At 57.3% G+C, this 44,252-nt stretch carries 52 protein-coding genes (1 of these 52 only partly in view); 43 read left to right on the plus strand and 9 right to left on the minus strand.

The genetic code is table 11. The features are described 5' to 3' along the window. Positions 1-456 carry the 5' end (the start) of a DUF1385 domain-containing protein gene (locus tag IDH44_RS18910; protein WP_190920380.1) on the minus strand. The gene continues 543 nt to the left of window position 1, outside the view, so the window shows 456 of its 999 coding nt (coding positions 1-456); its start codon is at positions 454-456; the stop codon falls past the left edge of the window. A gap of 152 nt (positions 457-608) precedes the next feature. Between IDH44_RS18910 and IDH44_RS18915 the strand changes: the two genes are divergently transcribed. From IDH44_RS18915 to IDH44_RS18935, 5 genes are all read left to right on the plus strand, one after another. Further along, complete coding sequence (locus IDH44_RS18915; protein ID WP_190920381.1) at positions 609-1,142, plus strand: YqhR family membrane protein; 534 nt, start codon at positions 609-611, stop codon at positions 1,140-1,142. A gap of 44 nt (positions 1,143-1,186) precedes the next feature. Further along, positions 1,187-1,639 (plus strand): type II 3-dehydroquinate dehydratase, encoded by a 453-nt coding sequence (gene aroQ, locus IDH44_RS18920; RefSeq protein ID WP_190920382.1) that lies wholly within the window; start codon positions 1,187-1,189, stop codon positions 1,637-1,639. After that, positions 1,636-2,709, plus strand: a complete 1,074-nt coding sequence (locus tag IDH44_RS18925; RefSeq protein ID WP_190920383.1) for a M24 family metallopeptidase — start codon at positions 1,636-1,638, stop codon at positions 2,707-2,709. Before aroQ ends, IDH44_RS18925 begins: the two co-directional genes overlap by 4 nt. Before the next feature lie 53 nt (positions 2,710-2,762). Then, the gene (efp, locus tag IDH44_RS18930) at positions 2,763-3,320 is read left to right on the plus strand and encodes an elongation factor P (protein ID WP_190920384.1); all 558 of its coding nucleotides are present in this window, start codon (positions 2,763-2,765) and stop codon (positions 3,318-3,320) included. A 195-nt stretch (positions 3,321-3,515) separates the two neighbouring features. After that, positions 3,516-4,769, plus strand: a complete 1,254-nt coding sequence (locus IDH44_RS18935) for an aspartate kinase (protein ID WP_190920385.1) — start codon at positions 3,516-3,518, stop codon at positions 4,767-4,769. Positions 4,770-4,911: 142 nt separating this feature from the next. Here the strand turns inward: IDH44_RS18935 and IDH44_RS18940 are convergent, their stop codons facing one another. Both IDH44_RS18940 and IDH44_RS18945 read right to left on the minus strand, forming a co-directional pair. Next, positions 4,912-5,376 (minus strand): DUF441 domain-containing protein, encoded by a 465-nt coding sequence (locus tag IDH44_RS18940; RefSeq protein ID WP_190920386.1) that lies wholly within the window; start codon positions 5,374-5,376, stop codon positions 4,912-4,914. Positions 5,377-5,463: 87 nt separating this feature from the next. Beyond that, positions 5,464-6,342 (minus strand): phosphosulfolactate synthase, encoded by an 879-nt coding sequence (locus IDH44_RS18945; protein ID WP_190920387.1) that lies wholly within the window; start codon positions 6,340-6,342, stop codon positions 5,464-5,466. Between the two features lie 153 nt (positions 6,343-6,495). On the opposite strand from IDH44_RS18945, the gene IDH44_RS18950 reads away from it, so the two are divergent. From IDH44_RS18950 to spo0A, 26 genes are all read left to right on the plus strand, one after another. Further along, complete coding sequence (locus IDH44_RS18950) at positions 6,496-6,759, plus strand: YqhV family protein (RefSeq protein ID WP_190920388.1); 264 nt, start codon at positions 6,496-6,498, stop codon at positions 6,757-6,759. Positions 6,760-6,844: 85 nt separating this feature from the next. After that, the gene (gene spoIIIAA, locus IDH44_RS18955; protein WP_190920389.1) at positions 6,845-7,906 is read left to right on the plus strand and encodes a stage III sporulation protein AA; all 1,062 of its coding nucleotides are present in this window, start codon (positions 6,845-6,847) and stop codon (positions 7,904-7,906) included. Next, a complete protein-coding gene (gene spoIIIAB / locus IDH44_RS18960; RefSeq protein WP_190920390.1) occupies positions 7,903-8,421 on the plus strand; it encodes a stage III sporulation protein SpoIIIAB in 519 nt (172 codons plus the stop codon). Before spoIIIAA ends, spoIIIAB begins: the two co-directional genes overlap by 4 nt. Positions 8,422-8,441: 20 nt before the next feature. Beyond that, positions 8,442-8,645, plus strand: coding sequence for a stage III sporulation protein AC (spoIIIAC, locus tag IDH44_RS18965; RefSeq protein ID WP_190920391.1), 204 nt, complete (start codon positions 8,442-8,444; stop codon positions 8,643-8,645). A gap of 17 nt (positions 8,646-8,662) precedes the next feature. Continuing rightward, positions 8,663-9,058: a stage III sporulation protein AD gene (gene spoIIIAD / locus IDH44_RS18970; protein ID WP_190920392.1), complete on the plus strand. Its 396-nt coding sequence runs from the start codon at positions 8,663-8,665 to the stop codon at positions 9,056-9,058. Between the two features lie 4 nt (positions 9,059-9,062). After that, positions 9,063-10,259, plus strand: a complete 1,197-nt coding sequence (spoIIIAE, locus tag IDH44_RS18975) for a stage III sporulation protein AE (RefSeq protein WP_190920393.1) — start codon at positions 9,063-9,065, stop codon at positions 10,257-10,259. Positions 10,260-10,277: 18 nt separating this feature from the next. Then, complete coding sequence (gene spoIIIAF / locus IDH44_RS18980; RefSeq protein ID WP_190920394.1) at positions 10,278-11,009, plus strand: stage III sporulation protein AF; 732 nt, start codon at positions 10,278-10,280, stop codon at positions 11,007-11,009. A gap of 69 nt (positions 11,010-11,078) precedes the next feature. Then, positions 11,079-11,651 (plus strand): stage III sporulation protein AG, encoded by a 573-nt coding sequence (gene spoIIIAG, locus IDH44_RS18985; protein WP_317890218.1) that lies wholly within the window; start codon positions 11,079-11,081, stop codon positions 11,649-11,651. A 30-nt stretch (positions 11,652-11,681) separates the two neighbouring features. Continuing rightward, positions 11,682-12,299, plus strand: a complete 618-nt coding sequence (locus IDH44_RS18990; protein WP_190920395.1) for a SpoIIIAH-like family protein — start codon at positions 11,682-11,684, stop codon at positions 12,297-12,299. 300 nt (positions 12,300-12,599) lie between these two features. Continuing rightward, positions 12,600-13,082 (plus strand): acetyl-CoA carboxylase biotin carboxyl carrier protein, encoded by a 483-nt coding sequence (gene accB / locus IDH44_RS18995; RefSeq protein ID WP_190920396.1) that lies wholly within the window; start codon positions 12,600-12,602, stop codon positions 13,080-13,082. Between the two features lie 36 nt (positions 13,083-13,118). Next, positions 13,119-14,474, plus strand: coding sequence for an acetyl-CoA carboxylase biotin carboxylase subunit (gene accC / locus IDH44_RS19000; RefSeq protein WP_190920397.1), 1,356 nt, complete (start codon positions 13,119-13,121; stop codon positions 14,472-14,474). A gap of 164 nt (positions 14,475-14,638) precedes the next feature. Further along, positions 14,639-15,049, plus strand: a complete 411-nt coding sequence (locus IDH44_RS19005) for an Asp23/Gls24 family envelope stress response protein (protein ID WP_190920398.1) — start codon at positions 14,639-14,641, stop codon at positions 15,047-15,049. Between the two features lie 155 nt (positions 15,050-15,204). Next, positions 15,205-15,765, plus strand: coding sequence for an alkaline shock response membrane anchor protein AmaP (gene amaP / locus IDH44_RS19010; protein ID WP_190920399.1), 561 nt, complete (start codon positions 15,205-15,207; stop codon positions 15,763-15,765). A gap of 10 nt (positions 15,766-15,775) precedes the next feature. Then, on the plus strand, positions 15,776-16,009 hold the full coding sequence (locus tag IDH44_RS19015) for a DUF2273 domain-containing protein (RefSeq protein WP_190920400.1): 234 nt from the start codon (positions 15,776-15,778) through the stop codon (positions 16,007-16,009). 88 nt (positions 16,010-16,097) lie between these two features. Next, complete coding sequence (gene nusB, locus IDH44_RS19020) at positions 16,098-16,559, plus strand: transcription antitermination factor NusB (protein WP_190920401.1); 462 nt, start codon at positions 16,098-16,100, stop codon at positions 16,557-16,559. A gap of 20 nt (positions 16,560-16,579) precedes the next feature. After that, on the plus strand, positions 16,580-17,440 hold the full coding sequence (gene folD, locus IDH44_RS19025; protein WP_190920402.1) for a bifunctional methylenetetrahydrofolate dehydrogenase/methenyltetrahydrofolate cyclohydrolase FolD: 861 nt from the start codon (positions 16,580-16,582) through the stop codon (positions 17,438-17,440). A gap of 7 nt (positions 17,441-17,447) precedes the next feature. Beyond that, complete coding sequence (xseA, locus tag IDH44_RS19030; RefSeq protein WP_190920403.1) at positions 17,448-18,821, plus strand: exodeoxyribonuclease VII large subunit; 1,374 nt, start codon at positions 17,448-17,450, stop codon at positions 18,819-18,821. Next, complete coding sequence (xseB, locus tag IDH44_RS19035) at positions 18,805-19,068, plus strand: exodeoxyribonuclease VII small subunit (RefSeq protein ID WP_190920404.1); 264 nt, start codon at positions 18,805-18,807, stop codon at positions 19,066-19,068. The genes xseA and xseB overlap by 17 nt, the downstream gene beginning before the upstream one ends. Beyond that, positions 19,065-19,976, plus strand: coding sequence for a polyprenyl synthetase family protein (locus IDH44_RS19040; protein ID WP_223869821.1), 912 nt, complete (start codon positions 19,065-19,067; stop codon positions 19,974-19,976). The genes xseB and IDH44_RS19040 overlap by 4 nt, the downstream gene beginning before the upstream one ends. Positions 19,977-20,106: 130 nt before the next feature. Continuing rightward, complete coding sequence (gene dxs, locus IDH44_RS19045; RefSeq protein ID WP_190920405.1) at positions 20,107-22,008, plus strand: 1-deoxy-D-xylulose-5-phosphate synthase; 1,902 nt, start codon at positions 20,107-20,109, stop codon at positions 22,006-22,008. Between the two features lie 15 nt (positions 22,009-22,023). After that, positions 22,024-22,845 carry a TlyA family RNA methyltransferase gene (locus tag IDH44_RS19050; protein WP_190920406.1) on the plus strand — a complete coding sequence of 274 codons (822 nt, stop codon included), beginning with the start codon at positions 22,024-22,026 and terminating at the stop codon, positions 22,843-22,845. A gap of 223 nt (positions 22,846-23,068) precedes the next feature. Beyond that, positions 23,069-23,527, plus strand: a complete 459-nt coding sequence (locus IDH44_RS19055; protein WP_223869822.1) for a hypothetical protein — start codon at positions 23,069-23,071, stop codon at positions 23,525-23,527. A 17-nt stretch (positions 23,528-23,544) separates the two neighbouring features. Beyond that, a complete protein-coding gene (gene ahrC, locus IDH44_RS19060; RefSeq protein WP_190920407.1) occupies positions 23,545-23,997 on the plus strand; it encodes a transcriptional regulator AhrC/ArgR in 453 nt (150 codons plus the stop codon). A gap of 15 nt (positions 23,998-24,012) precedes the next feature. After that, positions 24,013-25,719 (plus strand): DNA repair protein RecN, encoded by a 1,707-nt coding sequence (recN, locus tag IDH44_RS19065; RefSeq protein ID WP_190920408.1) that lies wholly within the window; start codon positions 24,013-24,015, stop codon positions 25,717-25,719. Positions 25,720-25,833: 114 nt separating this feature from the next. Continuing rightward, complete coding sequence (gene spoIVB, locus IDH44_RS19070) at positions 25,834-27,159, plus strand: SpoIVB peptidase (RefSeq protein WP_190920434.1); 1,326 nt, start codon at positions 25,834-25,836, stop codon at positions 27,157-27,159. Between the two features lie 308 nt (positions 27,160-27,467). After that, positions 27,468-28,286 (plus strand): sporulation transcription factor Spo0A, encoded by an 819-nt coding sequence (gene spo0A, locus IDH44_RS19075; RefSeq protein ID WP_190920409.1) that lies wholly within the window; start codon positions 27,468-27,470, stop codon positions 28,284-28,286. Positions 28,287-28,365: 79 nt separating this feature from the next. Here spo0A and IDH44_RS19080 read toward each other — a convergent pair whose 3' ends face one another. Next, positions 28,366-28,647: a DUF2627 domain-containing protein gene (locus IDH44_RS19080; protein WP_190920410.1), complete on the minus strand. Its 282-nt coding sequence runs from the start codon at positions 28,645-28,647 to the stop codon at positions 28,366-28,368. A 165-nt stretch (positions 28,648-28,812) separates the two neighbouring features. Here IDH44_RS19080 and lpdA point away from each other — a divergent pair, with 165 nt between their 5' ends. From lpdA to lipB, 5 genes are all read left to right on the plus strand, one after another. After that, positions 28,813-30,243 carry a dihydrolipoyl dehydrogenase gene (gene lpdA / locus IDH44_RS19085; protein WP_190920411.1) on the plus strand — a complete coding sequence of 477 codons (1,431 nt, stop codon included), beginning with the start codon at positions 28,813-28,815 and terminating at the stop codon, positions 30,241-30,243. 112 nt (positions 30,244-30,355) lie between these two features. After that, positions 30,356-31,399, plus strand: a complete 1,044-nt coding sequence (locus IDH44_RS19090) for a thiamine pyrophosphate-dependent dehydrogenase E1 component subunit alpha (RefSeq protein WP_190920412.1) — start codon at positions 30,356-30,358, stop codon at positions 31,397-31,399. Then, complete coding sequence (locus IDH44_RS19095) at positions 31,387-32,370, plus strand: alpha-ketoacid dehydrogenase subunit beta (protein WP_190920413.1); 984 nt, start codon at positions 31,387-31,389, stop codon at positions 32,368-32,370. The genes IDH44_RS19090 and IDH44_RS19095 overlap by 13 nt, the downstream gene beginning before the upstream one ends. Before the next feature lie 30 nt (positions 32,371-32,400). Continuing rightward, a complete protein-coding gene (locus IDH44_RS19100; RefSeq protein ID WP_190920414.1) occupies positions 32,401-33,681 on the plus strand; it encodes a dihydrolipoamide acetyltransferase family protein in 1,281 nt (426 codons plus the stop codon). An 18-nt stretch (positions 33,682-33,699) separates the two neighbouring features. Next, positions 33,700-34,404 (plus strand): lipoyl(octanoyl) transferase LipB, encoded by a 705-nt coding sequence (gene lipB, locus IDH44_RS19105; RefSeq protein ID WP_190920415.1) that lies wholly within the window; start codon positions 33,700-33,702, stop codon positions 34,402-34,404. On the opposite strand, the gene prli42 is transcribed toward lipB, so the two are convergent. Continuing rightward, entirely contained in the window at positions 34,401-34,499 is a 99-nt protein-coding gene (gene prli42, locus IDH44_RS19110; RefSeq protein WP_190920416.1) for a stressosome-associated protein Prli42, read from the minus strand. The two genes, lipB and prli42, sit on opposite strands and share 4 nt — an antisense overlap. An 81-nt stretch (positions 34,500-34,580) precedes the next feature. Here prli42 and IDH44_RS19115 point away from each other — a divergent pair, with 81 nt between their 5' ends. Continuing rightward, the gene (locus IDH44_RS19115; RefSeq protein ID WP_190920417.1) at positions 34,581-35,726 is read left to right on the plus strand and encodes a M20/M25/M40 family metallo-hydrolase; all 1,146 of its coding nucleotides are present in this window, start codon (positions 34,581-34,583) and stop codon (positions 35,724-35,726) included. A gap of 8 nt (positions 35,727-35,734) precedes the next feature. Here the strand turns inward: IDH44_RS19115 and IDH44_RS19120 are convergent, their stop codons facing one another. Genes IDH44_RS19120 through IDH44_RS19130 form a run of 3 tightly spaced genes read right to left on the minus strand, consistent with a single transcriptional unit; the run spans position 35,735 to position 38,960 of the window. Then, positions 35,735-36,709 carry an ABC transporter permease gene (locus tag IDH44_RS19120; RefSeq protein ID WP_190920435.1) on the minus strand — a complete coding sequence of 325 codons (975 nt, stop codon included), beginning with the start codon at positions 36,707-36,709 and terminating at the stop codon, positions 35,735-35,737. A gap of 41 nt (positions 36,710-36,750) precedes the next feature. Continuing rightward, positions 36,751-37,776 carry an ABC transporter ATP-binding protein gene (locus tag IDH44_RS19125; RefSeq protein WP_190920418.1) on the minus strand — a complete coding sequence of 342 codons (1,026 nt, stop codon included), beginning with the start codon at positions 37,774-37,776 and terminating at the stop codon, positions 36,751-36,753. Positions 37,777-37,778: 2 nt separating this feature from the next. Next, on the minus strand, positions 37,779-38,960 hold the full coding sequence (locus IDH44_RS19130; RefSeq protein ID WP_190920419.1) for a COG1470 family protein: 1,182 nt from the start codon (positions 38,958-38,960) through the stop codon (positions 37,779-37,781). A 220-nt stretch (positions 38,961-39,180) separates the two neighbouring features. Here IDH44_RS19130 and IDH44_RS19135 point away from each other — a divergent pair, with 220 nt between their 5' ends. Together IDH44_RS19135 and IDH44_RS19140 are read left to right on the plus strand one after the other, a co-directional pair. Then, on the plus strand, positions 39,181-39,759 hold the full coding sequence (locus tag IDH44_RS19135) for an RNA polymerase sigma factor (RefSeq protein WP_190920420.1): 579 nt from the start codon (positions 39,181-39,183) through the stop codon (positions 39,757-39,759). Continuing rightward, positions 39,756-40,544: an anti-sigma factor gene (locus IDH44_RS19140; protein ID WP_190920421.1), complete on the plus strand. Its 789-nt coding sequence runs from the start codon at positions 39,756-39,758 to the stop codon at positions 40,542-40,544. Before IDH44_RS19135 ends, IDH44_RS19140 begins: the two co-directional genes overlap by 4 nt. 9 nt (positions 40,545-40,553) lie before the next feature. Here the strand turns inward: IDH44_RS19140 and mciZ are convergent, their stop codons facing one another. After that, positions 40,554-40,751 carry a Z-ring formation inhibitor MciZ gene (gene mciZ, locus IDH44_RS19145; protein WP_190920422.1) on the minus strand — a complete coding sequence of 66 codons (198 nt, stop codon included), beginning with the start codon at positions 40,749-40,751 and terminating at the stop codon, positions 40,554-40,556. Between the two features lie 92 nt (positions 40,752-40,843). Between mciZ and IDH44_RS19150 the strand changes: the two genes are divergently transcribed. The 4 genes from IDH44_RS19150 (at position 40,844) to fur (ending at position 43,856) form a co-directional block, all read left to right on the plus strand. Further along, entirely contained in the window at positions 40,844-41,410 is a 567-nt protein-coding gene (locus IDH44_RS19150; RefSeq protein ID WP_223869823.1) for an NUDIX domain-containing protein, read from the plus strand. Between the two features lie 3 nt (positions 41,411-41,413). After that, a complete protein-coding gene (locus IDH44_RS19155; RefSeq protein ID WP_190920423.1) occupies positions 41,414-42,625 on the plus strand; it encodes an endonuclease Q family protein in 1,212 nt (403 codons plus the stop codon). Between the two features lie 68 nt (positions 42,626-42,693). Continuing rightward, a complete protein-coding gene (spoIIM, locus tag IDH44_RS19160; RefSeq protein WP_190920424.1) occupies positions 42,694-43,320 on the plus strand; it encodes a stage II sporulation protein M in 627 nt (208 codons plus the stop codon). A gap of 77 nt (positions 43,321-43,397) precedes the next feature. Then, positions 43,398-43,856 carry a ferric iron uptake transcriptional regulator gene (gene fur, locus IDH44_RS19165; protein ID WP_190920425.1) on the plus strand — a complete coding sequence of 153 codons (459 nt, stop codon included), beginning with the start codon at positions 43,398-43,400 and terminating at the stop codon, positions 43,854-43,856. The last annotated feature ends 396 nt before the right edge of the window (positions 43,857-44,252 follow it).

Here is a 44,252-nt window from a genome sequence, read left to right on the forward strand (position 1 = left end):
GTACCGGCCGAACAACAGCTGCTCGACGGCCGCGGGCACAAGCGTAAAAACGAGCTTGCCGAGAATGAAGGAGATGACGCCAGCGACGGCGACGCCGACAATCATGGAAAGGCTCCAGACCGATTTTTCTTCCTTTTTCGGCTCCTCGGCTTTTGAAGGCTCGGCGCCGGTCTTTTTCGCCTCTTCTTCCGCAGTTTCGTCCTCGGCGTAGGCTTCCACCGAAAAGTTCAAATGCTGCGAGCCTTTCGCGCTCGATTCGAGAATGCCGACGACACCGCGAACAAGCGGGATTTTTTTCAATTTTTGCACCCAGTTCCTGGAGGTTCTGGGCACTTCGTAATAGACGATCTCGTCGGATTTGCGACGCACGGCCGTGACGTTGACATGACGGCCGGCGAACATGACGCCTTCGATTACGGCTTGACCGCCGTAAATGCTCTTGGATTGCTGCGACAAGGATCGGTTCACCTGCCTCGTTTAGGTTCTTATTAATATTGTACTTCATTCGAGCTTGATTTGCCAATCGCGCTTGACGCCGCCGGATGATTCGGACGTGCGGGCGCATACTAGTTGCCAGAGACGACAATGAAGCTAAAGGAGGGGCGCTCATGTCCATACAGCCGGTGCAAGGCGATCACCCCCGAAAAAAGACGCCCGCTTTTCAATTTTGCCTTTACATTGGCCTCAGTGCAGGCGTCATATGGGGATTGCTGCGTTGGGGGCTGTACGAGCTGAATTTCACGTCTGTGTTGCCCGGATTTTTAGTCGAGCCTTTTTTTAAGCAAGCCTTTTTGAAGGGATTATGGGGCCACCTGATCGGATGGGGCGCGTTTATCGCGCTCTCCATCGTGGCAGCTTTTGTATACAAGCTTGTGCTGGGACGCGTGCGCGGCCCATGGGCTTCGCTCGGCTACGGGCTGCTCTGGTGGGCGGCGCTGTTCCTGGGCGTCGGTCCGCCGCTGGGCATGATGGAGAGCGTGCGGCGGATCGGCTGGAATTCGATCTTCACGGACGCTTGTCTATTTTTGCTCTGGGGACTGTTTATCGGCTATAGCATTGTATTCGAATACCATGACGAGGCATCGCGTGAGCCGAAGGAAAATGCGGCAACGGAGCAGGTCCGCCAGACGCTTCTCAATTGATGCCGATTTATGGTAGAATGAGGCGTGAAATAAGGAGGTGCGGCATGCGCACGGTATTGGTCCTTAACGGTCCGAATCTGAATATGCTGGGTACCCGCGAGCCGGGCATCTACGGCAGCACGTCGCTGGCGGACATCGAGGCGGGCCTGAGCGATGCGGCAGCGGCGCGCGGCATTGCAATCGAATGCTTTCAGTCCAACCACGAAGGCGTGCTGATCGATTCCATTCATGCGGCGTTCGGCCGCAAGGACGGCATTATCATTAATCCCGGCGCTTTGACGCATTACAGCTATGCGCTGAGGGACGCGCTGGCTGCGGTCGGGCTTCCGGCGATCGAGGTGCATCTGTCCAACATCCATGCGCGGGAGGCTTTTCGGCACAGCTCCGTGACGGCCGCGGTCTGCAAGGGCCAGATCGCCGGATTCGGGCCGCACGGCTACGAGCTCGCACTGGATGCGCTGATTCGCTATTGGGGGCCCAAGGAGGAACGAACATGACTGCACAACGCTTGGTTAAGCTGCGGCAAGAGCTGCAACAGCGAGGTCTGGAGGCGCTCTTGATTACGCATCCCGTCAATCGCCGCTACATCACCGGATTCACGGGCTCGTCCGGCTATGCACTGGTGACGCAATCGCAGAGCTGGCTGCTGACGGATTTTCGCTATATGGAACAGGCCCCGCAGGAAGCGGCGGACTTTGAGGTCGTCGAGCACGGGGCACAGCCGATCGACACGATCGCCGAGCTGTTGGCGGGAGCGGGCATCACGCGCGTCGGATTCGAACAAGACCATGTCGCGTACAGCCTCTACGCCGCATGGGGCAAGGCGCTGGGGGGCATCGTTCTGGAGCCGGTCGGCGGCGTCGTCGAGCAGCTGCGGATGTTCAAGGACGCGGACGAACTGGCCGTGATGCGAGAGGCTGCGCAACTCGCTGACGATACGTTCGCCTATGTGACGCAGCTGGCGAAGCCGGGCATGCGCGAGAGCGACCTCGCGCTGGAGATGGAAGTGTATATGCGGAGTCGGGGCGCGACCTCGTCGTCGTTCGATACGATCGTCGCCTCCGGCGAACGATCGGCGCTGCCGCATGGCGTAGCCAGCGACCGCAAGCTGCAGGCCGAGGAATTCGTCAAGTTCGATTTTGGCGCGCTGTATCGCGGCTATTGCTCGGATTTGACGCGCACGGTATACTTGGGAAGCTCGCCCACGGCGCGGCATCGTGAAATTTACGAGATCGTGCTCGAAGCGCAGCTGCATGCGCTGGTGCACATCCGCCCGGGCATGACCGGACGCGAGGCGGATGCCTTGACGCGAGATATCATCACGCGGTATGGTTATGGAGACCAATTCGGCCATGGCACCGGGCATGGCCTCGGGATGGAGATTCACGAATCGCCGAGATTGTCCCGTTTGAGCGATACGGTGCTGGCGCCCGGGATGACGGTGACGGTCGAGCCGGGCATTTATATCCCGGGTTTCGGCGGGGTGCGGATTGAGGACGACATCGTCATTACCGAACAGGGCATTTCCATTCTTACCTCGACGCCGAAGGCGTTTTTGCAAGTGTAGAGCTTTGACGCTCGGCTGACGGGTGCAATCGAACTTATGGAGGGAATCAAGCAGTGATCTCAGTCAATGATTTCAAAACAGGCCTGACCGTCGAAGTCGACGGCGACATTTTCACCGTATTGGAATTTCAGCACGTCAAGCCGGGCAAAGGCGCGGCATTTGTACGTTCCAAGCTGAAAAATCTCCGCAACGGCAACACCGTTGAAAAAACATTTCGCGCTGGAGAGACGATCGGCCGCGCCATGATCGAGAACCGCGAGGTGCAATACTTGTACAATTCCGGCAACGACTATACGTTCATGGACAACGAGAGCTACGATCAGTTCGAGCTGAGCAAAAAGCAGCTGGAATGGGAGATTAATTTCCTGAAGGAAAATATGAACGTCAACATTGCCAGCTATCAAGGCGAAATCATCGGCATTACGATTCCCAACAGCGTGGAGTTGAAGGTCGTGGAAACCGAGCCGGGCATCAAGGGCAATACGGCGACCGGCGCGACAAAAAATGCCCAGCTGGAGACAGGCTTGAACGTGCAAGTGCCGCTGTTCATCAACGAAGGCGATGTGCTGCTGATTGATACTCGGGAAGGCAAGTATATTTCCCGCGCTTGACATCGGGATTCGCTGCGATTGTGCGATCCGAATCCGAATAGCCGTCCACCGGCGGTCACGACAAACACTGCGCTGGCGGAATGCGCCGCAGCGCAGTGTTTTATATTTTTATTCTCGGTTTATATAAGGACGATATGTTATAATGTACCCTTGAAATTAATAGTCAAGTATCGCGAGTATGGGAGTGAATAAGCGTTGTCATTGATTGTAATGAAATTCGGAGGAAGCTCCGTCGGCAGTACGGAGCGCATGCAGCGAGTCGCGACGCGCATTCTGGAGCGTCAGCGCGAGGGCCATCAGATCGCGGTCGTCGTCTCCGCCATGGGCGACACGACGGATGACCTGATTGATCAATCCAAAGCCCTGAACCCTAACCCCCCCGCAAGAGAGATGGATATGCTGCTTACGACGGGCGAGCAAATTTCGATTGCGCTGTTAGCGATGACGATCCATCAGCTCGGCGGCAAGGCCGCTTCTTATACCGGCTGGCAGGCTGGCTTCAGAACCGACGACAAGCACGGCAAAGCCCGCATCACCGAGATTCTCCCGGAGCGAATCCTGGGTGCGCTCGCTCAGGATCAAGTGGCCGTCGTGGCCGGCTTCCAGGCGATGAGCGAGGATGGCGCGATTACGACACTCGGACGCGGCGGCTCGGATACGACTGCTGTGGCGCTGGCTGCAGCGATTGAGGCGGACGTGTGCGAAATTTATACGGATGTGGACGGCATCTATTCGACCGATCCGCGCGTCGTGCCCAACGCGCGCAAGCTTAACGCGATTTCGTACGACGAAATGCTCGAACTGGCGCATCTCGGCGCTGCCGTGCTGCATCCGCGTGCGGTGGAGTACGCCAAGCATCACGGCGTTCAGCTTGTCGTCAGGTCCAGCTTTACGCAGAACGAAGGAACGCAAGTGAAGGAGGAAGCGGAAATGGAGCAAGGAGTCGTCGTACGGGGAATTGCTTTTGAGAAAAATGTCGCACGTATCAGCATCAAGGGCGTAGAGGACGTGCCGGGCGTATTGGCCAACGTATTTGGCGCGCTGGCATCCGGCGGCATCGACGTCGACATTATTGTCCAAAGCGGCATCTCGAACGGCAAGGCCGACTTTTCGTTCACGGTCAACGCCGACGACTGCGAAGCGGCGCTCGGCGTCATTGAAGGATTGCGCAAAGAGGTGCCCTACGTCGAAACGAGCACCGAATCCGGATTGGTCAAGGTCTCGATCGTCGGCGCGGGCATGGTCAGCAATCCCGGCGTCGCCGCGCAAATGTTCGAAGCGATCTATAAGCAGGGCGTTAGCGTCAAGATGGTCAGCACCTCGGAAATCAAGGTGTCTTGCGTCATCGAAGCGGAACCGCTGCAGGAGGTTGTGCGCGCCTTGCACACGGCCTTTGGGCTGGACACCTCGGAGGAGGCTTTCGTAGGCGGACCGAAGGAACGGCGTTAGGCCGGATGCTCGCTTAAGAGCAAGCAAGACAAGGCGGTTCTCGGCTTCCACTGGAGGTCCCGCAAGTTACGATGAAAAAGCGAGCGCAAATTGCGCTCGCTTTTTGCCGTCTACTGCTTCATTGCTGCTTTCGGACTAGCCTTCAGCCGATCCGATCGCTGAGCAATGTAAAAATTTTGTACAGCAGCGCGGTGATGCCCGCTGCCATCAGCGGGCCGACCGGGATGCCGCGAAAGAAGACGATGCCGACGATAGAGCCGATGACCAGTCCGACGATCAATTGCGGATCAAAGCGAAGCATCTCCAGGCCCTTGCCATTGACGTACGTTGCGACGGCGCCGCCCGCAATGGCTAGCAGTCCGGGCCAGGAGGTCAGCGCATGGACGAGCTCCTTGGATTGCACGCGGCCGGCCGCGAACGGAACCAGCACGCTCAGCGTCAAAAAAAGCAATCCGATCTCCAGACCGCGGCGCTCAATCGAAGGCAGATAACGCTCGAGATGCACGAGCTTGACCAGCAGCAAAAAGCAGGCCGCCGCCGCGATAATGGGCGACCTGCCGACCAATCCGATGACTATGAGCGCGACCAGTATAATTTCTCCGTTCATGCCCGCCTCGCCTCTTCTCTGAATTACGCTGCTAGAGCATGTATATGGACAAGCGAGAAGAAGTATGCCGGCGCGCTCATTTGAAATCTATATTACATAAATGTACCCGTCGCTCGACTGATTCGCCGACGCGTCCACCGGCGCGACAAAGGTATCCGAACGCAAGCCGCGCCGCATGGCCTCGAGCGCGACGCAGTCGCCCGGCGCAATGTTGCCCAGATGGACCCCTGGACCGAATCGGGTGAGCAGCTGATTCTGCTGCGTCTTGAGCGGGGCCTCCCACAGCACGTCGCCAAGCTCGCGAACCGCCGCAGCCGCAGCCTCAAGCACTCCTTCACGGCACTCGCCTCGCTCGTCGAACAAGCCGATATTCAATCCCGATTCCCGCGCCTCTACGATGACCAGATCCGCGCCGGCTCGAATGTCCGCCTCGACCGTGCGAGCCAGCTCGATTGCCTCAATTGCCGAGCCTTCCGACTTTTTGCCATATTCCGTGAATACGCGGAGTCCGCGCTTGACGCCTTCGGCGATCAGCTCGCTGCGGCGCCTGCGGTCCAGCTCGATCGTGCCATCCGACACTTCCACCGCCGAGAAGCCGGCTGCGCATACCGCGTCGAAAAAAGCGCCAGCCACTTGTTGGCTGACGGCGGCCTCGAGCAGCGTGCCGCCCGGCATGACCAAGATGCCGTGCCGCCGTGCCGCCGCCAGCTTCTCCTGGAGCAACTGCTCGTCGTACAGCACCGAGGTTCCAAATCCCAGCTTGATGCAATCCATATAGGGGCCGGCGACCTCGAGCAGATCGCCAAAAGCATGCGAGCCCAGTCCTTTATCCATCACCATCGTAAATCCGCTTGCCTGCCGATCCGCTTCCTGAACCGGTCGGCCTCCTTGTCTATACTGCCCGCGCATGCCCTTCGGATCACGCAGCTGCGGGGGCCAGGAGGCTTGCAATGACGCTTCATTCATAGTCCGCTTCTCCTTGCCTGTGGCGTTAGACGTGGAATGCTCCAGCCATGCGTTACTATATGCGGCGCGGGCAGGGCTGGTGCCCTTGAAGCCTAAATTCAGACAAGCCCGCATATACTGTATCAGCCAGATCGGTCAAAGGGGGCTTGGAATATGAATCGAGTCGTGCTCGGGATGGCGCTGCTGCGCATGTTATCCGGCAGCATCGAGCTGTTCGCGGCGTTTTTGATGCTGCGTCTGAATCAAGTGGACAAAGCGCTGATCGTCAATTCGTCGCTGGCGCTGATCGGTCCGCTCATATTGATTGCGACGACTACGATCGGGCTGGTGGGGCTGTCGGACAAGCTGTCTGCTGGCAAGTTCGTCTGGGTCGTCGCGGGGGTGGCCTGTCTAATGATCGGCATTCTGAAGAAATAGGAAACAGACATATTCGGACATGCGGTGCATACACATGAGTACAAGCATAGCATCCATACGTGAGCATGAAAAAGGGGGGGGAGCGATGCGGCGCGATGCAATGGAGCTGTTGCCCGGCGAGCTGAAAGCGGTCATCGGACGCCTGGCGCCACGCACGCTGGATGGCATCGAGGAGCTGCGCATACGAGAAGGGCGGCCCTTGGAAATCGTAAGCTGCGGCCAGTCGCGATTCGCCTGCGAGGACGGGACGCTTCATCGTTCGACGGATCGGGCTTACCGACCGGGTCGGGAGGTATGCCGCCAACTGCTCGAACGGATCACGAACCACTCGCTCTACGCGATGGAGGAAGAGTTGCGGCGCGGGTACATTACCGTACCCGGCGGACACCGCATCGGCCTGGCGGGCCGAACAGTGCTCGAAGGCGGCAAGGTCCGCGGTCTGCGGGAGGTAGGCGGATTTAACTTCCGTATTGCCAGGGCCAGGGTGGGTGCGGCCTTGCCGCTGCTGTCCAAAATAGTCGATTGGCCGAAACAGACTGTACGATCGACTCTCATCCTGGGGCCTCCCCAGCAGGGCAAAACGACCGTGATCCGCGATCTGGCGCGTGCGATCAGTAGCGGAGAATGGGGGACCCCGGCGGCAGCTTCATGGGGCGGGCGCAAAGTCGGCATTGTGGACGAACGCTCTGAAATTGCAGCCTCCATCCGCGGAGTTCCGGCCTTTGACGTCGGCCCGAGGACTGATGTCATGGACGCGTGTCCGAAGGCGGAAGGCATGATGATGCTGCTGCGCTCCATGTCGCCGGAGGTATTGATCGTCGACGAAATCGGCCGTCCGGAGGATGCCGACGCGATTCGCGAGGCCAGTCATGCGGGCGTGCGCGTCATCGCGACGGCGCATGCCTACGATCTGCAGGACGCGATGGGGCGGCCGGCGCTGCGTCAGCTGCTGGAGGATGCGGCATTCGAGACGGTGGTCCTGCTCCGGCGCGGCGAGAAGGGCGTCCGCTTCGAGATCGACAGCTTGGATCGGCACGCTCAGGGGCACGGGCGCAGGGCGCGCGAGCCGAGCGGCGAGGTGCAGGCGATCGCCCGGGGTCATCCAGGCCCGCAGACTGACAGTAGGCCTGCGCACGCACCCGTATGATCAAGCTGACCGGAGCGCTGCTTATCTTGTTCGCGGGGACGATGATCGGCATGTTCTATTCGGCAAGACTCGCCGCTCGGCCGAATCAGATTCGCCAGCTCGTCCACGCGCTCCAGCGGCTCGAGACCGAGATTGCTTACGGGTATACGCCGCTTCCGGAGGCGATGATCCGGACGGCCGCAGGCCTGCAGCCTCCCGTATCGGATCTGCTCGGTCTAGCCGGAGCCAGCGCCGGCGAAGGGAACGGACAGTCGTTCCAACAGTGCTGGGAGGAAGCCATTGCCGTCAACTGGCCACAATCGGCCATGAAGGAACCCGAGCGACTTATCCTGAGACGCCTCGGAACGACGCTCGGGATCAGCGATCGGGAGGATCAGCAGCAGCATCTGCGGCTAGCGCTGCTTCAGCTTCAGGCGGAGGAAGAGGCCGCGCGCGAGGATCAGGCTAGATACGGAAAAATGGGGCGCAATCTGGGGATTTTGGGGGCGGCGCTTGTTGTCATTTTGATGGTGTAACGGAAGTAGGTGCCAAGGCTATGAGCATGGATGTGAGCGCAATTTTTCAAATTGCCGGCATCGGAATCATCGTCGCGATGATTCATACGGTGCTGAAGCAGATGGGGAAGGAGGACATGGCCCACTGGGTGACCCTCATCGGCTTTGTCGTCGTGCTTTTTATGGTAATCCGAATGTTGAACGAGTTGTTTCAGGAGATCAAAACGATTTTTCTCTTTCAGTAGCGTAGGGTGGGAACGGCATGGAAATCGTGCAAATTGTCGGATTTGGCCTGATCGCCGCAGTTTTGATCCTGGTCGTCAAGGAGCAGAAGCCGCTTTACGCTTTTGGCATTGCCGCATTTGCAGGCATTTCGCTCTTCCTTTTGGTCATCGGAAAAATCGATGCGGTCATCGCCGTACTGGAAAACTTGTCCGAACGCGCCGGAGTGCCCTCTATTTATATGGCTACCATTCTTAAAATTATCGGCATTGCTTATATTGCGGAGTTCGGCGCGCAAATCGTTCGCGATACCGGACAGGAAAGCATTGCCGTCAAAATTGAATTTGCCGGCAAAGTGCTCATTCTCGTCATGGCCGTCCCGATCATCAGCGTCATCGTCGATGCGGTTATGAATTTGCTGCCGACGGGAGGGTGATCGAATGAAGGCTCGGGCGCTGGCGCTGACTGGGCTGCTGCTGGCCGCAATGCTGCTCACCGGCTTCGCAGCTGCCGCGAAGCCGGCGGCAGAGCCTGCGGACTCGCTGCCCGGACAGTTGGCCGACGAACAGCTCCGGCAGATCGATATTGCGGAGATCGAGGACTATTGGCAGACGCTGACGCGCGAATACGGCGGGCTGCTGCCGGAGCGCGAGATGCCGAGTCTGGCGGAGTTGCTAAGCTCCGAAGGAGCCGGATTCAAGCTAAGCGCAGTGTTGAAGGGTCTGCTTGGCTTCGCCGTACGCGAGATCATGACAAACGGCAAGCTGCTCGTGACGATTGTGATGCTCACGGTGTTCAGCATGATTCTGGAGACGCTCCAAACGGCCTTCGAGCGTAAAACGGTCAGCCGGGTGGCGTATGCAATCTGTTATATTGTACTGCTCATATTGGCGATCAATAGCTTCCGCATTGCCATTGATTACGCCCAGCATGCGATTACATCCATGATCTCGTTCATGATGGCGATGATCCCGCTGCTGCTGGCACTGCTGGCGTCCATGGGCAATCTGGTCACGGTCTCGGTCATGCATCCGCTCATTATTTTTATGATTCATACCGTCGGCACGCTGGTTCATGTCCTGGTTTTCCCGTTGTTGTTTTTCTCGGCAGTGCTGCATCTGGCCAGCGCGGTGTCGGATCGCTTCAAGGTCACACAGCTGGCGAATCTGCTCCGCTCGCTTGCCGTCGGAGTGCTCGGCGTCCTGCTTACGATTTTCCTTGGCGTCATTTCCGTGCAAGGTGCGACAGGGTCGGTCACCGACGGGGTGACGCTGCGGACGGCCAAGTTCGTCACGGGCAGTTTCGTACCGGTCGTCGGGCGCATGTTCTCCGATGCCGCCGACACCGTGCTGTCGGCTTCGATGCTGGTCAAAAATGCGATCGGCCTCGCAGGCGTCGTCATCATCGTTTTTCTATGCGCGTTGCCGGCCATCAAAATTCTGGTCATGGCCTTGATCTACAAAGCCTGCGCCGCCGTGCTGCAGCCGCTCGGGGACAGCCCGGTCATCGGATGCCTCGACACCATCGGCAAAACGTTAATTTATGTTTTTGCCGCGCTGGCGGCGGTTGGCCTCATGTTTTTCCTGGCGGTTACCATCATTCTGGCTGCCGGCAACGCGGCATTAATGGTGCGATAGCACAGAGGGAGGCGCGCCGTGGAATGGCTCACCGACTGGCTGCGCCAGGTCATCGCGATCTTGCTGCTGGGCGGCTTGGTGGATTTGCTCTTGCCGAGCGACACCTTTCAGCGGTATGTACGATTGGTAGTGGGGCTGTTGATCCTGCTGACGCTGCTGACGCCGATTCTACGGCTGATGCAGGGCGACTTTACACAGCAGATCGTCGCCGGCTGGGACGAATGGGCGGGGCGAGCCCAGCAGCAGGCCGGCATGGCGAACCTGGAGGACATTACGGACCAAGCTGCGCGACTGACTGAGCGCCGGGAGGCGCAGGCTGCCCTGCTCGTCCAGACGCAGCTGGCAGCGGCGATGCAGGATGCCCTCGAGCAGGAGGGCATCCTGGCCGAAGAAGTCCGGGTCAGCTTGACGGCTGAGGCGCAGGGCGCCGCGTCGCTTGAGGTCGAGCGCGTGCAGATCCTGCTCGCGCCCGAACGCGAGGAGGGCGCAGCGAAGCAGCGCAAGGAGCAGGCGATCGATCAAGTCCGCGAGGTGACAGTGGACGTGACGGTGCCGTTGATTGCGCTGAGCAGCGCCGACCAAGACGGGGACTCCTCTGTGCAGGGCGACAGCGGCGAGCGGCTCGCGGTAAGCGCACACGTGCAGCGCGTCAAGCAAATTGTGGCTGCCGGCTGGAGCATAGCGCCCGAGCGTGTCGAGGTCCGGCTCGCAGCGCGCGAAGGCGAGACAGGGCATAAGGAAGGGAGGTGAGCGGCACTGGCCAAATGGTTGAACCAGCTCGAGACCATGATGGGCGGAGGGCCGGCCGGGCCAAAGCGCGTGCGCACACTGCGATGGCTGCTGTTGATTGCCGCCGCCGGCATCGGGCTGATGCTGCTGAATTCCTTTCTTCCGATGACACCCGTCGAGCCAGCGAACCAGCCGAGCGATTCGTCGTCGGCGGCAGAGCCGGCCATGCTGGGGCATGAAGCGGAGCCGGCCTCGCCCTTCGCCGAAATTGAACGTCCGCTTGAGGAGCGGCTGGAGGAAATGCTGGCCAAAATCGTAGGGGTCGGTGCGGTGGATGTCATGATCACTGTGGAATCGACCGAGGAAACCATCATCGAGCGCAATGTCAATCAGTCCCAACAAACGACGGAGGAAACCGATCGCGACGGCGGCAAACGGCGCATCGCTTCATACACGAAGGACGGTCAGGTGGTCTTGTACGAGCTGGACGGCCAGCAAACGCCGATTGTTACAAAACGCATCAACCCCACGATACGCGGCATCTTGATTGTAGCCCGCGGGGCAGAGCACCCGACTGTCAAAAAGCTCATATTGGACGCTGTGCAAAAGGGATATAACGTGCCGGAGCATCGCATCTCCATCGTGCCCAGCAAACAGCCTTAAAAAATTAGATCGTTAAAGGAGAGGCAGCGAATGAATACGAAAAGACAAACCGTATGGCTTGTTTCGATGCTTAGTTTGATGGTGATCTTGTCGGCCTATTATTTGTTCACGGACAGCTCCACCGACACCTTGGACGAAGCGATGATGACCGATGCGACAGAAGCGACGGATCTGGCTCCGGGCACTGCGGACGAAGTAATTGTCACGGAGGTCGATCACCTTGGCGAATCCGGGCTGACGGCCGAAGAGCTGAAGGTGCTCGAGCAGATCGAGCAGCAGGATCAGGCGACCGTGTCCAGCGATTACTTCACGCAGCGCCAACTGCTGCGCAGCCAGGTGCTGATGGAAGAGACGGATCGGCTTTACAGCATCCTGGCGGATACCGACGTCGATCTGGAGGAAGCCAGCGAAGCCGCGGAGCAGCTCGACGCGCTGGAGACCAAGGACGCCCGCATGACGACGCTGGAGGAAGAGCTGCTGACGCAGTACGAATTCGGCAATGTCGTCATCGACGAGCAGAGCGACAACTTCAACGTGGTTGTGCAGAGCGAGCAACTCGACCGCAGCGAGGCCGACGGCATCATTACGCTTGCGATGGATACGCTCGGCATTTCCGCCGATCAGGTTTCGGTCCAGTTTGTGCCTTGACAGGATGAACCGATGCCAGGGCGGTCAGCCCGTCAGCCCGCTCCGGCTTTGCCGGAGCGGGCTTTTTATCCAATTTATAAAAAGCATAGGATTTCCCTATACGTTTTTGAATTTCTCGAACCGTGACTGATGTCGCAGCCTGACGCTTATCCGTTTCGCCTTGACTTTTAAAAAAGGAGTCGCGTTCAGGGCCGTTTATGATATAATACTTACGTTATGTACGACTGGCAGCTTTACAACACGCAAAATTTTGCTTCCGAAGCCGTTTGCTTCGCAAAACTTTAAGGAGTGAACACAACAATGTTTAAATTAAACGATATTAAAGAGCTGATTAAGCTGGTCGATCAAACTTCAGTCCAAGAGCTCGAAATTGAGAACGAAGGGACCCGCCTGCATATCCGCAAGCCCGGCAAAACCGAGGTCGTCAATGTGCAGTCCGCTCCGGCACCTCATACATATATGCCTGCTCCGCAAGCGTCTGCCCCGCAGCACGTTCCCGCTCAGCAGGAACCGGCAGAGCCGGCTGCAGCGCCGAGCCAGCAGCTGCATTCCATCGTCTCGCCGATGGTCGGCACCTTTTATCGTTCGCCGTCTCCGGACGCTGCGCCTTTCGTCAAGGCCGGCGATCGCGTAGACGAGAAAAAAGTCGTCTGCATCCTCGAAGCGATGAAGCTGATGAACGAGCTGGAAGCAGAGGTCAACGGCGAAATTGTTGAAATACTGGCGGAAAACGGCCAGCTCGTGGAATTCGGTCAACCGCTGTTCTTGGTCAAGCCTGAATAATCATTTGCGCAGCAACCAGGGAAAGGGGTTCAGAGGGTGAAATTCAAAAAGGTACTCATCGCCAACCGCGGGGAAATTGCGGTACGGATCATTCGCGCCTGCAGCGAGCTTGGCATCCAGTCGGTGGCGGTCTATTCCGAAGCCGACCGGGAGTCGCTGCACGTTCGTTTGGCGGATGAAGCATATTGTATCGGTCCGACAGCTTCCAAGGACAGCTATCTCAATTTTACGAATATGATGAGCGTAGCCACGTTGACCGAATGCGACGCGGTTCATCCCGGCTACGGCTTTCTTTCCGAAAACGCCGACTTTGCGGAAATTTGCGAATCCTGCAACATCGCCTTTATCGGACCGTCGGCCGATGCCATCAGCAAAATGGGCGACAAGGCGGTCGCCAAATTGACGATGCGCGAGGCTGACGTGCCGGTCATTCCCGGCTCCGACGGCCTGATCGAGGATGCGGATGAAGCGATTCGCGTCGCCGATGAGATCGGCTATCCGGTCATCATCAAAGCCACCGCCGGCGGCGGCGGCAAAGGGATTCGCATCGCGGAGGATCGCGACGATCTCATCAAGCAGATTACGACGGCCCAGCAGGAGGCGCAAAAAGCGTTTGGCAATGCGGGCGTTTACTTGGAAAAATATCTGACCGGCATGAAGCATGTGGAAATTCAAATTATGGCGGACAAGCACGGCAACGCGGTTCACTTGTTCGAGCGCGACTGCTCGGTGCAGCGCCGCCGCCAGAAACTCGTCGAAGAGGCGCCTTGTCCGATCCTGACGGAGCAGCAGCGGGCGGCGATGGGGCAAGCGGCCGTGCGCGCCGCGCTCGCCGTCGACTATGCGGGTGCCGGTACGCTCGAGTTTTTGCTCGGACAGGACGGCAGCTTCTATTTCATGGAAATGAACACGCGCATTCAGGTCGAACATCCCGTTACGGAAATGATCACCAGTGTAGATCTGATCAAGGAAATGATTTCGGTGGCGGAGGGCAATCCGCTTAGCTTCAAACAAGAGGATCTGCGCATCAACGGCTGGTCGATCGAGTGTCGGATCAACGCCGAAAATCCGGACAAAAACTTTATGCCGTCTCCGGGCAAAATCGATTTCTATTTGGCCCCCGGCGGGCTGGGCGTCCGAGTCGACAGCGGCGCGTATCCCGGTTATGTGATTTCACCGCATTACGACTCCATGATTGCCAAGCTGATCGTCTGGGGACCGACGCGCGAAGAGGCGATTATTCGCATGCGCCGAGCGCTGTCCGAATTTGCTATCGACGGCATTCACACGACGATTCCGTTTCATCTCAAGCTGCTGGCACATCCGAAATTCCAAAAAGGCGACTTCGATATCAAATTTTTGGAGGAGCACGACTTGAACGCTGGCCATTAAAAAATGCGTTGGAGGAAAGCATATAACTCCGAAGTGCCACACTTTTAATGCCTCGGACGAAATGTGTTGCGCCGTTTGTCATAAAAGTAGGCAAATGTTATAGTATAGTAAATAAGTAGTGCGGATAAGCCCACTTAGCGAACAGGCCGGAGGTGAGGGTAAAAGTGAGTACGATTGCGGCGGATTACGAACAGACCGAAATGGGCACCATTCAGATTGCGCCCGAAGTCATTGAGGTGATTGCCGGGTTGGCAACAGTTGAGGTCAAAGGCGTGGCCGGCATGAGCGGCGGATTTGCCGGCGGAATCGCCGAGCTCCTGGGACGTAAAAACCTGTCCAAAGGGGTAAAGGTGGATGTCGGACAGCGCGAGGCGGCAGTGGATGTATCCATTATCGTCGAATACGGCAACCGCATTCCCGAGATCGCGGCCGAGATCCAGCGGAACGTAAAGCGATCGATTGAAATGATGACCGGACTTCTGGTAGTGGAGGTTAATGTTCACATCCATGACGTCTACTTCAAGGCAGCGGAAAAGCCGGAGGAAGAGGAAGCCCAGACGGCTCGGCTGAAGTAGCCTCAGCGCTGCGAACGTTGTATAATAGAACCCCCTCGTGAAGGGCTGGCGCTCGTCGCAAGGGGGCTTTTCATTGAAAAATTGCGCTCTAAAACGGCAATACGCGCGGACTTGAACTGAGCGCTTGGCGCCAGTTGAAGGGGGAGGCATTCACGTTGATAAAGATCATGGACAGGCTCTTGTTGTTTCTGTACAGTTTGCTCGTCGGTGCAGCTGCTGTCGTAGCGATAAGCATCGGCGCGGGCTGGGTAACGAAACGGATGGCCGGCAATAGCATTGATCAGCTATACGATGGGTCACCGTGGATTCCGGCGACCGTTATTATTGTCGCAGTGGTGGTGCTGCTTCTGAGCCTCCGCTTTTTTTATGTTACGATTCGCCGGGATAGCGCATCCGTTCCCTCCATCGACCAGCGTACGGATTTCGGCGACATTCGCATTTCAATGGAAACGGTTGAAAATTTGGCGTTGAAGGCGGCGGCCAAGCAACGAGGCGTCAAGGACCTGCGTGCCCGTATCCGGGTCGCCGATGCCGGGCTGGAGATCGTGCTGCGAGCGGTCGTAGACGGAGAAACCCCCATTCCGGCTTTGACCGAAGACATTCAACGTGCTGTCAAGGAGCACGTAGAGGATATTACCGGCATTCCGGTCTCGCTCGTCACCGTGTTCGTCGCCAACATCATTCAGTCGCAAACGTTTAAAAGCCGCGTAGAGTGAGGTGGCGCCCATGAACTGGTTGGAGATATGGCAAACTCATAGCGGTCGTATTGCCGGGGTTGCATGTGCGTTGCTTCTCGGTGTGGTCTATTTGTTTTTTGGATTTTGGGACATGCTGTTTTTTGCATTGCTGTTGTGGATCGGTTATTATTTTGGCCGTCAGCGCGACATGCAGGCGCCGCCGCTCATTCCGTGGCAGCGCGTGCTGGATTGGATGAATGATCGCTGGCGTCCATTCAGATGATTCTTGTGGTCTCTTCCGTTCGCTCGGCACCGGGTCTGTAACTTCCGGTGCTGAGCATGGATGAGGCCGCATTGCCTTGGGAGGCCCAATGAAACGACGACTTGCTCGAGAAATTGCGATTCAAAGCTTGTATCAGATGGAAATGAACGAGGTCGGAGCAGACGAGGCGGTGGATATGCTGCTGGCCGAAATTCAAGAAGATAACGAACTGAATGTCGACCGCACCGACATTCAGGATATTGACGCCTATTTACGCGAACTGGTGAGCGGCGTGGTCACGCACAAGCAGCCAATCGACGATTTGCTGCAGCAATACTTGACCGGATGGCAGCTGGACCGCCTCTCGCGGGTGGATCGGCAAGTGCTGCGCCTGGCAGGCTACGAGATGATGTACCGGACCGATGTGCCGCCAAAAGCGGCCATCAACGAAGCGATTGAACTGGCAAAGCATTTTGGCACCGAGGAGTCCGGCAAATTCGTAAACGGCGTACTGGGGCGGCTCATTCGCGCGCTTGAAGAAGCGGACGCAGAGCCTCCGGCCAATACGTAAAGGATAGGAGCGAATCAACCATGACTGCACAAATCATTGACGGAAAACAGCTGTCGGGCCAGATCCGCGAGGAAATCAAACAACGTGCGGCAAAGCTTGTCGCACAAGGAGTCAAACCGGGATTGGCCGTCGTACTGGTCGGGGAGGATCCGGCCTCAAAGGTTTATGTCGGCAGCAAGGAAAAGGCTTGTCAAGCGATGGGGTTCTATTCCGAGGTGCATCGATTGCCCGCGGATACGACACAACAGCAATTGCTGTCTCTTGTTGAGCTGCTTAATGCGCAATCGAGCATTCACGGCATCCTGGTACAGCTGCCGTTGCCAAAGCATCTGGACGAGAAAGCTGTGACAAATGCGATCGACCCGAAAAAGGACGTCGATGGCTTCCATCCAATCAGCACGGGCAACCTGGTGATCGGCGACGAAAGTCTCGTGCCTTGCACGCCGGCGGGCTGTATCGCGCTCATCAAACAAACGGGCCAATCGATCGAAGGCAAGCACGCTGTCGTAATCGGTCGCAGCAATATTGTCGGCAAGCCCGTGGCGATGCTGCTGCTTCAGGAAAATGCGACGGTCACTGTGTGCCACTCCCGTACCACCAATATGGAGGAGCTGGCCAGGAGCGCCGATATACTGGTGGTGGCGATCGGACGGCCAAAAGCAATCGGCAAGAGCTATGTCAAACCGGGCGCCATTGTCATTGATGTGGGCATTAACCGGCTGGACAACGGCAAACTGGCGGGTGATGTCGATTATGACGACGTGCTGGATACGGCCGGTTACATCACGCCCGTGCCGGGCGGAGTCGGTCCAATGACGATTACGATGCTGCTGGCGAACACGCTGAAGGCAGCTGCGAGGATGAACGGAATCGAGGAGTGATGAATCGGTGGCGGAACAGCCGCGTATCTACACCATCAAAGAAGTGAATCGGTACATTCGCATGAAGCTCGATTCAGACGCTTTACTGTCCGGCTTGTGGCTGCGCGGTGAGATTTCCAACTTTACGCACCATTCCAGCGGCCACATGTATTTCACCCTCAAAGACAAGGACAGCCGCCTGAAATGCATTATGTTCGCCTCGCACAATTCCCGTCTTCCTTTTCGTCCGAACAACGGGACAAAAGTAGTGGCGAGCGGCAACATTTCTGTATATGAGCGCGACGGCGCTTATCAGTTCTATATTACTGCCATGCAGCCTGACGGGCTCGGAAGCCTGCACCTGGCTTATGAGCAGTTGAAAAAAAAGCTGGACACAGAAGGGCTGTTCGCGCCGGAGCGCAAACGGCCTGTTCCTGCATTCCCAAGAGGCATCGCAGTTGTGACCTCTCCAACCGGTGCAGCGGTACGCGACATCTTGACGACCTTAAAACGCCGATTTCCGTCGGTGCCAGTGCTGCTCGTGCCCGTGAGCGTGCAGGGCGCCCAAGCGGCGCCTTCCATCGTTCGCGCTTTTGAGCTGGTGCGGGATGCGGCCGAGATCGACGTGCTCATCATCGGACGCGGAGGCGGCTCGCTGGAAGAGCTATGGGCATTCAATGAGGAGGCGGTCGCGCGTGCGATCGTGGCCTCGCCGGTGCCGGTTATTTCCGCTGTCGGTCACGAGACGGATTATACGATTGCCGACTTCGTGGCGGACCTGCGCGCGGCTACCCCCACGGCTGCTGCCGAGCTCGCTGTCCCGCATCAGGCTGAGCTGCGTCAGCAGCTGACGCGGCATAAGCAGCGTATGACGCAGGCGCTGCAGTCGCAGCTCCGCCGCGGCCAGGAACGACTGGCGCGCATGCAGCGTGCGACGGTGTTGACCCAGCCGCACCGAGCGCTGCTGGAGCCGGTGCAGCGATTGGATCGCGCGACAGCCCGGATGACGGCAGTGCTCGAGCGTCGGGCCGGCAGGGGGAGAGAGCGGCTGCTGCGCGCCCAGTCCAAGCTGGCCGCCGTCCATCCCGGAGCGCGGTTGGAGCAACGCGCCCAAGCGGTAGCCGCCGTCAGGCGAAGCCTAAGAGTGGCGATGCTGGGACGGTTGCGCGATCATCGCGCCGCCTGGAGCAGTGCGGTGCGAGGACTCGATGCGCTCAGTCCGCTCAAGGTAATGGGCAGGGGCTACAGCCTCGTCTACGACGAGCACGGCAAACGGATCATTCGTTCAATCAAAGATGTACAGCCAGGCGATCAGTTGAAGGTCAAGATAACCGACGGCGAGCTGGATTGTCAGGTCTGGTCAATGAAAGGAGAGCATGCAAACGATGAGCAAGACGGATAAGCCGGTCAGCTTCGAGGAAGCAATGGAGCAATTGGAGACCATCGTTGCCCAGTTGGAGAGCGGCGACGCGCCGCTGGAGACTTCGATTGAGCTGTTTCAGGAAGGCATGCGTCTTTCGCAATTATGCGGCAGCAAGCTGGAGCAGGCAGAGCGTAAAATCGAGCAATTGCTTGAGACCGAGCAAGGCGTTGTGAAAAAACCGTTTGCCGAGTTGGAGGCAAATGAAGAAAAAGGAGAATCCTTTTGAGCGGTCCGGACGTAAAAACGTATATCGCCAGACAAGCAAAGCGAATTGACGCGGCGCTCGCTGAGGTGCTTCCCGCCGATTGGAACATCCCTGTCCAGCTCAGGGAATCCATGCAGTATTCCTTGCAAGCAGGCGGCAAGCGACTTCGCCCCGTCTTGCTTTTGGCAGCCGCCGGCGCTGTGCGCGGAGAGGAGCGAGCGGAGGAGCAAGCTATGCCGATCGCTTGCGCGGTTGAATTGATTCATACGTATTCACTGGTTCACGACGACCTGCCTGCTATGGACGATGACGATTACCGTAGGGGCAAGCCGACCAACCACAAAGTGTACGGTGAAGCGATGGCTATTCTGGCAGGCGATGCCTTGCTCACCCACGCCTTTTATTGCATCTCTGCAGCCCCCGCGGACACGGGATTGAAGCCCGAGATCGCTTTGGCCATTGTCAAAGACCTCACTGCACTGGCCGGCGCACGCGGCATGGTCGGCGGGCAGGCCGCGGACATCCTGGGCGAGCAAGGCATTACCTCCCTGCAAGAGCTGGAATACATTCATTTGCACAAAACCGGTGATTTGATTGCGTTTGCGCTTTTGGCCGGCGGTCGTGTCGGTGGGGCCTCGGTCGCCCAGCTCGATTCGCTGGCCGAATTCGGAACGAAGCTTGGCCTTGCTTTTCAAGTGCAGGACGACATTCTCGACTTGACCGGCGATGCGCACAAGCTCGGCAAAAAGACCGGCAGCGACGTTGCTCAAGGCAAGGTGACGTATCCTTATTTGCTCGGTGTCGAGGAAAGCCGGGCGCTTGTCGAGCGACTGACGAGTGAGGCCAAAGCGGCCTTGGAATCGGCAAAATTTAAAAAACCTGAATATTTGCTCGCGCTGGCCGATTATATGATGCAACGCGATCATTAGTCGCGGCCAATTTGGGAAGCGGATCGAATTATGCTATAATGGGTGGAAATATCGCGGTTTTTGGCTGCCACCAATAGGAGCCGGCCGCTGGACGACAAGTGTTTTCAGTCCAGGAAAGCGAGGAAAACACGTGCTGCTTGAACAAATCACGAAGCCGGAAGATCTCAAAAAGTTCACGACGCAAGAGCTTGAGCAGCTGGCCGCTGAAATTCGGTCGTTTTTAATCGAAAAGCTTTCGGAGACGGGCGGCCATCTGGCTCCCAATCTCGGTGTCGTCGAGTTAACGGTCGTGCTTCATTATTTATACAACAGCCCGCAAGACAAGTTCGTGTTCGACGTGGGCCATCAATCTTACGTTCACAAGATGCTGACCGGTCGAATGGATAAATTCGACACCTTGCGCAAATATAAAGGCTTATGCGGCTTTGTGAAGCGCTCGGAGAGCGAGCATGACGTATGGGAGGCCGGTCATAGCAGCACGTCTCTTTCCGCGGCGATGGGGATGGCGCTGGCTCGCGACCTCAAAGGAGAAACGAACAAAGTCGTGGCGATCATCGGCGACGGCGCATTGACCGGTGGTATGGCGCTGGAGGCGCTCAATCATATCGGACATGAAAAGCGCAACATGGTGGTGGTGCTGAACGACAACGAAATGTCCATCGCCCCGAATGTCGGCGCAATCCACAACTATTTGGGCAAAATGCGGTCCGCCAAAAATTATCAAAAGGTCAAGGATGAAGTCCATCAATTGCTAAGCAAAATTCCGGCAATTGGCGGCAAAATCACCAAGACCGCCGAATGGCTCAAGGATTCCTTGAAGTATATGGTCGTCTCAGGCGTGCTGTTTGAAGAATTGGGATTGACATACCTCGGTCCGGTGGACGGGCACGACATCGGCAAGCTGATGGAAGCGTTCCAGCAAGCCGATAAAGTAGGCGGCCCTGTACTCGTGCATGTGCTCAGCACCAAAGGCAAGGGCTACGCCCCGGCCGAATCGGATTCGCATAAATGGCACGGCATTACGCCATACAAGATTGAATCGGGCCAAGTCCTTAAAGCAGTAGGACCGCCAATGTATACGGAAGTGTTCGGCAACGCGCTTATCGAGCTGGCGGAGCAGGACGAGCGCATCGTCGCCGTCACGCCGGCGATGCCTGGCGGTTCCGGAATTATCAAGTTCGGCGAACGTTTTCCGGGAAGGATGTTCGACGTCGGTATTGCCGAGCAGCATGCGGCGACACTGTGCGCTGCGCTGGCGGTCGAAGGGCTGAAGCCTGTATTTGCGGTCTATTCGACCTTCTTGCAGCGTGCGTACGATCAGGTGGTTCATGATATCTGCAGGCAAAATTTGAACGTCGTTTTTGCAATCGATCGCGCAGGCTTCGTCGGTCCCGACGGCGAGACGCATCATGGCGTGTTCGACGTGCCGTTCCTGCGGCATATTCCCAATATCGTCATCATGATGCCGAAGGACGAGAACGAAATGCGCGACATGATGAAAACCGCGCTGGCTTACAATGACGGTCCGATTGCGGTGCGCTACCCTCGTGTCACAGGCCGCGGCGTAGCGCTCAATCCGGAGATGCAAACGATCCCCATCGGCTCATGGGAAGAGCTTCAGAGCGGCGAATCGGCGGCGATCGTCACACTCGGTCCGATGATCGAGGTTGCCGAGGAGGCTGCCGCGCTATTGAAGCGCGAAGGCCTGTCGGTCAGACTCGTCAATGCGCGTTTTATCAAACCGCTCGACGAGGAGATGCTGATGCGTCTGGCTTCCGAAAACGGCCGCATTCTGGTGCTTGAAGAGGGCGCAGTCAGCGGCGGACTCGGCAGTGCCGTGTTAGAATTTTATGCAGAACGCGGCGTGCAAGATGTTCAGGTGAAATGTATCGGCATTCCGGACCGATTCATCGAGCACGGCTCCATTCAAGAGCAGAGGGCCGAAACCGGGCTGACATCGGAGGCCGTGGCCTCCGAAATTATGCGAATGCTGCCGAGGCCGCGTAAAAGCGCGAGCGGCAGCAGGCTGTAGGGCATAAGGAGAGAAATGAGCAGCGCTGAAAAAGAACGAATCGATGTGTTGTTGGTGGAACAAGGGCTTTACGAAAGCCGGGAAAAGGCAAAAGCGGCCGTTATGGCCGGCTTAGTGCTGGTGGATGGCCAGCGAATTGACAAGAGCGGGACAAAGGTAGCGCGCACGTCGGCGATCTCGGTAAAAGGGACGGCCCATCCATATGTAAGCCGCGGCGGTCTCAAGCTGGAAAAGGCAATACGGGAATTCGGACTTGATTTGAACGGTGTCGTGATGCTGGATATCGGCGCTTCGACCGGCGGATTCACCGATTGCGCGCTTCAGAACGGGGCCAAGCTCGTCTATGCCATAGATGTGGGCTATAATCAATTGGATTGGTCGTTGCGTACGCATCCTCAGGTTAAAGTGATGGAGAGGACCAACTTTCGCTATACGAAATCGGAGGATCTTGACGGACCGGTGCCGACCTTTGCTTCCATAGATGTTTCTTTTATCTCGCTTCGCATCATTTTGCCGGCGCTCGCAAATTTGCTGCCGGCGCATGCGGAGGTCGTCGCGCTGATCAAGCCGCAGTTCGAGGCGGGGCGAGAAAAGGTCGGGAAATCGGGCGTTGTGCGAGACACTGCGATTCATCGCGAAGTGCTGCAGAGCGTGACGCAGTCAGCTGCAGCCATCGGCTTTCAATTGCTCAATCTGACCTTCTCCCCAATTACAGGCGGGCAGGGGAATGTGGAATTTTTGGCGCATTGGTCGTGGTCGCCTTCGACGGATCCTGCCGGACCGTTCGAGGATCAAATCGATGAAGTCATTCTTGAGTCTATCAGAGCTTTTTCCTAATCTTAAGCAAAAAAACCGGAACAATCATGCCTGGTTGGCAAATTGTTTCTTTTTTTTCTTTACCGTGAGCGGATTTTTTGGTACACTTCAGATATACGAACAAAAGTTCGCGGACAAGTGTTCCTAAAAATGCGATAACGGAAGAATGCTTCATTTGAAAAGGAAAAGCCCCGATGCATATCGAATGGTACATAAGCAATTCGAATGCAAGGGGGCGCTGCACATGTATGCAGACTGGTTCGTCATGCTTGTAGCCGGTACCATCCTCATCATTTGGCTGTATCGATTGTTTTATCGATGGCTTCATACCCCGAGCGGTCGGCGTCTTATCTTGCTTCAGGACGGAGCCGAGCCGAGCGCGGACGATCCTTGGGTCAAGCTGCTTGAAGCGAACGGATATGAAGTGCTTTCCGGCAAGCATCGCATACCGCTGCGCATCGGTCTGGACGATCAAGTGCTGCAGAGCAGGCTCTACATCGATTATGTTGCCGAGCGCGACGGCAAGCGCTATATGGTAAAGACAGCCAGAGAACGAATGCCGATGGATTGGACAGGCGCGGGCGTGCGCGATCGTTTGTTGGTCTACTCCTTGCTGGTTCCATATTGCGAAGGCGTGTTATATGCCGACGGCAAAGAGGGGACAGTGCGCGTGATTACCTTTCAAATTGAAGAATCGCAATAATATGGGAGGCTTGAACGATGAAGGCAAGACGTCAAGTTAAAATACGCGAGCTGATTGCGGCCGGAGAAATCGAAACCCAAGACGAGCTCGTGGCCGCTCTATGCGGTGCCGGTCTTCAGGTGACGCAAGCGACTGTCTCGCGTGATATCAAGGAGTTGCAGCTCATCAAGGTACAAACAGAAGAAGGCAAGTACAAATATGCAATGCCCGGCGAACAGCGTTACAATCCGGTTTACAAGCTGAAACGCACGCTCGTCGATCATTATGAAAGGCTCGACAGTACCGACAATTTAATTGTCATGAAATGCGGACCCGGCACGGCCAATGCCATTGGCGTATTGATTGACGACATGAACTGGGACGAAGTCATGGGTACAATCTGCGGGGATGACACTGTGCTGATTATTTGCCGGGGCAAAACGCAAAGCGCCGAGGTAAAAAAACGGCTGCTAGAATTAATTCAATCCTAAGGAAGGTGTTCGCAAATGCTGCGTGAATTGTCCGTTCGCAATTTGGCTGTTATCGAAAAGGCAACCGTAAACTTTCATCGCGGTTTTCATGTCCTCACAGGTGAAACGGGGGCGGGAAAGTCGATTCTGATCGATGCGCTCGGTCTTTTGGCGGGCGGACGAGGTGCCTCTGATATGGTTCGTCATGGTTGCGACAAAGCTGAAATTGAAGCCGTCTTTGATCTAAGCATCAACCATCCTGTGTGGCAATGCTTGGAGAGCAATGGCATTCAAGTCGATCCGGAAGAACTGCTGATCATTCGGCGCGATATTTACGCGCATGGAAAAGGCATTAGTCGAATTAACGGTCAAGCCGCCAATTTGGCTATTTTGCGCGAGGCGGGCGAACATCTTATCAATATTCACGGACAGCATGAGCATCAGTCGCTGCAAAAAACGGAGCGTCATTTGGAATGGCTCGATCTGTATGCGGGGGAGCCGCTGGCCGAGCGCAAAGCGGCTTATCGCGAGGCCTATGAAGCTTATCAGCGTGTAACTGCGGAACGAAAGGAATTTGAGGAAAACGCGCGTCAAAATATGCAAATGCTGGATTTGTATCGTTTTCAAATTGAAGAAATTCGCAGTGCAGATCTGAAGCCAGAAGAAGAGCAGGAGCTGGAGGAAGAAAAACATTTCCTGGCGCATGCCGATCGCAGAATGAAAGGAGCGGCGGATACGTATGATTTGCTCCAAGATGGCGGCGGTCTTGATGCGCTTCGCGGGGCCGCAACGAAGCTGCAGGAGCTGCAAGCGTATGACGACGGCATCGGCGCTTTGTATGAACAGGTGCAGTCAGCCTATTATCAAGCCGAGGATGCAGCGTTTCAGTTGCGCGATTATCTGGAGGACATTGAGGCCAATCCGCAACGCCTTGACTTTATCGAACAGCGTCTGGATTTGCTGCATGGATTGAAACGCAAGTACGGGGAAACAATACCGGATATCTTGAAATATGTCACAAAAATCTCGATCGATGCAGACCGACTGGAAAATCATGAAGAACACCTTCAGCTTCTGCGCGAGGAACAAAAGCGGTTGTTAGCCCATGCTTCGCAACTGGCAGGCGAGCTGTCGAATATAAGAAAGCACGCCGCCAAACAGTTATCGGCCGCAATCGTGAAAGAGCTGAAGCAGCTTAAAATGGACAAAACATTGTTTGAAGTACAACTTTTTCAGCATCCTTCAAATAAAAGCGAAGCGAAATATCGCTTGGGGCCCCAAGGAATGGACGAAGCGCTATTTGCAATTGCGCCCAATCCCGGAGAACCGCTTAAGCCGCTGAGCAAAATCGCATCGGGCGGCGAAATGTCGCGGGTCATGCTTGCGCTCAAGGCGATATTCGCGCGTCATGATCAGATTCCAGTGCTAATATTTGACGAAGTCGATACGGGCGTGAGCGGGAGAGCGGCTCAAGCCATTGCCGAAAAGCTTTCGCGGCTTGCGGCGCACTGTCAGGTGTTCGCCATTACCCATCTGCCGCAGGTAGCCTGCATGTCGGATCATCATTATGAAATTCGAAAACGCATCAGCGCGGGACGGACGGTCACTTCCGTACTCGAATTAATGCCGATCAAGCGAATCGAAGAGCTGGCCAGGATGCTGGGCGGTGTGGAAGTGACCGAAAAAACCAGGCATCATGCGCAGGAAATGCTTGATCTGGCGAAGCGGCAAAAAGGAGCGTAATGCAACCAGAGGGGGAAGGTTTTATGGGACATAAAAGCGAAGGGGCAGGGTACCTTATAGGTACGCAATTGGCGGTACTCGTCAAGCGAAGGAACCATAGGGAGCGTGAAATCATTGAACTTCAGCAATCGGAAGCGATGGTTTGGGCTTGTCCTCGCACTCTTCGTAGGCATGATCAGTACATCCTCCCCCTTCCAGCATTTTGCCGCGTTTCCGAATGAGCTTCGTTTGTTTGCAGGGCAAATGAAGCATCTGAATTATGAAATGCCGGTGCAAGCGAAAGTGGATGTAGACCCTCATGTGCTGCAAGTCAACGGTTCGCACAACCAGTCGATCCGCGTGGATTTGCGCAAGCCGCTGTCAATTGCCCCGCTGCACAGCGGACAAACCGAAATGAAGCTTAAGCTGTTTGGGAAAATCCCGTTCAAAACGGTCAAAGTCAATGTCGTACCGGATTTAAAAGTTATTCCAGGCGGGCAAACGATTGGTGTCAAGGTAAAATCAGCCGGCATTATGGTCGTTGGTCATCATCAAATTCGAAAAAAAGATGGGAGTATGGTATCGCCCGGCGAAGGTGCCGGCGTCAAGCTTGGCGATCTCATCGTGAAGGTCAATGGCGGGTACTACAATGAGGTTGGTAAATTGGCAGCATTGGTAAAAGAAGCTGGAGAAAAGAAGCAGCTTTTGCATCTGACCGTAAAACGAAAAGGCGAGCTACTGCAACGAACGATTGCACCCACTTTTGACGAAATGGACCAGGCTTGGCGATTAGGGCTGTACATTCGCGATTCTGCTGCAGGTGTCGGCACCCTAACGTTTTATGCGCCGGACCAAGGCGTCTACGGCGCCCTCGGCCATGTCATCACCGATATGGACTCGCAACAATCCATCGAAGTCGATAGCGGAGAAATTGTGCAATCCAATGTGATGTCCATTAACAAGAGCCATAGTGGAGAGCCGGGCGAAAAAAGAGCGCAGTTTGTCAAACACGGCAAAATTTTAGGCAATGTTTTAAACAACACGGCTTTCGGCATTTTTGGTAAAATGACGGAGCTGCCGTCTCACAGCTTCAATATGAAGCCTGTACCAATTGGCTTTGCAGAGGATGTTAAAGAAGGACCGGCTCATATTTTGACTGTAATTGAAGGTCAAAAAGTGGAAAAATTTGATATTGAAATTGCGCACGTGACGAAGCAAAGCGTTCCCGCTACAAAAGGAATGGTGATAAAAATTACCGATCCGCGGCTTCTCGAAAGCACTGGAGGCATTGTGCAAGGCATGTCGGGCAGCCCCATTGTGCAAAACGGCAAATTAGTCGGTGCAGTGACGCATGTTTTTGTCAACGACCCTTCGTCCGGTTACGGCTGCTTTATTGAATGGATGCTTCAGGATGCAGGCGTGCTTTTAAAACCAAACGAAACCCACTACCGTGCAGGTTAACTGAGTCAACAGGACATCCCGGAGAAAATAAACGGGATGTCTTTACAATTACATAACGATTGTCTGATCGGCATCCGATTTGCGTTTCAAATCTTCGCTAATCAGGTAATCATTTAGAGGTCTGTCGAAAATCACCGAAATAAGACGTCCTGTGAAGAATTATGTTGTAAATATTTTATTATAAATCAAATATCAAAAAAAATAAAGAAAAATAAATTTCGACAGAAGGAATTTGATTTTGGATGTCGAAAGTTATAACTAAGCAACATGAAAATCATTCCAATCCCAGTTTAGAGGAGGATTACACATTGCAAAAGGTTGAGGTATTGCTGGCTGATGACAATCGCGAATTTACAAACTTGCTTTCGGAGTATATTTCGGATCAAGAAGATATGGAGGTTGCAGGTGTAGCGTATAACGGGGAAGAGGTGCTTCGGCAGCTTGAAGAAGGGCAAACCGTGCCGGACGTCTTAATCTTGGACATCATTATGCCGCATCTTGACGGACTCGGCGTATTGGAACGACTTCGCGAAATGGATTTGCCCAGCATGCCCAAAATTATAATGCTGACGGCGTTTGGACAAGAAAATATTACCCAAAAAGCCGTTCAGCTTGGTGCTTCTTATTATATTTTAAAACCATTTGATATGGAGGTGCTGGCAAACCGAATTCGCCAGCTTGTCGGAAATTCTTCGGTGGCATCCCCAGGCACCAGCTACACCAGCGCAATGACGAACAATATGAAGTCCAATGTTGTTCCGCTTGCCAAAGGCAAAAATCTCGATGCCAATATAACGAGTATCATTCATGAAATCGGCGTGCCGGCGCATATTAAGGGCTATCAGTATTTGCGCGAAGCCATCACTATGGTATATAACAACATCGAAATATTGGGCGCGATTACAAAAACGCTTTACCCTGCGATCGCCGAGAAGTTCAAAACGACGCCGAGCCGCGTCGAACGAGCGATCCGCCACGCGATCGAGGTCGCGTGGACGCGCGGCAACATCGACAGCATCAGCCACCTGTTCGGCTACACGATCAACATCAGCAAGTCAAAGCCGACCAACTCCGAATTCATCGCGATGGTCGCCGATAAGCTGCGGATTGAGCATAAGGTGAGCTGAAAGCCAGGACGGAATTAGCACGCAGCAGCTTCCAAATACTTAGAAAATGAAAATGGATGGCCTCGAGGCCATCCATTTGTCAGCTTTTTTTCTTTTCTTTAAATCGCGGAGCCACATAATTGCGCTTGCGGTCCCTGAAAAAGATCCAACCCCCGATAAAACCGACACCTGCCAAAAAAAATAGAGCGCCGATTATAAACTTTCCCCACATAAATTGAGGCGTAGTCTCATCGTTGCCAAAATCGGAAAAGTACGAAAAAAATACTTCTTTGAGGGCTAAAAAACCGTAGGCGGCTGCCAGCCCGGGAATGACAAGCAATAGTACTGCAATAAAGCGTGCGGTTACAATCCGAGCGTTCATCCTTTTGAATCCTCCCTGCATGGCTCAAACCGGCGACATTTCTGTTTAAATGAATACTTCCATCATACCTTTTTCATCATAAGCTGTCCATGGATTGATGGATGCCCTGTAAAACAGGTACAATAGCTTGTATAGGTCATGAGTGATTGAAATGGAGGAGTTAAATTGCCGATCGAAGCAGATCTTTCCATATTGGGCGGAGGGCCCGGCGGTTATACCGCGGCCATCCGAGCGGCACAAGCGGGAAAAAGCGTCGTTCTTATTGAGGAAAATAAAATAGGCGGAACCTGTTTGCACAAAGGGTGCATACCGACCAAATCCCTGCTTCATAGTGCCAACTTGTACCATCAAATTAAACATGCGTCCGCTTTCGGGGTTGAAGTGGAGGACGAAGCGATCCGTTTGCATTACGGACGCGTTCATCAACGCAAACAGGAAGTTGTGGATCAATTGTACGGAGGGCTGCGGCACTTGATGCGCAAGCATGGTATACAGGTGGTACATGGAAAAGGGCGGATCATTGGCCCTTCCATTTTTTCGCCGCGCAGCGGCTCGGTCGCCGTGGAGCTCGCGGATGGGGATATGGAAACGGTCGTTTCTTCCAATCTCATGATTGCCACTGGTTCGCGCCCGCGCATGCTGCAAGGTTTGGAGCCTGACGGCATACATATATTGAACAGCGACCAAGCGCTCGAACTGGAGCAATTGCCGAACTCCCTGCTCATTATCGGGGGCGGCGTCATCGGCGTGGAATGGGCATCGCTGCTTTCCGATTTCGGCGTCGAGGTGACCCTGGTGGAGATGGCGGCACGCTTGCTGCCTGGCGAGGACGCGGATATTTCCAATGCGTTGCAAAAAGCGTTTCGCGCTCGCGGCATACGGGTGTTGACCAATGTGCAGCTTGAGCTCCCCTCCTATGCAATCGAAGACGGTCGTTGCACGCTGCAAGCCGAAACATCGGACGGCCCCGTGCGTTTGCAAGCCGATCAAATGTTGGTGTGCGTCGGCAGACAAGCCAATTGCGAAACGATCGGGCTCGAAAATACCGACGTAGAAATTCGGAACGGCGTCATTGCCGTAAATCGATCGCTTCAAACCACCGAGCCGCATATTTATGCGATCGGGGACGTGACCGGAGGCGTTCAGCTTGCGCATGCTGCCGCTCACGAGGGACTGTGCGCGGTGGAGCATTTGCTCGGTTCGCCTGATGCGGCAGTTTATGAGCCGCATCGCATTCCGCGCTGCATTTATGCGCGTCCGGAGATTGCTTCAATCGGTTGGACCGAAGCCGAAGCGCGCAAGCGCGGGATGCTAGTCAAGGTCGGTAAAATACCGTTCCAGGCCATAGGAAAGGCAGTTATCAGCGGGGAGCAGGAAGGCTTTGTGAAGGTCGTAGCCGAGGAGACCACCGGCGATTTGCTCGGCGTCCATATCATTGGAGCCAAAGCAACGGAGTTGATCGCAGAAGCTTCGTTGGCCCAATTGCTCGATGCCACGCCGTGGGAAATCGGTCAAGCCATTCATCCGCATCCGAGTCTCTCGGAGGCGCTCGGCGAAGCCATGTTGGCGGTTAACGGACAAGCCTTGGTGTATTGAGTTTCTTTTTGGCGGCAAAAGCGTTATAATTGGTATAACCAAGTCTTAGTACCAGGTTATAAAGGCTACAGACGTTGGCCATTCATGTATTACGGATAGGAGGGTTCTCCCCATGACAAAATCCGGATCGGCTCAACAAACGTTACATGACGAATTGGGATTAACGGACAAAGAAGCCGTAGAAATGTATGTGTCGATGCAAAAAGCTCGTGCCTTTGACGAGCGCTGCATGCTCTTGCAGCGTGCCGGCAAAATCAACTTTCACGTCTCGGGCATCGGCCAGGAAGCGGCGCAAGTAGGGGCAGCTTTCGCATTGGATCGCAGTCAGGATTATTTTTTACCCTATTATCGGGATTACGGGTTCGTGCTTTCGGTGGGCATGACGCTCAAGGAGCTGATGCTTTCCGTATTTGCCAAAGCGGAGGACCCCAATAGCGGCGGCCGTCAAATGCCGGGTCATTTTGGAAGCAAGCGGCTGCGCATCGTCACCGGCTCCAGTCCGGTTACGACGCAAGTTCCGCATGCCGCCGGCGTGGCGCTCGCCGCCAAAATGAAGGGAGAACGGCTCGTTTCGTTTGTGACCTTTGGCGAAGGCTCAAGCAATCAAGGCGATTTTCACGAGGGCTGTAATTTCGCAGGCGTACACAAGCTGCCCGTCATCTTCTTCTGTGAAAATAATCAATATGCGATATCGACGCCGATTCATCGGCAAGTGGCGGGAAAAATCAGCGATCGCGCGGCGGGCTACGGCTTCCCGGGCATCGAGGTCGACGGCAACGATCCGCTCGAAGTGTACCGGGTCGTCAAGGAAGCCCGGCGGCGAGCCGTCGAAGGCGAAGGGCCGACGCTGGTCGAGGCCAAAATGTATCGGATCTCGCCGCACTCTACCTCGGACAACGATCTGGCGTATCGGACGAAAGAAGAGGTCGAGCAACACCGCAATCAGGACGGACTGCCGCGTTATCGCGCCTACCTGATGGACTGCGGTCTATGGGACGAAGCGCGCGAGCAGACGTTGCTCAAGCAGCTCCGCGAGGAGCTGGACGAGGCGACCGCTTATGGCGACAAGGCGCCGTTCCCGGCAGCGGAGGACACCCTCCGCTACGTCTATGCGGAGTCTGACGAAGAAGGGAGCAACGCGACATGGCGGTCATGAGTTATATCGATGCGATCCGCTCTGCCATGCAAGAGGAGATGGAACGCGATGCGAGTGTGTTCGTGCTCGGTGAGGATGTCGGGCTCAAGGGCGGCGTCTTCACGACCACCAAAGGCTTGCAGGAGCAATTCGGCGAGCAGCGGGCGATGGATACGCCTTTGTCGGAATCGGCCATTGCTGGTGTAGCAATTGGAGCGGCCATGTACGGCATGAAGCCAATCGCGGAGATGCAATATTCCGATTTTATGTTTCCCGCCACGAATCAAATAATTAGCGAAGCGGCCAAAATTCGCTATCGTTCCAATAACGATTGGTCCTGCCCGGTCGTCATTCGTGCGCCGATCGGCGGCGGCATATTCGGAGGCTTGTATCATTCGCAATGTCCGGAGTCGGTCTTTTTCGGTACGCCGGGACTGAAAATCGTCGCGCCTTACCGGCCAGCCGACGCCAAAGGGTTGTTGAAGTCGGCCATCCAGGATCCCGATCCGGTGCTGTACTTCGAGCATAAGAAATGCTATAAGCTGGTCACCGGCGAAGTGCCGGAGGGCGATTACGCGGTCCCGATCGGGGAATCTAACGTGCTCCGGGAGGGCGAGGACATAACGGTGATCGGGTATAGCCTGCCCCTTCATTATGTCATGCAGGCCGCCGAGGAGCTGGAGCAGGAGGGCATCAGCGCGCATGTGCTCGATTTGCGGACCTTGCAGCCGCTTGACAAGCAGGCGATCGTCGAGGCAGTCAAGCGCACCGGCAAGGTGCTGATCGTGCATGAGGACAACAAAACCGGCGGAGTCGGGGCGGAAGTAGCCGCACTGATTGCCGAGGAGCTGCTCTATGAGCTGGACGCGCCGATTCAGCGGCTATGCGGCCCGGATGTGCCGGCGATGCCGATTAATCCGCCGAGCGAAAAGTTCTATATGCTGAATGTCGAGAAAACGAAAAAAGCGATGCGCGAACTGGCGCTGTATTGATTAGATTGGGGTTAGGAGATGAAAAGCGCGATGAAATCGATGACGGAAATCGTGATGCCGCAGTTGGCCGAGTCGCTCGTCTCCGCGACGATCGACAAGTGGCTCAAGCAGCCCGGCGACCGCGTGGAGCTGTACGAACCGATCTGCGAAGTGCTGACCGACAAGGTCAATGCGGAGCTGCCGTCTACCGTGTCGGGCACATTGGTAAAAATATTGGCCGGCAACGGCGAAACAATCGAAGTGGGCGCCGCCATATGTCTGATCGAAACGGAGGGCGAAGCGACCGCGCCGCCGGAGGGCGACGTCGCAACGCCCGACGCATCGGAGACAGAACCCGAAGAAGCGGCGGATCAAAGCATGCGCCATCGGTATTCGCCAGCCGTTCAACGGCTGGCCGCAGAGCATAAGATCGAGCTCGCAGCGGTAAAAGGCACCGGCCTTGGCGGAAGAATTACACGCAAGGACATCTTGGCGCATGTAGAGGCGGGCAGTCCGCCAGTGCGTAAGGAAGCCGCAAAAAGCGATACGATGCCGCTGCGTACGACAGGGCTGCACTTGACCGAGGCGCCTCGCAACCCGAACATGGAGGGTGAAGCCAGACCGCAGATCGGCAAAGGGGAACACCTGCTTGACGTCAGCCCGGTGCGCAACAGTATCGCGCGCAATATGCGGCAAAGCGTCACGGAAATTCCGCACGCGTGGACGATGATTGAGGTCGACGTGACCAATATTGTCGTGCTGCGCAACAAGCTGAAGGACGAATTCAAAAAGCGCGAAGGCGTAAATTTGACTTATTTGGCTTTTATGATGAAGGCTGTCATCAATGCCATCAAAGATTTTCCGATTATGAATTCGGTGTGGGCGGTCGACAAGATCATCATCAAGCGCGACATTAATATATCGCTGGCAGTCGGCACCGAGGATGCGGTCATGACCCCGGTCATCAAAAATGCCGACCAAAAAAACATCGCCGGCCTGGCGCGCGAGATCGATGATCTTGCCCGTAAAACGCGCGACGGCCAGCTGACGCTAAGCGATATGCAGGGCGGCACGTTCACGGTCAACAATACGGGATCCTTTGGATCGATCTTGTCCTATCCGATCATCAACTACCCCCAGGCTGCTATCGTGACGTTCGAATCGATCGTCAAGCGGCCGGTCGTCATTGACGATATGATCGCGGTGCGGTCAATGGCGAATCTATGCTTGTCGCTCGATCATCGCATCCTGGACGGGGTCATCTGCGGGCGCTTCCTGCAGCGCGTCAAGGACAATCTGGAAAGCTATACACTGGACACTAAATTGTATTGACCAAAGAAGGGATCAGCCATGAGCGCAATCAACAAGCAATGGGACGCGCGCTATATCGGCGTCGTCGATTACGGGCAGGCGTGGGAGCTGCAGAAGCGCTATGTTCGCGAGATGGATGAGGGAGCGCGCGGAGACACTTTGCTGCTGCTGGAGCATCCGCCGACGTACACAATCGGTTCGCAGCGGCATCCCGAGCATTTGCTGCTCGGCAAGGAAGAACTGGAGCGAAAAGGAATCGCACTGTATGAGATAGACCGCGGCGGCGATATTACGTACCATGGTCCGGGTCAACTGGTCGGTTACCCGCTGTTGTACCTCGATGCCCAAGGACTCGATCTGCACGCCTACTTGCGCAGTCTGGAGCAGGCCATTATCGATTGGCTGGCGCAGTACGGAATCGCAGGCTCGCGCAAGCCAGAGTATACCGGCGTGTGGGTGGGAGATCTGAAAATCGCGGCCATCGGCGTCAAATTCAACAAATGCCGCAAGCGCAGAGGCTTTGTGACGAGTCATGGGTTTGCCTTAAACCTGAAGGCCGGCATTGCCGAGGAAGGCTTTCGCGGCATCGTGCCGTGCGGCATTCAAACATACGGCGTCACGTCGCTGGCCGATCTGACGGGCCGCGACAAGTCGGTGCGGCAGGCTGCCGACGAGCTGCTGCCGCACCTGTGCCGTATTTTCCATTACGAACCGTCGGCCATCACAGTAGAGATAGCGAATTAGCCGAACATCATGCCCAGGCCCATGACGAGCGTCGATAACAACATGGAAGCGATCATGAGGTAGACCACGATTTTGACGACTTTGCGGTTGATCATTTCGTCGGTCTCCTTTCCGTTTAGAGAGATTGGACAACGCTTCTTCTATTGTATACGATATCAAGCCCCGGAGGGAAGTCCATGATAAACGAACAACGACTTATCGAACAATTTATGTCGCTGGTGCGCATCGACAGCGAGACCAGATACGAGCAGGAGATCAGCATTGTGTTGAAGCGGGAGTTCGAAGCCTTGGGTTTGACTGTCTTCGAGGACGATACGGCTGTCACCACGGGTCACGGCTCAGGCAACCTGTTTATCAAGCTCTTGCCGTCGGATGCGTCCGCTGCGCATGCGCCTTGTATTTTTTTTACCTCCCATATGGACACGGTCAGTCCGGGCTGCGGGATCAAACCGCAGCTCGACGACGACGGGTACATACGCAGCGACGGCACGACGATCCTCGGCAGCGACGACAAAGCCGGCATCGCGGCGATGCTGGAGGCCATTCGCGTGCTCAAGGAGCGCAAGCTGCCGCACGGGCCGGTGCAATTCGTCATCACAGCGGGCGAGGAGGCAGGACTGTGCGGCGCGCGGGCGCTCGATCCCGCACACATGGAAGCGAAATACGGGTATGCGCTCGACTCCAACGGCACGATAGGCGACCTGGCGGTGGCCGCGCCTACGCAAGCCAAGGTGACGATGCACGTGATCGGCAAGTCCGCGCATGCGGGGGTTAACCCGGAGGACGGCATCAGCGCCATCCAAGTCGCGGCCAAGGCCATCTCGCGCATGTCGCTGGGCCGAATCGACAAGGAGACTACGGCCAATATCGGCCGGTTCGAGGGCGGCGGCGCAACCAATGTCGTATGCGAACGGGTGAGGCTGGACGCGGAGGCGCGGAGTCTGTGCCCCGATAAGCTGGATGCGCAGCTTGAAGCGATGCGGCAGGCACTGGTCAGTGCGGCCGAGGATTATGGCGCCACGGCTCGGTTCGAGAGCGAGATTATCTATCCGGGATACAGCCACGGCGACGATTCGCCGGTGGTGGCGCTCGCGCAGCGCGCAATTCAGGCAGTAGGAGGGACGCCGCGCCGCTTCGAATCGGGAGGCGGCAGCGATGCGAATATCTTCAACGGCCTCGGCATCCCGACCGTCAATCTGGCTGTCGGCTACGAGCATATTCACACGACGAAGGAGCAGATCAAGGCAGCCGACCTCGTCAAGCTGACAGCGCTCGTCGTGCAGATTATCCGCAATGCAGCGAAGGCTGCGTCAGCCCAGTAACGCTTGCTTCACATGCGCGAGCGGATCTCTTGACGCATGAACAGCAAATAGCTCAACCCGAAGCAGACCATCGTCGCCGCCAACAGTCCTGTCAATTGCGGCCATACGAGCAGCAGGCTCTGTCCGAGCGGAAGCGGAGCGGGAATCGCGCCGTAGACCTGCTCCATCGTCATTGGGCCGAGCGAGCGCACGCCGGGCATGAGCAGCGTCGTCGTCGCCTCGGAGAAGAGCTGGGCCGGGGATAACCGGTTCAGCGCCAGCAGCCACTCCTGCTGCCGCAGCGACATCTGGCCCGCATCGCCGATCATGGACCCGGCCAGCAGATTGAGCAGCATGCCGTAAAAAAAGGAAAAGAAAATCCAGATGGCAATTCCGGAAAGCGCCGACGTGGCGGCCTGGCGACAGCGGATGGAAAACAGGATTGAGAGTGTCAGCCAGAAGCCGATATATACAACCGCCAGACATAAAAACAGGACGACGCGCAAAAATTGTTCCGGCGTCGGCGGGAAACCGATTGTGAGCAGACCCACGCCCATGACGAGCAGGCCGAGGCTGAACACGACGGCCGCGATTAGCAGCAGAGCCGCAACGAACTTGGCGCGGATAAAGTCATCCCGATAGATCGGCTGCGAGAGCAAGCGACTCAGCGTGCCCTTGCTCCGCTCTGTATTAATGGAATCGAAGCCCAGAGCAATGCCCATCAGCGGTCCGAGAAAAGACACAAAGGTCATAAAGTTGGGAAGCTGCCGGCTGCTGTCTACTGCCGTAAACATTTGCAAAAACAAAAAATTCGCATCGAACTCGGCTTGCTGCACCCCGCCTTGCAGCGCGGTAATCGCGCCGTAGACCGATCCTACGCTGGCCAGCACAATAATGGCGAACAATATGCCAAAGCGCCAGCTCCGCATATGATCTCCGATCTCCTTGGCCACGAGGATCCAGAACGGACGCCGCAAGCGCGTCTCCTCTTGCGCAGCATTCATGCCGCCGCCGTGCGGAAGCGCTGCGTCTTGCTGCGGACTTGTCATGGTCCATCCTCCCCTTCGAAGTAAGTCCGATATATGTCGTCGAGCCCGTAAGCAACGCGCCGCAGCTCCAGCAGAGCCGTGCCGCTGGCATGAACCTCGGCCGCGATAGCAGGCGCCAGGCCGGGTGCCGCGCATTCCACGAGCAATCGGAGCTCTTGACCCTGGCCGTGCTCCACATGGACGCCCCCCGTCTCGGCGTCCGTTGCTCCGGAAGCCTGCTCCGACTCCTCCGGCAACCTTCGTACGGCCGTAACACCTTGCAGCGCCTGCAGGCGCGCGCCGATGTCGGGGGGCCATCCGGCCAGGCGCAGCTCGATCTGCGCCGTGCCGGAGGCGTTCAACTGCTCGGCTAGCGCCTCAATCGTGCCGCAGGCAATCAGCCTGCCGCGCACGAACAATCCGACCCGATCGCAGATCTGCTGGACTTGATGCAGGTGATGCGAGCAGAGCAGGACCGTCAGCCCTTCCTTGCGGCTCAGATCGGAGATGAGCGCGAGCAGCTCCCGCACCCCCTGAGGATCGATGCCGAGCGTCGGCTCGTCAAGGATGACCACTTGCGGGCGCTTGATCAGCACGTCAGCCAGCCCCAGCCGTTGCCGCATTCCGCGTGAGTAGGTGCCGACCCTTTGATCTGCCGCTTCCTCCAGACCGACGCGCCGCAGCAGCGCCTCGGCGCGATCGGCTGCATCGCGGGGCGAGACGCCATTGAGCCGGGCGGTGAAGATGAGATTGTCCAGCCCGCTCCGGTCCTCGTAGAATCCGATATCGTCAGGCATGTAGCCGACGCGTCGCTTGACCTCCAGCGGATGACGCGTCGCATCGCTTCCGCACACGAGAGCCGAGCCTGCGGTCGGCTCCGTCAAGCCCAGCATCATTAGGATAGTGGTTGTTTTACCGGCCCCGTTGGGACCGAGCAAGCCGAATATCTCGCCGCGCGCGATTTCCAGATCCAGGCGATCGACTGCCTTTTTATCGCCGTAATGCTTGGACAACTGACGCAGCGCAATGATCGCCTCCGCCATCTTTATCGCCTCCCGTATTTGCGAAACAGATAATAGATGCCCGCCGCAACAGCGACTACAATCAATACGCCGATCCAGCCCCACAGCACGGACGCCTTCACCGCGACGCGAAGCGTGAGGTCGTCCGCTTTTTGGGCTGAGGACGCAGCGAGACTGACGGCATAATCACCCGCCAGCGCCTCGCCGCTCGATTTGATGCGTACTTGGGCATTGGCGGTCTCGCCGGGTGCGACAGAGGTGATAGTCGCTGGCTCGAACGTCACCTCCCAGCCTACCGGTGCCTGAGAGGTCAAGGAGACGTCCTGCAGCTCGGCCGTCCCGGTATTGGTCACGACGACGTCCAGCCGACGCTCTCCGCCGGCGGTGACATCCGTACTGAGCAGATCGTTCGAGGTGCTGAGCGCGAGCCCGTAGTTGCCGGTCACGACGGCCTCCAGCGACGTCTCGGCGGAGGTGGCGTTGTTCGCGGCTCGGATCGGAATCGGATAGGTGCCGGCCGCCACACTCTGAGGCGGGACTGCCTCGACGGTAATCGTCTGGGAAGCATTGGGCTCGACGGCGATCGAGGTGATAGTGTCACTGCCTGACTTGAAGCGCACGTCCCAGCCAGCGGGCGAGTCGGCGCTGAGCGCGTAGGTCTGCGCCTCGCCGGTACGATTGCGCAGCGAAGCCGTGAAGCTGAACGTGGTGTCGGCATAGCCTTCCAGGTTGGCCTGGTCGCTGGTGAGCTCGCTGCTGAAGGTGCCCGCCTCCGACACGTTGACTGTAAGGGGCAGCGCGGCGGCGCCGCCCGTTACACGGAACGTGTACGCGCCTTTTTCCACCTGCAGCGGCACTTCGAGCTGAAGTGTGAGTGTTTGGGACTCGCCGCTCTTGACAGCTAACGTGCGTATGGCCCTGCCGCCTGCGGTCAGTTCGTATTGCCAGTCCGCGGCCTCCGTCGTCAGCCCGACGGCCACCTGCTGCGTCGCGCTGCTGTCGTTGATTACTTCAATGCTGTAGCTGATCGATTCGCCGGGCGGCGCAGACAGTTCGGTATACGGCGTATACAGCTCGATTCCCTCCGCCGCGTGCGCGCGCGGAGCAGCGCCCGTCAGCGCGAGCAATAGTGAGCAGGCGAGCGCAAGGACGAGGCAGCTCGGCCACAGTGACCGAATCGACAACCGGCTTGGTACAGCAGACATTTCAAAATTCCCCCTTTGGCAATTGTGCGTCATGCAAGTGCATGTGTTGCAGATTCAACCCAAGTACGCATGAGATGCCCGTTTGGATTTACGCGCTCAAAAATATTTTTTTGCGGGTTTGTACGGGATCAGGAATTGCGCGTCTGAAAAAAATCTGATAAAACAGAAAGCAAAGCGATCGGATGCGCAGCGCGATGATCAACGAGGGGAGAAGGTAGCCATGGAGCGGGAGAACGAGGAAATGACAGCGGTGCTGCGTCAAATGTGCGCAGGCTCCGTCGAGGCTTTTGACCGGTTCTACCAGCGTTATGCCGGTCTTGTCTATCACATTGCCCTGCACCATCTGGGGGACCGCATGGAAGCGGAGGACGCCTGTCATGACTTGTTCCTGGAAGTGCTGCGAAAAGGCGGGCGATACGATCCGCAGCGCGGAACGGTCGAAGGCTGGCTGGCTGTCATGGCGCGCAGCCGCTGCCTCGATCGCCTCCGGCGCCGACAGCGAATCGTGCTGCGTCCCGTCGACGAGCGTCGGCAGGCTGCGGACGCGCTGCCGGAGGAGCGGGTGCTGCGCCGGCTGCAGCGCGACGCCGCGGTCGAGGCGCTGCGCCGGCTGCCAGGCGCGCAGCGGCAGGTGCTGGTCGCTGCGTATTCGGAGTCGCGCACGCAGAAGGAAATTGCGACAGCCTGGAAGGTACCGCTCGGCACGGTGAAATCCTGGATGCGGTATGGAATTAAAAACATGCGAAAGCAATTGTCGCAGCACGGATGGATTGAACGGGAAAGGGGCGAGGAGCAATGAGGATTCGACAGACGGCGGATACACAAGAGCGATTGTCCGGCCGTTGTCCGGCCGGCTGGACGGAGACGGATTGGGCGGACGAAGCGCTCGGCAATCTCACTGGCGCCAAGCGCGCGCACATGCTGGCGCATCTGCCGGACTGTGCGGTCTGTGTGCGCAATCGCGAGACGTGGATATCCATCGCTTCGTCTCGTCCGGCCGGCGCGCGCAGCACGGGGGCAGCTCCGGACGCGGCCCAGGAGCCGGCGCGCATCGGCAGTCCGCTCCACATGCGGCTGCGCAGGCACGTGGCCCAGCTTGCGCGCCGCCGCGCCGGCCGGCGCAAGCTGGCGGCGGGAACGGCAGCCGCGTGCTGCCTGGTGCTGTTGCTCGCTTGGTCGCTGCACCGGGCTCTGCCCGCTCGGGAGCCGATCGACGCGTATATCGACCGCCACGAGCCGGCGGCCGCTGCGGTCATGCATGACCCGGCTGCGACCTCGTATCGGGTGCCTCCCCAGCTTGGCGGCAGCGGCGACGCCTATGTGTGGATCAATGGCGGTTCGGGAGAGCTGTTGCTGCTGATCGAGGGCTGGCCGGCCTATTCGGAGCAGGATTACCAGGTGTGGGCGGTGAGCGGTCGCGAGTATGCGAATATGGGCGTGTTGAAGCAGGCGCGCGGTCGCGCGCACCTGTATGTCAAGTCCGACTTGCTGGGGGAGGCGGATCGGATTGCGCTAAGCGTTGAGCCCAAAGGCGGCAGCACCAGTCCGACCTCCCTACGCTCGATTTTTGCCAAACTGCCTTAAATGGACGTTTCAAACGGACTCCGGCGTGCCGCTATAAAGCTTGCGTGGCGCAACGCCGCGGGCGCGCTCCGGAGCCTGGGCGTCCAGGTAGGCATGCAGCAGCGGCCCTTCTTGGCCGGCTCCGCGGGCCATGGCGCGCAGGGCGTGGCGCACCTCCCAGGCTTTTCCGGTCAGGCGCAGCTGCTTGTCCCCGATTTCTTTGATCATGGTCATCGCTCCCTCTCTCTTGCTATAATGAAGGGTATGCGGACATGCCCACAGATATCCCTGCATACCGCGACAAAGGAGAGTGAAACCGGATGATGGACAAACAATCGCACGCGCAGCGCGGTCTCGAGCCGACGCTGGAGACGAAAAAAATATTCGACGGCCGGATCATTTCGCTGCAGGTCGACACGATCGAGCTGCCGGACGGCAAAACCGCGACTCGCGAAATTGTGCGCCACCCGGGCGCTTCGGCAGTGCTCGCGCTGCATAACGGCAAAATGATTGCGGTGGAGCAATATCGCAAGCCGATGGAAAAATTTCAGATCGAAATTCCGGCGGGCAAGCTCGACGCGGGCGAGGATCCGATGGCGGCGGCGGCGCGCGAGCTGGAGGAGGAGACCGGATACCGGGCGACCGCGCTGCAGCCGATTAGCGCATTCTACACCTCGCCTGGCTTCGCGGACGAAAAGCTGTACCTCTATTTTGCGGACGAGCTGGAAGCGGGCGAGCTGCAGCCGGACGAAGACGAATACTTGAATGTGCTGGAGCTGACCTTGGACGAAGCGCTCCAGTGCATCGTGGAGGAGCGGATCAGCGACGCCAAGACCATCCTGGCCGTCTACGCCTGGCGGCATTACACGCTGACCGGCTCGCTGTAAGTCGTGCGGATCACGGCTCAAGAGCCGGCGCTGCGCACCGTCTATGCCGATCTGCATCTGCATATCGGCCGGACCAGTCGCGGCGAGCCGGTCAAAATCAGCGGCAGCAGAGACTTAACCTTCCGGAATATCGCGCATGAGGCGTCCAACCGTAAAGGAATCGGCCTGCTCGGTGTCATCGACGCTCACTCGCCCGGCGTGCAGCGCGACATCGCCGACCTGCTGGAGCGGGGCGAAATGACCGAAATCGCAGGCGGCGGCGTGCGCTACAAGGACACGACACTCGTGCTGGGGGCGGAAATCGAGGTGCGCGACGAGGGGATGGCCTCGCCGGCGCACTATCTTGTCTACATGCCGGATTTCGAAGCCATGCGCGCATTGACGCGGTGGCTCGAGCGGCATATGCGCAACGTGCAACTCAGCTCGCAGCGGCTCTACGCAACCGGTCGCGTATTGCAGGAGGTGACCGCCGAGCGAAGCGGGCTGTTCGTCCCGGCCCATCTGTTCACGCCGCACCGCAGTCTGCTGGGCAGCAGCTCCCGGCGCATAGCGGACGCACTCGACCCGGAGCGGATCGATGCGGTCGAGCTCGGCTTGAGCGCGGATACGGCGATGGCGGAGCAGCTGCCCGAGCTGCGTCGCTATCCGTATCTGACCAATTCGGACGCCCACTCGCTCGCCAAGATCGGCAGAGAGTACAATGCGCTGCGATTGGCAGAGGCGAGCTTCGAGGAGCTGCGTCTCGCCCTGCGCGGGGAGCGGGGCCGAGGCATAGCGGCCAATTACGGACTCGATCCCCGGCTCGGCAAATATCACCGCACCCGCTGCATGCGCTGCGGGACCGAGGCCGGCGCCGCGGATCAGCGCTGCGCCGCTTGCGGCAGCGCCAAACTGGTAAGGGGCGTGGCCGAACGAATCGCCGAGCTTGCCGCGTCTGCGGGCCCCGCGGCAAAGCCTGATGGCGCAGGGCGCGCGCGTCCGCCCTACGTGCACCAGGTGCCGCTCGAATTCGTGCCGGGCGTCGGGCCGCGCATGCTCGATCGGCTGCTCGAGCGCTTCGGCACCGAGATGGCGATCCTGCACGACGTCTCCGAGGCACAACTGCTTGAGGCGGCCGGACCGCGCGTGGGCGAGCTGATCGCATTGGCCCGCTCGGGAGGCTTGCGGCTGCACGCGGGCGGCGGCGGCGTATACGGCAGCGTCGCGCGGGAGTAAAGGCGGCATAGGGCATGTTTCGACCACATACAATCTAGTGTAACGGTCGGATCGAAAGGAGCCCGTCGATGAAGTCTTACTTCCTGCGCCCGCTGGTCAAGGACCAGCTCCCTTTATATGCATTTGTGGCGGCGCTGTTTGTCGTCGGCGTTGTGTTCGGGACGTTGCTGGTCGGAGCGCTCACGCTTGAGCAGCAGCAGAATCTCAGCGCCGATATTGCGCATTTTGCCGGGCTGCTCGGCACGGATGCGGCCCCGGATGCCGCCGCTTCTTTTGTCGAGCGGGGGTGGTTTCACACGAAGTGGCTGCTGCTGCTCTGGCTGCCGGGACTATTGGTCGTCGGCTTGCCGCTCGTGTTCGTGCTCGATTTTTTCAAGGGCGTGCTGATCGGCTTTGCGGTCGCCGTGCTGGTCAGCCAGTACGAGTGGCACGGGGTGCTGTTCGCCCTCGTCTCGATTGCGCCGCCCAACTTGTTCGTACTGCCTGCGTTGCTGGCGATGAGCGTCTCCTCGAGCGCCTTCGCCATGCACATCTTCAGGCATCGGCTGCTCGGCAAATCGGGCACGCTTCGCGACCCGTTCGTGTCGCATACGTCGGTTCTGCTTGTGCTGCTGGCGGCGGTGTGGGCGGCAGCGGCGGTGGAGGCTTATCTCTCGCCTTCGCTGATGGCGTGGGCATCCTCTTTTTTGAGGTAAAAGGTTTGACTTTCCGAGCAAATTCCCCCTATAATAAAACCATCTGTGAAGTTGCGTCGGCGCAAAAGGGGGAAGCTATGGAAGCCCGGATCGATAAAATCAAACAACAGCTGCAGTCCCAAGGCTACAAACTGACGCCTCAACGCGAGGCGACGGTCCGCGTGCTGCTGGAAAACGAAGAGGATCACCTGAGCGCCGAGGACGTTTTTATGCTCGTCAAGGACAAAGCGCCGGAAATTGGACTGGCTACGGTGTATCGGACGCTGGAGCTGCTCAGCGAACTTCATGTAGTTGAAAAAATGAACTTCGGCGACGGTGTTGCCCGGTACGATCTGCGAACCGACTCCAATCAACATCATCATCATCATCTTATTTGCGTTCAATGTGGGGCGATGGACGAGATTATGGACGATTGGCTCGGACCGCTCGAAGAGCGTCTTGAACAGGAATACGGGTTTCACGTTGTCGACCACCGGCTTGACTTTCAGGGCGTCTGCCGACGTTGCCGTGACAAAAACGACAATAAAGAAACGTAAAGTCCACGAAAAAAAGTGTAGAAATTGCAAACGGCTTCGATTCCGCTTCATGCGGGCTCGAAGCCGTTTGGTCGTCTAACGGGGGGCGATCCGAGGCGGACGGCGCGTGGGGGCAGTCGACCGCAAGCCGCGCGGGCGCTGCTGCGAATAAGCGGGTGTCGGGCGGCGCCTAATTGCACCGCGGCCTGCCCCGGCCTGCGCGTCGCTACCGGACCGCGCTGCGCCTATGGCCCGAACGGTCCGTGCAGCGGCGCCTCTGACCCGTGCGGCAAGCGCCGCGCCGCCAGCCGTGCCTGCGGCGCGCGGGACGCTCAGCGCGGCGGACGCCTCGAGCTGCTGCAGCCCCGCCCCTTGGGCGCGGGCGGTGTAGCCGCGCAGCCGCTTGGCGCCGCTTAG

The organism is Paenibacillus sabuli (assembly GCF_014705605.1).
GTDB classification, from domain to species: Bacteria; Bacillota; Bacilli; order Paenibacillales; family Paenibacillaceae; genus Paenibacillus_D; species Paenibacillus_D sabuli.

Excerpts from the sequence above, each read along its gene's own strand:
- IDH44_RS19090 (WP_190920412.1), top strand. The coding sequence starts at position 30,356 with ATGACAAAATCCGGATCGGCTCAACAAACGTTACATGACGAATTGGGA.
- aroQ (WP_190920382.1), top strand. The coding sequence starts at position 1,187 with ATGCGCACGGTATTGGTCCTTAACGGTCCGAATCTGAATATGCTGGGT.
- IDH44_RS19050 (WP_190920406.1), top strand. The coding sequence starts at position 22,024 with ATGAGCAGCGCTGAAAAAGAACGAATCGATGTGTTGTTGGTGGAACAA.
- spoIIIAB (WP_190920390.1), top strand. The coding sequence starts at position 7,903 with ATGATCAAGCTGACCGGAGCGCTGCTTATCTTGTTCGCGGGGACGATG.
- spoIIIAD (WP_190920392.1), top strand. The coding sequence starts at position 8,663 with ATGGAAATCGTGCAAATTGTCGGATTTGGCCTGATCGCCGCAGTTTTG.
- ahrC (WP_190920407.1), top strand. The coding sequence starts at position 23,545 with ATGAAGGCAAGACGTCAAGTTAAAATACGCGAGCTGATTGCGGCCGGA.
- IDH44_RS19150 (WP_223869823.1), top strand. The coding sequence starts at position 40,844 with ATGATGGACAAACAATCGCACGCGCAGCGCGGTCTCGAGCCGACGCTG.
- lipB (WP_190920415.1), top strand. The coding sequence starts at position 33,700 with ATGAGCGCAATCAACAAGCAATGGGACGCGCGCTATATCGGCGTCGTC.
- IDH44_RS19100 (WP_190920414.1), top strand. The coding sequence starts at position 32,401 with ATGAAATCGATGACGGAAATCGTGATGCCGCAGTTGGCCGAGTCGCTC.
- fur (WP_190920425.1), top strand. The coding sequence starts at position 43,398 with ATGGAAGCCCGGATCGATAAAATCAAACAACAGCTGCAGTCCCAAGGC.
- IDH44_RS19115 (WP_190920417.1), top strand. The coding sequence starts at position 34,581 with ATGATAAACGAACAACGACTTATCGAACAATTTATGTCGCTGGTGCGC.
- IDH44_RS19055 (WP_223869822.1), top strand. The coding sequence starts at position 23,069 with ATGTATGCAGACTGGTTCGTCATGCTTGTAGCCGGTACCATCCTCATC.
- IDH44_RS19125 (WP_190920418.1), bottom strand. The coding sequence starts at position 37,776 with ATGGCGGAGGCGATCATTGCGCTGCGTCAGTTGTCCAAGCATTACGGC.
- prli42 (WP_190920416.1), bottom strand. The coding sequence starts at position 34,499 with ATGATCAACCGCAAAGTCGTCAAAATCGTGGTCTACCTCATGATCGCT.
- IDH44_RS18945 (WP_190920387.1), bottom strand. The coding sequence starts at position 6,342 with ATGAATGAAGCGTCATTGCAAGCCTCCTGGCCCCCGCAGCTGCGTGAT.
- IDH44_RS18925 (WP_190920383.1), top strand. The coding sequence starts at position 1,636 with ATGACTGCACAACGCTTGGTTAAGCTGCGGCAAGAGCTGCAACAGCGA.
- mciZ (WP_190920422.1), bottom strand. The coding sequence starts at position 40,751 with ATGATCAAAGAAATCGGGGACAAGCAGCTGCGCCTGACCGGAAAAGCC.
- IDH44_RS19140 (WP_190920421.1), top strand. The coding sequence starts at position 39,756 with ATGAGGATTCGACAGACGGCGGATACACAAGAGCGATTGTCCGGCCGT.
- nusB (WP_190920401.1), top strand. The coding sequence starts at position 16,098 with ATGAAACGACGACTTGCTCGAGAAATTGCGATTCAAAGCTTGTATCAG.
- spoIIIAE (WP_190920393.1), top strand. The coding sequence starts at position 9,063 with ATGAAGGCTCGGGCGCTGGCGCTGACTGGGCTGCTGCTGGCCGCAATG.
- IDH44_RS19130 (WP_190920419.1), bottom strand. The coding sequence starts at position 38,960 with ATGTCTGCTGTACCAAGCCGGTTGTCGATTCGGTCACTGTGGCCGAGC.
- IDH44_RS19095 (WP_190920413.1), top strand. The coding sequence starts at position 31,387 with ATGGCGGTCATGAGTTATATCGATGCGATCCGCTCTGCCATGCAAGAG.
- IDH44_RS19135 (WP_190920420.1), top strand. The coding sequence starts at position 39,181 with ATGGAGCGGGAGAACGAGGAAATGACAGCGGTGCTGCGTCAAATGTGC.
- spoIIM (WP_190920424.1), top strand. The coding sequence starts at position 42,694 with ATGAAGTCTTACTTCCTGCGCCCGCTGGTCAAGGACCAGCTCCCTTTA.
- accB (WP_190920396.1), top strand. The coding sequence starts at position 12,600 with ATGTTTAAATTAAACGATATTAAAGAGCTGATTAAGCTGGTCGATCAA.
- recN (WP_190920408.1), top strand. The coding sequence starts at position 24,013 with ATGCTGCGTGAATTGTCCGTTCGCAATTTGGCTGTTATCGAAAAGGCA.
- xseB (WP_190920404.1), top strand. The coding sequence starts at position 18,805 with ATGAGCAAGACGGATAAGCCGGTCAGCTTCGAGGAAGCAATGGAGCAA.
- folD (WP_190920402.1), top strand. The coding sequence starts at position 16,580 with ATGACTGCACAAATCATTGACGGAAAACAGCTGTCGGGCCAGATCCGC.
- spoIIIAA (WP_190920389.1), top strand. The coding sequence starts at position 6,845 with ATGCGGCGCGATGCAATGGAGCTGTTGCCCGGCGAGCTGAAAGCGGTC.
- spoIIIAC (WP_190920391.1), top strand. The coding sequence starts at position 8,442 with ATGAGCATGGATGTGAGCGCAATTTTTCAAATTGCCGGCATCGGAATC.
- IDH44_RS18990 (WP_190920395.1), top strand. The coding sequence starts at position 11,682 with ATGAATACGAAAAGACAAACCGTATGGCTTGTTTCGATGCTTAGTTTG.
- IDH44_RS19080 (WP_190920410.1), bottom strand. The coding sequence starts at position 28,647 with ATGAACGCTCGGATTGTAACCGCACGCTTTATTGCAGTACTATTGCTT.
- IDH44_RS19015 (WP_190920400.1), top strand. The coding sequence starts at position 15,776 with ATGAACTGGTTGGAGATATGGCAAACTCATAGCGGTCGTATTGCCGGG.
- IDH44_RS19120 (WP_190920435.1), bottom strand. The coding sequence starts at position 36,709 with ATGAATGCTGCGCAAGAGGAGACGCGCTTGCGGCGTCCGTTCTGGATC.
- IDH44_RS18940 (WP_190920386.1), bottom strand. The coding sequence starts at position 5,376 with ATGAACGGAGAAATTATACTGGTCGCGCTCATAGTCATCGGATTGGTC.
- IDH44_RS18915 (WP_190920381.1), top strand. The coding sequence starts at position 609 with ATGTCCATACAGCCGGTGCAAGGCGATCACCCCCGAAAAAAGACGCCC.
- IDH44_RS18950 (WP_190920388.1), top strand. The coding sequence starts at position 6,496 with ATGAATCGAGTCGTGCTCGGGATGGCGCTGCTGCGCATGTTATCCGGC.